The sequence below is a fragment of the Kurthia massiliensis genome, from assembly GCF_000285555.1.
Classification (GTDB): Bacteria; Bacillota; Bacilli; order Bacillales_A; family Planococcaceae; genus Kurthia; species Kurthia massiliensis.
In genome coordinates, this window is sequence record NZ_HE610996.1 from 407,736 (window position 1) to 465,406 (window position 57,671).

61 protein-coding genes (2 of these 61 cut by a window edge) are annotated in these 57,671 nt (G+C 40.0%); 17 read left to right on the forward strand and 44 right to left on the reverse strand.

All coding sequences use genetic code 11. From position 1 onward, the window contains the following. The 6 genes from rsmH to KMHG_RS02420 all read right to left on the reverse strand — a co-directional run. Nucleotides 1–169, reverse strand: partial view of a 16S rRNA (cytosine(1402)-N(4))-methyltransferase RsmH gene (gene rsmH, locus KMHG_RS02395; RefSeq protein ID WP_010286576.1) — the start only. It extends 770 nt beyond the left edge of the window; only the first 169 of its 939 coding nucleotides appear in the window; the start codon lies at nt 167–169; its stop codon lies beyond the left edge, outside the window. Nucleotides 170–584: 415 nt separating this feature from the next. After that, complete coding sequence (gene bshC / locus KMHG_RS02400) at nt 585–2,183, reverse strand: bacillithiol biosynthesis cysteine-adding enzyme BshC (RefSeq protein ID WP_010286585.1); 1,599 nt, start codon at nt 2,181–2,183, stop codon at nt 585–587. An 80-nt stretch (nt 2,184–2,263) separates the two neighbouring features. Continuing rightward, nucleotides 2,264–2,629, reverse strand: a complete 366-nt coding sequence (locus KMHG_RS02405) for a DUF3397 family protein (RefSeq protein WP_010286588.1) — start codon at nt 2,627–2,629, stop codon at nt 2,264–2,266. A 122-nt stretch (nt 2,630–2,751) separates the two neighbouring features. Continuing rightward, entirely contained in the window at nt 2,752–3,522 is a 771-nt protein-coding gene (locus tag KMHG_RS02410; protein WP_010286590.1) for an enoyl-CoA hydratase/isomerase family protein, read from the reverse strand. 223 nt (nt 3,523–3,745) lie between these two features. Beyond that, nucleotides 3,746–3,919: a 50S ribosomal protein L32 gene (gene rpmF / locus KMHG_RS02415; RefSeq protein WP_010286592.1), complete on the reverse strand. Its 174-nt coding sequence runs from the start codon at nt 3,917–3,919 to the stop codon at nt 3,746–3,748. A 24-nt stretch (nt 3,920–3,943) separates the two neighbouring features. Beyond that, complete coding sequence (locus KMHG_RS02420; protein ID WP_010286594.1) at nt 3,944–4,474, reverse strand: YceD family protein; 531 nt, start codon at nt 4,472–4,474, stop codon at nt 3,944–3,946. A 128-nt stretch (nt 4,475–4,602) separates the two neighbouring features. On the opposite strand from KMHG_RS02420, the gene KMHG_RS02425 reads away from it, so the two are divergent. Then, complete coding sequence (locus KMHG_RS02425; protein WP_010286596.1) at nt 4,603–5,784, forward strand: nucleotidyltransferase; 1,182 nt, start codon at nt 4,603–4,605, stop codon at nt 5,782–5,784. A 37-nt stretch (nt 5,785–5,821) separates the two neighbouring features. Here the strand turns inward: KMHG_RS02425 and KMHG_RS02430 are convergent, their stop codons facing one another. The 4 genes from KMHG_RS02430 to KMHG_RS02445 all read right to left on the reverse strand — a co-directional run bounded on the left by KMHG_RS02430 (nt 5,822) and on the right by KMHG_RS02445 (nt 9,475). Continuing rightward, nucleotides 5,822–6,874: a SepM family pheromone-processing serine protease gene (locus KMHG_RS02430; protein WP_010286599.1), complete on the reverse strand. Its 1,053-nt coding sequence runs from the start codon at nt 6,872–6,874 to the stop codon at nt 5,822–5,824. 102 nt (nt 6,875–6,976) lie between these two features. After that, on the reverse strand, nt 6,977–7,465 hold the full coding sequence (gene coaD, locus KMHG_RS02435) for a pantetheine-phosphate adenylyltransferase (protein WP_010286602.1): 489 nt from the start codon (nt 7,463–7,465) through the stop codon (nt 6,977–6,979). 1 nt (nt 7,466) lies between these two features. Further along, the gene (gene rsmD / locus KMHG_RS02440; protein WP_010286604.1) at nt 7,467–8,030 is read right to left on the reverse strand and encodes a 16S rRNA (guanine(966)-N(2))-methyltransferase RsmD; all 564 of its coding nucleotides are present in this window, start codon (nt 8,028–8,030) and stop codon (nt 7,467–7,469) included. 14 nt (nt 8,031–8,044) lie between these two features. Then, on the reverse strand, nt 8,045–9,475 hold the full coding sequence (locus KMHG_RS02445; RefSeq protein WP_010286605.1) for a hypothetical protein: 1,431 nt from the start codon (nt 9,473–9,475) through the stop codon (nt 8,045–8,047). A gap of 54 nt (nt 9,476–9,529) precedes the next feature. Here KMHG_RS02445 and KMHG_RS02450 point away from each other — a divergent pair, with 54 nt between their 5' ends. Next, entirely contained in the window at nt 9,530–9,919 is a 390-nt protein-coding gene (locus tag KMHG_RS02450) for a DUF7147 family protein (protein WP_010286606.1), read from the forward strand. Between the two features lie 94 nt (nt 9,920–10,013). On the opposite strand, the gene KMHG_RS02455 is transcribed toward KMHG_RS02450, so the two are convergent. After that, complete coding sequence (locus KMHG_RS02455; protein ID WP_026021977.1) at nt 10,014–10,286, reverse strand: YlbG family protein; 273 nt, start codon at nt 10,284–10,286, stop codon at nt 10,014–10,016. 134 nt (nt 10,287–10,420) lie between these two features. Between KMHG_RS02455 and KMHG_RS02460 the strand changes: the two genes are divergently transcribed. Continuing rightward, a complete protein-coding gene (locus KMHG_RS02460) occupies nt 10,421–11,326 on the forward strand; it encodes a glycerophosphodiester phosphodiesterase family protein (RefSeq protein WP_010286608.1) in 906 nt (301 codons plus the stop codon). A gap of 138 nt (nt 11,327–11,464) precedes the next feature. Here the strand turns inward: KMHG_RS02460 and KMHG_RS02465 are convergent, their stop codons facing one another. From KMHG_RS02465 to KMHG_RS02495, 7 genes are all read right to left on the reverse strand, one after another. Beyond that, a complete protein-coding gene (locus KMHG_RS02465; RefSeq protein WP_010286609.1) occupies nt 11,465–12,823 on the reverse strand; it encodes a tetratricopeptide repeat-containing diguanylate cyclase in 1,359 nt (452 codons plus the stop codon). Between the two features lie 148 nt (nt 12,824–12,971). Beyond that, nucleotides 12,972–13,418: a YlbF/YmcA family competence regulator gene (locus KMHG_RS02470; protein ID WP_010286610.1), complete on the reverse strand. Its 447-nt coding sequence runs from the start codon at nt 13,416–13,418 to the stop codon at nt 12,972–12,974. 13 nt (nt 13,419–13,431) lie between these two features. Beyond that, nucleotides 13,432–14,472 (reverse strand): CAP domain-containing protein, encoded by a 1,041-nt coding sequence (locus KMHG_RS02475; RefSeq protein ID WP_010286611.1) that lies wholly within the window; start codon nt 14,470–14,472, stop codon nt 13,432–13,434. Between the two features lie 86 nt (nt 14,473–14,558). After that, complete coding sequence (locus tag KMHG_RS02480; RefSeq protein WP_010286612.1) at nt 14,559–15,020, reverse strand: DUF420 domain-containing protein; 462 nt, start codon at nt 15,018–15,020, stop codon at nt 14,559–14,561. 176 nt (nt 15,021–15,196) lie between these two features. Continuing rightward, entirely contained in the window at nt 15,197–18,634 is a 3,438-nt protein-coding gene (gene pyc / locus KMHG_RS02485) for a pyruvate carboxylase (protein WP_010286613.1), read from the reverse strand. Between the two features lie 13 nt (nt 18,635–18,647). After that, the gene (ftsW, locus tag KMHG_RS02490; protein ID WP_010286614.1) at nt 18,648–19,823 is read right to left on the reverse strand and encodes a putative lipid II flippase FtsW; all 1,176 of its coding nucleotides are present in this window, start codon (nt 19,821–19,823) and stop codon (nt 18,648–18,650) included. A 60-nt stretch (nt 19,824–19,883) separates the two neighbouring features. After that, complete coding sequence (locus tag KMHG_RS02495; RefSeq protein WP_010286615.1) at nt 19,884–20,165, reverse strand: Fpa/YlaN family protein; 282 nt, start codon at nt 20,163–20,165, stop codon at nt 19,884–19,886. A gap of 177 nt (nt 20,166–20,342) precedes the next feature. Here KMHG_RS02495 and KMHG_RS02500 point away from each other — a divergent pair, with 177 nt between their 5' ends. Both KMHG_RS02500 and KMHG_RS02505 read left to right on the forward strand, forming a co-directional pair. Next, a complete protein-coding gene (locus KMHG_RS02500; RefSeq protein ID WP_010286616.1) occupies nt 20,343–20,834 on the forward strand; it encodes a hypothetical protein in 492 nt (163 codons plus the stop codon). Nucleotides 20,835–20,846: 12 nt separating this feature from the next. Continuing rightward, entirely contained in the window at nt 20,847–21,050 is a 204-nt protein-coding gene (locus KMHG_RS02505; RefSeq protein WP_010286617.1) for a YlaI family protein, read from the forward strand. Between the two features lie 93 nt (nt 21,051–21,143). Here KMHG_RS02505 and typA read toward each other — a convergent pair whose 3' ends face one another. Then, a complete protein-coding gene (gene typA / locus KMHG_RS02510; RefSeq protein ID WP_010286618.1) occupies nt 21,144–22,988 on the reverse strand; it encodes a translational GTPase TypA in 1,845 nt (614 codons plus the stop codon). A gap of 182 nt (nt 22,989–23,170) precedes the next feature. On the opposite strand from typA, the gene KMHG_RS02515 reads away from it, so the two are divergent. Further along, nucleotides 23,171–23,356 (forward strand): DUF5325 family protein, encoded by a 186-nt coding sequence (locus tag KMHG_RS02515; RefSeq protein ID WP_010286619.1) that lies wholly within the window; start codon nt 23,171–23,173, stop codon nt 23,354–23,356. Nucleotides 23,357–23,605: 249 nt separating this feature from the next. On the opposite strand, the gene KMHG_RS02520 is transcribed toward KMHG_RS02515, so the two are convergent. Together KMHG_RS02520 and KMHG_RS02525 are read right to left on the reverse strand one after the other, a co-directional pair. Further along, a complete protein-coding gene (locus KMHG_RS02520) occupies nt 23,606–24,400 on the reverse strand; it encodes an inositol monophosphatase family protein (protein WP_010286620.1) in 795 nt (264 codons plus the stop codon). 98 nt (nt 24,401–24,498) lie between these two features. Then, nucleotides 24,499–24,696, reverse strand: coding sequence for a YkzI domain-containing protein (locus KMHG_RS02525; protein ID WP_010286621.1), 198 nt, complete (start codon nt 24,694–24,696; stop codon nt 24,499–24,501). A gap of 143 nt (nt 24,697–24,839) precedes the next feature. Between KMHG_RS02525 and KMHG_RS02530 the strand changes: the two genes are divergently transcribed. Then, nucleotides 24,840–25,472, forward strand: a complete 633-nt coding sequence (locus tag KMHG_RS02530) for a YktB family protein (protein WP_010286622.1) — start codon at nt 24,840–24,842, stop codon at nt 25,470–25,472. A gap of 37 nt (nt 25,473–25,509) precedes the next feature. On the opposite strand, the gene KMHG_RS02535 is transcribed toward KMHG_RS02530, so the two are convergent. The 10 genes from KMHG_RS02535 to pdhA form a co-directional block, all read right to left on the reverse strand. After that, nucleotides 25,510–25,803: a UPF0223 family protein gene (locus tag KMHG_RS02535; RefSeq protein ID WP_010286623.1), complete on the reverse strand. Its 294-nt coding sequence runs from the start codon at nt 25,801–25,803 to the stop codon at nt 25,510–25,512. A 43-nt stretch (nt 25,804–25,846) separates the two neighbouring features. After that, nucleotides 25,847–26,524, reverse strand: coding sequence for an LrgB family protein (locus tag KMHG_RS02540; protein WP_010286624.1), 678 nt, complete (start codon nt 26,522–26,524; stop codon nt 25,847–25,849). After that, the gene (locus tag KMHG_RS17255) at nt 26,511–26,873 is read right to left on the reverse strand and encodes a CidA/LrgA family protein (RefSeq protein WP_010286625.1); all 363 of its coding nucleotides are present in this window, start codon (nt 26,871–26,873) and stop codon (nt 26,511–26,513) included. The genes KMHG_RS02540 and KMHG_RS17255 overlap by 14 nt, the downstream gene beginning before the upstream one ends. Nucleotides 26,874–26,995: 122 nt before the next feature. Continuing rightward, nucleotides 26,996–30,130, reverse strand: a complete 3,135-nt coding sequence (locus KMHG_RS02550) for an efflux RND transporter permease subunit (protein ID WP_010286626.1) — start codon at nt 30,128–30,130, stop codon at nt 26,996–26,998. 236 nt (nt 30,131–30,366) lie between these two features. Beyond that, nucleotides 30,367–30,549 carry a hypothetical protein gene (locus KMHG_RS02555; RefSeq protein ID WP_010286627.1) on the reverse strand — a complete coding sequence of 61 codons (183 nt, stop codon included), beginning with the start codon at nt 30,547–30,549 and terminating at the stop codon, nt 30,367–30,369. 12 nt (nt 30,550–30,561) lie between these two features. Further along, nucleotides 30,562–31,341, reverse strand: a complete 780-nt coding sequence (locus tag KMHG_RS02560; RefSeq protein WP_010286628.1) for an SDR family NAD(P)-dependent oxidoreductase — start codon at nt 31,339–31,341, stop codon at nt 30,562–30,564. 108 nt (nt 31,342–31,449) lie between these two features. Continuing rightward, nucleotides 31,450–32,865 carry a dihydrolipoyl dehydrogenase gene (lpdA, locus tag KMHG_RS02565; protein ID WP_010286629.1) on the reverse strand — a complete coding sequence of 472 codons (1,416 nt, stop codon included), beginning with the start codon at nt 32,863–32,865 and terminating at the stop codon, nt 31,450–31,452. 6 nt (nt 32,866–32,871) lie between these two features. Beyond that, nucleotides 32,872–34,212: a dihydrolipoamide acetyltransferase family protein gene (locus tag KMHG_RS02570; RefSeq protein ID WP_010286630.1), complete on the reverse strand. Its 1,341-nt coding sequence runs from the start codon at nt 34,210–34,212 to the stop codon at nt 32,872–32,874. A 75-nt stretch (nt 34,213–34,287) separates the two neighbouring features. Then, nucleotides 34,288–35,265 carry an alpha-ketoacid dehydrogenase subunit beta gene (locus tag KMHG_RS02575; protein WP_010286631.1) on the reverse strand — a complete coding sequence of 326 codons (978 nt, stop codon included), beginning with the start codon at nt 35,263–35,265 and terminating at the stop codon, nt 34,288–34,290. A 3-nt stretch (nt 35,266–35,268) separates the two neighbouring features. After that, nucleotides 35,269–36,384 carry a pyruvate dehydrogenase (acetyl-transferring) E1 component subunit alpha gene (gene pdhA, locus KMHG_RS02580; protein WP_010286632.1) on the reverse strand — a complete coding sequence of 372 codons (1,116 nt, stop codon included), beginning with the start codon at nt 36,382–36,384 and terminating at the stop codon, nt 35,269–35,271. A 332-nt stretch (nt 36,385–36,716) separates the two neighbouring features. Between pdhA and def the strand changes: the two genes are divergently transcribed. Further along, entirely contained in the window at nt 36,717–37,268 is a 552-nt protein-coding gene (gene def, locus KMHG_RS02585; protein ID WP_010286633.1) for a peptide deformylase, read from the forward strand. Between the two features lie 50 nt (nt 37,269–37,318). Here the strand turns inward: def and KMHG_RS02590 are convergent, their stop codons facing one another. Continuing rightward, nucleotides 37,319–38,098 (reverse strand): Cof-type HAD-IIB family hydrolase, encoded by a 780-nt coding sequence (locus KMHG_RS02590; RefSeq protein ID WP_010286634.1) that lies wholly within the window; start codon nt 38,096–38,098, stop codon nt 37,319–37,321. 216 nt (nt 38,099–38,314) lie between these two features. Here KMHG_RS02590 and KMHG_RS02595 point away from each other — a divergent pair, with 216 nt between their 5' ends. Both KMHG_RS02595 and rnjA read left to right on the forward strand, forming a co-directional pair. Continuing rightward, complete coding sequence (locus KMHG_RS02595; RefSeq protein ID WP_010286637.1) at nt 38,315–38,527, forward strand: DNA-dependent RNA polymerase subunit epsilon; 213 nt, start codon at nt 38,315–38,317, stop codon at nt 38,525–38,527. Beyond that, a complete protein-coding gene (rnjA, locus tag KMHG_RS02600) occupies nt 38,528–40,195 on the forward strand; it encodes a ribonuclease J1 (protein ID WP_010286640.1) in 1,668 nt (555 codons plus the stop codon). Nucleotides 40,196–40,387: 192 nt separating this feature from the next. Here the strand turns inward: rnjA and ssuE are convergent, their stop codons facing one another. The 9 genes from ssuE to aceA all read right to left on the reverse strand — a co-directional run bounded on the left by ssuE (nt 40,388) and on the right by aceA (nt 48,701). Then, nucleotides 40,388–40,930 (reverse strand): NADPH-dependent FMN reductase, encoded by a 543-nt coding sequence (ssuE, locus tag KMHG_RS02605; protein ID WP_010286645.1) that lies wholly within the window; start codon nt 40,928–40,930, stop codon nt 40,388–40,390. A gap of 12 nt (nt 40,931–40,942) precedes the next feature. Further along, nucleotides 40,943–41,686, reverse strand: coding sequence for an LLM class flavin-dependent oxidoreductase (locus KMHG_RS02610; RefSeq protein ID WP_084761356.1), 744 nt, complete (start codon nt 41,684–41,686; stop codon nt 40,943–40,945). Between the two features lie 37 nt (nt 41,687–41,723). Beyond that, on the reverse strand, nt 41,724–42,740 hold the full coding sequence (locus tag KMHG_RS02615; protein ID WP_010286649.1) for an ABC transporter substrate-binding protein: 1,017 nt from the start codon (nt 42,738–42,740) through the stop codon (nt 41,724–41,726). Nucleotides 42,741–42,759: 19 nt separating this feature from the next. Beyond that, on the reverse strand, nt 42,760–43,572 hold the full coding sequence (locus KMHG_RS02620; protein WP_010286650.1) for an ABC transporter permease: 813 nt from the start codon (nt 43,570–43,572) through the stop codon (nt 42,760–42,762). A 12-nt stretch (nt 43,573–43,584) separates the two neighbouring features. Further along, complete coding sequence (locus KMHG_RS02625; RefSeq protein ID WP_010286652.1) at nt 43,585–44,373, reverse strand: ABC transporter ATP-binding protein; 789 nt, start codon at nt 44,371–44,373, stop codon at nt 43,585–43,587. A 256-nt stretch (nt 44,374–44,629) separates the two neighbouring features. Beyond that, on the reverse strand, nt 44,630–45,289 hold the full coding sequence (locus tag KMHG_RS02630; RefSeq protein WP_010286653.1) for a potassium channel family protein: 660 nt from the start codon (nt 45,287–45,289) through the stop codon (nt 44,630–44,632). Nucleotides 45,290–45,321: 32 nt separating this feature from the next. Continuing rightward, complete coding sequence (locus KMHG_RS02635) at nt 45,322–45,576, reverse strand: hypothetical protein (protein ID WP_049929293.1); 255 nt, start codon at nt 45,574–45,576, stop codon at nt 45,322–45,324. A 98-nt stretch (nt 45,577–45,674) separates the two neighbouring features. Then, the gene (gene aceB / locus KMHG_RS02640) at nt 45,675–47,267 is read right to left on the reverse strand and encodes a malate synthase A (protein WP_010286655.1); all 1,593 of its coding nucleotides are present in this window, start codon (nt 47,265–47,267) and stop codon (nt 45,675–45,677) included. Between the two features lie 162 nt (nt 47,268–47,429). After that, entirely contained in the window at nt 47,430–48,701 is a 1,272-nt protein-coding gene (gene aceA, locus KMHG_RS02645; protein WP_010286658.1) for an isocitrate lyase, read from the reverse strand. 202 nt (nt 48,702–48,903) lie between these two features. On the opposite strand from aceA, the gene KMHG_RS02650 reads away from it, so the two are divergent. The 7 genes from KMHG_RS02650 (at nt 48,904) to KMHG_RS02680 (ending at nt 55,546) form a co-directional block, all read left to right on the forward strand. Beyond that, nucleotides 48,904–49,575, forward strand: a complete 672-nt coding sequence (locus KMHG_RS02650; protein ID WP_010286659.1) for a LytTR family DNA-binding domain-containing protein — start codon at nt 48,904–48,906, stop codon at nt 49,573–49,575. Nucleotides 49,576–49,856: 281 nt separating this feature from the next. After that, nucleotides 49,857–50,399 (forward strand): helix-turn-helix domain-containing protein, encoded by a 543-nt coding sequence (locus KMHG_RS02655; protein WP_010286660.1) that lies wholly within the window; start codon nt 49,857–49,859, stop codon nt 50,397–50,399. A 14-nt stretch (nt 50,400–50,413) separates the two neighbouring features. Beyond that, on the forward strand, nt 50,414–51,520 hold the full coding sequence (locus tag KMHG_RS02660; RefSeq protein ID WP_010286661.1) for an ABC transporter ATP-binding protein: 1,107 nt from the start codon (nt 50,414–50,416) through the stop codon (nt 51,518–51,520). Beyond that, complete coding sequence (locus tag KMHG_RS02665) at nt 51,510–52,334, forward strand: ABC transporter permease (protein ID WP_010286663.1); 825 nt, start codon at nt 51,510–51,512, stop codon at nt 52,332–52,334. Before KMHG_RS02660 ends, KMHG_RS02665 begins: the two co-directional genes overlap by 11 nt. Continuing rightward, nucleotides 52,321–53,112: an ABC transporter permease gene (locus tag KMHG_RS02670; protein ID WP_010286664.1), complete on the forward strand. Its 792-nt coding sequence runs from the start codon at nt 52,321–52,323 to the stop codon at nt 53,110–53,112. The genes KMHG_RS02665 and KMHG_RS02670 overlap by 14 nt, the downstream gene beginning before the upstream one ends. Beyond that, a complete protein-coding gene (locus KMHG_RS02675; protein ID WP_010286666.1) occupies nt 53,112–54,188 on the forward strand; it encodes an ABC transporter substrate-binding protein in 1,077 nt (358 codons plus the stop codon). The genes KMHG_RS02670 and KMHG_RS02675 overlap by 1 nt, the downstream gene beginning before the upstream one ends. Nucleotides 54,189–54,358: 170 nt before the next feature. Next, on the forward strand, nt 54,359–55,546 hold the full coding sequence (locus KMHG_RS02680; protein ID WP_010286667.1) for an MFS transporter: 1,188 nt from the start codon (nt 54,359–54,361) through the stop codon (nt 55,544–55,546). 39 nt (nt 55,547–55,585) lie between these two features. Here the strand turns inward: KMHG_RS02680 and KMHG_RS02685 are convergent, their stop codons facing one another. From KMHG_RS02685 to ccpC, 3 genes are all read right to left on the reverse strand, one after another. Beyond that, the gene (locus KMHG_RS02685) at nt 55,586–56,710 is read right to left on the reverse strand and encodes an N-acetyldiaminopimelate deacetylase (protein ID WP_010286668.1); all 1,125 of its coding nucleotides are present in this window, start codon (nt 56,708–56,710) and stop codon (nt 55,586–55,588) included. Nucleotides 56,711–56,769: 59 nt separating this feature from the next. Next, nucleotides 56,770–57,483: a 2,3,4,5-tetrahydropyridine-2,6-dicarboxylate N-acetyltransferase gene (gene dapD / locus KMHG_RS02690; protein WP_010286669.1), complete on the reverse strand. Its 714-nt coding sequence runs from the start codon at nt 57,481–57,483 to the stop codon at nt 56,770–56,772. 93 nt (nt 57,484–57,576) lie between these two features. After that, on the reverse strand, nt 57,577–57,671 hold the 3' portion of the coding sequence (ccpC, locus tag KMHG_RS02695; protein WP_010286670.1) for a transcriptional regulator CcpC. 802 nt of this gene lie beyond the right edge of the window; the window shows 95 of its 897 coding nt (coding positions 803–897); its start codon lies beyond the right edge, outside the window; the stop codon is at nt 57,577–57,579.

The window sequence follows — 57,671 nt, forward strand, 5'->3', positions numbered from 1 at the left end:
CAATTTGGTCTTGATCAAAACAAATTAATCTACCTTCGTCCGACAGCTGACTTACGAGATATTCACTGTGTCCAGCGCCGCCGAGCGTACAATCTACATAAATGCCATCAGGACGAATGTTCAAACCATCGACTGTTTCTTTTAGTAATACGGTTGTGTGATTGAACATTTAAGTCCCTCCAAAATCAAAAAAAATATCCTTCAGTCGTTATACTTGTTTACTCTGCTAGTACCGCACGTACTGAAAGAGTAAACAAGTATAACGTGAAGTAGCGCCTATAAATAAAATAACGCTGCAAAATACGGTGAAATTTGAAAATGATTTCAAGGAAATACAGCGTTCATCCTATATACTACCCCACTTTATACAGTAAATGTACCACATTAATTAGGTTTGCTCCACAAATTCCTGTACAATCATTTGACATTCCAAAAAAATGAGTATTTTATCCCTTTCATCCCCTAAAAAAATAATAAATTTGACATTCCTCAACACGAAGTATAATTCTTTTTTCTATTTTTACGTTATAGGACGTAAAAACAGGAAAGAGGTTGCGATAAGTAACCTCTTTCCTGTTTTCTTATTATAAATAAACGATATGATGACGACCATCTAACGTGTATGTAAGCGTTAGTAAGTCGTCGATTAATGTTTCGCCGTAAACGTTTAAATATGGGTACGGTGTATACGTACGTTCTTGGAAACCACCGAGTGGCAATAACTCGTGTTCGATATCGTCAAAACGACGCATTGCAACTCCGTGTTTCACTAATACTTCTTGTTCGATTTTCCGCATCATAAAGTCTAGTTGTGACTTATGGAAATTTAAGTTTTTATCGACAATAGCATTTAAATGTAAGTCATTGGCAATTAAATGTTCATGTAAATCCGCATATTGTTTTTCAAGCATACGTTTAGTCGCCTCAAGCGTTTGCTTCGCTTCTTTATCGTACACTTGCGCTTTAAATGCTTCACGTAATTCAGCAATTTTACCTTCAAGTGCTTCTTTTACCGTTACGTTTAAATCGCTTAATAATGCTTGTACGTGATTCGTCACGAATGTGATATTTAACCGCGGTGTGAATACCGGTACTTTCATGTCTAATACTTCAAAGCCATCCTTTAATGTTGACCAGTATGCAAGCTCCCCTGGGCCACCAACGAATGATAACACTGGGAATACCATGTCTTGCATCATCGGACGTGTGACGACGTTATTGCTGAAGTTGCCGAGTTGCGCTTGTTCTTTCATATCCGCTACTGAGAAATGAACATTTGCTGCATGATTTAAAAATTGACCGTCTTTACGCACTAGTAAGTAACGTGCACCGTCTTGCGTGTAAAATAAATTTGCCGCGTCTTCTGTCGCACCGATGGGCATTGGATAGCCAAGTTCTACAAGTTTCGCTTCACGTGCTGTTACAACTTTCGCGATGTCTTCTGCATGATCGATTAAACGTTCAAAATAAGGTGCTTCATATCGACGAAGTGCCTCATCTGCTGCATCAATCATTAATAAGCCGTGTTGTTTAAATAAGCCGTGCATTAAACGGACGAAGAAATCTGTGTACGTCGTCGATTGTGCAACAACTGCTAAAACGTCTGCTAACAATTGTTTCGTTAACGCTGTTTCACCGAATGACATGAAAATGTCACGTACCCAGCTCGATAATGCTTCTTGGTCTACTTCTGTATACGATGCTTGTTTTTTCAGCTTCGTTTTTTCACCGTAGCTCACTTTACGTAAATCGTTCGTAAACGTATGGTTAATTTCGTCGATATCGTGGTCTTCCCCAGCAATCCAGAACACTGGTACAACAGGGACGCCTAAGTGTTCACGTTGCGCATTTGCCAGCACGATGACCGTAATCGCCTTATGTACAGAATAAAGTGGACCTGTTAGTAAACCTGCTTGTTGACCACCAACGACTGTCACTGCATTGTCTGCTAATTCCGCTAAATGTTGTTCATCTTTTTCAGATAAACCGTACGGTGCCATAAAGTTACGAATAATTTCCGCTAACTCTTGACGACGCACGGGATGCTTTTGTAAATCTTCAAGACGTTGTTCAAACGCTTGTTGTGTTTGTTCGTAATGGAAAAAGGACGCCATCTCACCATTTTGCTGATAGCTATGTAATAGTGGATTCGTCGCTTTTAACTCAACTTGTTCCAATCTCATAGTCGCTCTTACTCCTCTTCGAATGTTTCACTCATAGTAGCAGTATAGCACTACTTTATGAGCGAAATATATAAATGTGCTTATGCCATTAATAAGTGCAACGCCCATAGCACAATATAAATCACGACGTACATTAAAAATAATATTCGCCACGTAAGTTTCAAGACACTTAAAAATTTTAATTGCGGTTGTGTACGCCATTGAATCGTCGTCATCATCATTAAAAAGACGACTGCGACGATGCCGGTCATCACACCGATGTCTAAATCATACAACCGCTTCGTGAGCTGCGGTATGGAAAAGAGCAAGCAAAACGTTGTGACATCGGCAGCAACTCCGAATGCACGCTTTCCTTGTCGTAATAACTTCATCATAAAGAAAATGACGATAAAAACTAACCACGGCCATTCAGCAAAAAAACTGAAGATCGCTGAAAAAATGCTCATTCCATCCACCTCCCTTTCATCATACCTTATGCAAGTATAATAATGTTTCTCCCGAAATTGCAAATCGAATTAAAAAAAGCCGTTTGAAGCGTTTTGAGACGTTCAAGCGACTTTTAGGCATCTTATTTTTTACTTTTTGATAAGAAGCGTTCTACAGCCTCTAAATGCGGTTCTTGTTCCCATAGTTGTGAACATGTTGCGACCTCTTGTTGAATGCGCTCGTGTAGTTTCGCATTTTTCCACTTGCGAATTTCCATTTCTTTATACGCTTTATGTACGCCCGGATCAATTTTGCTCATATCTGCAATGAAGACCGATAACGCATCTTCTGGACGGCCATCAAACACGCGCATCGCCCAACCGATATCATAAAGCTCACGCGCCGGGTAAACAGTTGCATCTACAAGCATCTTTAATGCGCGATCATGGCGAAGCCCACGTTCAAATAAATACGTACCGCCACCCCAGCCCGTTGTAATCGCTAACGTCCCTTGAATAAAGCCACATTTTGCATTGCTCGATACGAGTCGGAAATCACATGCTGTCGCAATTTCACAGCCGCCGCCGACAGCTGTCCCATTAATGAGTGCAATCGTTGGCACTGGTAGCGTTGCCCACTCATAAAGCAGCTCAGCCATTTTCGTTAACATCGTTGACGCTTGCTCAGCAGTCGTTAGCGCATGAAACTCTGACAAGTCTCCGCCTGAACAAAATGCACGATCTCCTGCACCTGTAATGACTAAAAAACGAACAGTTGGATGATCGTATACATAATCAATTACCTCACGGAATCCTTGCATCACGTCATCGTTAATGGCATTACGTCGTTCTGGACGATTAATCGTAAATGTTAAAACTCCGTCTACTTCTTCAAAAAAATATCCCTTTGTCACATTCATCACCCTTTTGATTTTTTCGTCAACTACATGTATCATAGCAATATTATGAGAATGTTAGCAATAGTAAGAATTTTTTATATCTTTTATGATTCAAGGAAAAAACGGCAATAGAAAAAGCTCCTGCTAAGCAGGAGCTTTCACATTCGTAACAGCAATTTGAAAAGGCCGCCAAAGAGCCATGGTCTCTCCGATGGTCTCTTTCAGTTAAAAACTGAAATTATTTGCTGATAACTTCTTTACCTTTGTATGAACCACAAGCTTTACAAATGTGGTGAGCTAGTTTTAGTTCGCCACAGTTAGGGCAAGCTACCATACCAGGTACAGCTAGTTTAATGTGCGTACGACGTTGACGTTTCGCAGTTTTAGAAGTTCTTCTAAATGGTACAGCCATTGATGGCACCTCCTTACAGATTGTTTATTCATCTGTTTGATCAAAAAACTTAGCTAAGTTAGCTAGTCTTGGATCTACTTTTTGTTCGTCATTTTGTTTTTGACGATCCAAATCTTCCTCCGACATAATTGACCAATGATCATTTGTCGGATTCACAATTTGTGCATCTTCCTTATACACTTGCATTGGAATCTCTAATAAAATTAGTTCTTCCAATACAGGGTCGACGTTGATAACATCGCCCTCTACAGGGTGAATATTATCTTGCTCGTCATGCCCAGCCATATCTCCCCAGCGGAAAATTTCCACCATGTCAATATCAATTGGGTAAACGACATCTTCCCACGTGCGTGCACAAGGAAGCGTTAGCGTCGTCGTCACGCGAAAATGACAGTTCATTTGCTCTGAACCGAAAGTCGCGAGACCCTCGACATGAACAGGAGCAATTGCGCGGATGTCGCTGTTACGCTCCATCACGCTATCCAGTTGAACATCAGTGTTCACTGGCATCCCGCTTTGGCGATATTTCGATAATTGTGGGATTGCCCATTTCATATATATTATCACCTCAAGACAACAAAATTGATTATATAATGTGAATAAATAGATGTCAAGATATTTTCTTGTCACTACTATCAAAGTCTGCTTATAATCATAAATATTAGTATAAACGGAGTGATTCTATGAATGCAACAGGTGTAATTGTTGAATACAATCCTTACCATTACGGACATCTTCATCATATCAAACAATCGCGCAATTTAACAGATGCAGATGTTGTAATTGCGGTCATGAGCGGACATTTTTTACAACGAGGGGAACCATCTTTCACACATAAATGGTTAAGAACGGAAATGGCGCTCCGAAATGGCGTCGATATCGTCGTCGAATTACCTTATGCGTTCGCGACAGCCCCAGCTGTAGATTTTGCAAAAGGCGGTGTTGCAATTCTTGAGGCATTAAAATGTCAGTATATTACTTTCGGTAGCGAAGAAGGCGATATTGCACCGTTTTTAGCCACTTACAACGCTTTAGAAGGCGATGACATGAAATTTCAACAAAATGTACAATTAGCGGTCAAAAGCGGTCTCAGCTACCCTCAAGCGTTAAATGCCGCTTACAACGAAATTGCGCGCACGCACAGTGGACAATTTGCAGATTTAACGAAACCGAATAACATTCTCGGCTATCATTATGTCGAACAAATTTTTAAACAACATGCACATATGCAACCGATGACGATTCCACGTGTCGCTTCTGGTTATCACGATGCCATTCATGAAGGCACGAATATTCAAAGTGCAACGGGGATTCGACAAGCTGTTTTTCAAGATGGCTTAGCAAGCGTACAAAATTTTTTGCCACCGGAAAATTTTCAATTGTTGCAACAAGCGACATTGATGCAATGGGAAACGATGTATCCTACATTACGTTTCATGCTCACACGTCTGCGCACCGAAGAAATTGCACAGTATGCCGAAGTTACAGAAGGCATTGAACATTTATTAAAAAAAGCAGCACTGACATGTGACACTTTCGACGCATTTATGCAGCGCATTAAATCAAAACGCTACACGTGGACACGTCTACAACGCATGCTGACGCACATTTATACAGGGTTTACGTCCGCAGACTTAGCGACACAACAAATGCCTAGCTATATTCGTTTACTCGGTATGACAAAGCAAGGACAAGCATACATTTCAGCTCATAAAAAAGATTTTTCATTACCGATCGTAAGTCGCGCGGCAGCGAGTGATGACCCGATGCTGTTACAAGACATTCGCGCAACAGATTTATACATGTTAGCGAGCAACGGACAACCTGGTGAAGATTATCGTCGCCCACCGATTCGTATCATATAAAAAATCTCGACACCTAATCGGATGTCGAGATTTTTTATTACTTCTCTTTTAACGCCTCTAAATAATCAAGTGCGTCATCGACTGTTTTCACCGGTACGATTTTCATATCGCTATCGATTTTTTTCGCTGTCGCTTTCGCATCTTCATAGTTCGTTTTGACATGTAATTCAGGTGCATATTTTTCATATGCTGAAATATCATCTTCTGGTGCGAAGAAAATATCGACATCTGCTTTATCAGCAGCCATTACTTTTTTATCGATACCACCAATACGACCGACTGTACCGTCTTCATTCATCGTCCCTGTTCCTGCGATGTTATACCCTTTCGTTAAATCACCTTTCGTTAATTGATCAATGATTTCAAGTGTAAACATGAGTCCTGCAGATGGGCCCCCGATGTTTTCGGCATCAATTTTTACCGTTGGGTCCGTTTTAATAGATTTGCTTTCTTCAAAAGAAATACCGAGACCGATACGTCCTTCCGATCCTGGAATTGCTTTTAACGTCACTTTTTTCGTTTTCAGTTTACCATCGCGTTTAAATGTTATGCGCACCGTATCGCCTTTTTCTTTTTTCGCAATATAATTCGTCAGCGTGACGTTCTTTTTAATGGCGATATCGTCGATTTTCGTCACTTCATCGCCAACTTGTAAAATGCCGTCCACTGCTGATTTTTTGACGACTTCTGCGACGTAAATGCCGTTATATTTCACCGTATAATTATGCCCCGTCTTTTTAAACGCGACGTATTTCGCATTGAATTGTGAATCGGTCATTAAATGTAGCTGACGCTCGTTATAATCATCGTTCGATTTGTTTTCACCGAGCACTTCTTTTTCTGTCATAATGTCTTGAGAATCTTTATGCATTTTCGCCCAAGCATAAGTGAACGGTGATGCGACGCCCATCGAAATCGTCATCATATTGAGTTCGCCTTCGCCAGGTTTATCTCCATCTTTCACCGCCACGTAATCTGTTAAATTGTACGCATTTCCCGGTTTCATAATGTAGTAATGAAGTGGATACATAAATCCGAATGCGAAAATTGCTATCATAATAACCCATGTGAAAAAACTTTTTTTACTCATTGCACAACCTCCTCGTTGTTAGACGTTTCAACTGTTTCTTATGTTACCGCTTTTTCTCTTTTTTTGTACATAAAAAAGTCGCCATTTTCAGGCGACTTCGTATTATTTTTGAACGTTAAATTTTTCGTGTAACGCATCTTCAATCAATTGCGGTACGAGACCGTGAATGTCGCCACCATATTGGGCAACTTCTTTGACGATGCTTGAACTTAAAAATGAATATTCATTTTTTGTCATAATGAAAAACGTTTCAATATGTTTATCTAAGAAGCGGTTCATTGATGTAATTTGCATTTCATACTCAAAATCAGATACAGCACGTAATCCACGTACGATGGCGCTGGCATTTTTGCTTTGTGCATAATCCACTAACAAACCTGATGACTGATCAATACGTACGTTTGGTATATCCTTTGTCACTTGTTCGATCAAAGCGATACGTTCTTCTACTGTAAATAATGGGTGTTTCGATGAATTGTTTAAAACAGCAACATAAACGATATCAAACACTTCTGCTGCGCGTTTAATAATGTCTAAATGGCCATTTGTGACGGGATCAAAGCTTCCCGGTACAACTGCAATTTTCTCCAATCTATTCCCCTTCTTCCTCTAAGCGATAAAATGACATGATCGTACTACCGTATTTTTCTTCACGATATTTCGTAAAAGTCGCCATTTGTTCTGGCAATTTCAACTGATTATCATGTTCACACACTATAATACCATCTTTTGCCACTACGTTGTTGACAATAATGTCTTCAACCATTTTGTAGTAGCTATGCTTCGCGTAAGGAGGGTCTAAAAAGATTAAATTTGCTTGAACTTCGCGTTTAATTAATGCTTTTAACGCGCGCGTTGCATCGTTACGGTACGTTTCTGCAACATCTTCATAACGACATTTCACAATATTTTCTTTTAAATTAACATACGCTTTGCCATCTTTTTCAATGAAAATGGCATGGTCCATACCGCGGCTTAACGCCTCGATTCCTAAACCACCACTTCCTGCAAATAAGTCTAATACTGTACCACCATTGAAAAACGGTCCTAAAATATTAAACATTGATTCTTTTACTTTATCCGTTGTAGGACGTGTTGTGTTGCCGTTAATTGCTTTTAACGGCATCCCTTTTCGTTCACCTGCGATTACTCTCATCATTCGATACCTCTTTATTTCAGCGCTTCATCCGAAATGTTTATATCGATGCGATTATCGCCTTTTTCAATATCTGCACTAAACAGACGCGTTAACCACGTTTCTTCGATATAGTAACTTCCTGCATACACCTCAAAAGGTTGTGAGGCAATGTCGTAGCGCTTGTTGTTATATACATAGAAATTTGACGTCATTGGGAAACGATAACTTTGTGCTTGATTGCGAACGTAATAACCATTTGCCCCTTTTTTCGTCTTATAGCCTAGTGTATCAAATAATGGCGCGACAGCATACAATACGCGTCCATCTTTTAAAATAACACGCATATTTTTTTGCTGCACTTTGTTAACGTAAATTTTACGATTATCTTCGAATAATAACGGTGCAATCGATTTTTTCGATGCATTTAACGTAAAGTATGACGTCGAAGAATTAAGCGTTTTACTTAATAAACGGTCTAATTTTTCAGTCGATACTTTTTTGCCCTCTAATTTCACTAAGCCCATTTTCCACTGTTTACGTTGATCAACCGTCATATAACTATCAATCGTCGTCACCATTTTGTGCGTTTTTGCATCGCCAAACTTTTCACCCGTTAAAAATGATGCGACGAGTTCTGGCAACCAAGGTGTCGATGTAAATTTGTAACGTTGTTTCACTTGATTTAATGCGATTTTTTCAACGAGACGTGTATCACGAATATTTTTTACGAATAAAATGCGCGTCCCATTTTGTGCTTTATTTGATTGAATAATGTCTATATGGTTCGCACTCGTTAATGGTGCTTTTGCCAATGCTTGTTGCATTTTTTCCGTTACGAGACCACGACCATAAATCGTTAGTTCATCGCTTGCAAATGCTTTTTTCATCTTGATATGGTGCCAATACAACTCGTAAGCTGAACCGTTCCCGCTAAAGAACGAATATTGAATTAACGATAACTTTTTAGACGCTACGCGTGGTAAGCCTGTAAACCATTGACCACCAATTTTATTTTCATCGGTAATATGAATTTGTGTATTTTTCACGACGCCATGTTTCAGCGTCGCAAAAATGTTCGTCAATAACGTACCCGATGTAATTTTTTGTTTTAGTGGTAGCGTATATTGAATTTGTTGCGTTGTGGCATTGCCTTTTTTAAACTGCGTCATCGTTTTATCGAGACGTTCACAATCTACTGGATCACCTTCTGCATTTTTTACACACTTTTTGCCAGTGTTATGCTTTTTCGGCCAGGAAATAGACATTTCTGTCTCTGGTAAATCAGTAAATGTTTGTTTAATAATCAACTTTTGCCCCCGATACGTTACATCGATGACTTGATTGTAGTCAAACGATTGGGTCGTATCTTCTACTTTGTCTGAAAAAACGTGATATTGAAAAGTTAACATTAAACCATTTACAAATATCAACAGCGCAAATAATATAACCGCTACTTTTTTCATGTGCGAATCCCCCTGCATCATGATAATATTTATAGGAAAGGATGTGTATTTATAATGATCGAACGCTTTATTGAATTAGGACAAGGATATGGAGATTTGTACGAGTTGCTAGAGATTATGCAAACGAACAAAGATCGTATCCACAATACCTTCGTTTTCGTATCTGAAAAAAATGGCAAACAAGTCGCTTCATTTGCAGTCGCATTGAAGCCTGTAGGCGAAAGTAAATTTATGCCTATTTATGTGTGTCGCGAAGGTATTCCTTACAACCCTGAAAAAACATCTCAGCGCTATGACCTATTTAAAGAGGCAATCGAAGCTGCAGATCAAACGCTAATCACTTTAGAAGTGAAACACTCTTCTGTATACGTAGATACAACGCTTTATTATCAATATTTAATCGGCATACTACGTCTCTATCATTATATTCCAAACCTAGGTTAAACCATTAAGCACTACTATAGTAGTGCTTATTTTTATAGACTAAAAAACCTATTTTAACTATTATCGGCACGTGCAGGTCATTTTTTACGCTTTTTTATAATCCGACTTTATAATCATATTCTTTTGCTTTGTCTGGTTTTGCATTTTCGTACTCTGTTTTTACGAACGGACGGTACGAAGGTACTACATTTTTCACAAATGGTAATCGTGTTAATTTATTTGTAATCGTTTCAATGTCATCCATATCGCAATATAGTACGACGTATTTCGCACGACGTGATATGTAATGTACATGACCATAACGGCGTAATGATTTCGCTTGTTTTAAATGATGTACATAAACAATTAATCCTTGTCTCTCTCTCACGAAAATCCCCTCATTTCTACCTCAAAGCATACCATAGCGTCAAATTTTTCCGCAACCTACACAAGCTGACAGAAGTCATCTATTTCGAGTATAATATATAAAAGAAGTCTGCATATTTGAAGGAGGATTTTTTAATGGGTAAAAAAACGAAAATCGCCGTAGCAATCGCAGCAGCGAGTGCCGCAGCGTGGGCAGGTACAAAAGCAATGGCCGCACCACAGCGTCGTGAAAGTAAACAAGCATTAACATATGATCGTCCTATCGTGTTAGCACACCGTGGGGGTTCACATTTAGCACCTGAACAAACGATGGCTGCGTTTAAAAATGCTGCTGACCTTGGCGTTGATGGTTTCGAAATCGACATTCGCTTAACGAAAGATGAAGAAATCGTCGTGTTCCATGATGAATATATCGATCGTACGTGTGAAGCAAGTGGCCGCGTGGCAGATATGACGCTTGAACAACTGCAACAATTTAATTTCGGTCATCACTTCGTCGATTTAGAAGGTCATTTCGCTTACCGAGAAACGCCAGAACGTATTGTCACATTAAAAGAACTTTTCAAGACATTCCCGAACATGTTCATTAATATTGATATGAAAGACGCTCCTGATACATATGAAGGCGGTTTAATGCCGTCGAAATTATGGCGTCTCATTGAAGAATGTGATGCAACCGATCGCGTCGTTGTCACAAGTTTTTACGACGAACAAATCGATCGTTTTAATTTATATGCACAAAACAGCGTAGCGCTCGGTGCAGGTCGTGGTGAAGTGACAAAAGCGTATACCGCGTTCACGAGCCAATTTAAACATCTGTATAATCCAAAAGTCGATGTGTTCCAAATTCCACGTCATTACGGTAGCGTCATTGCACTCGACACGAAACATTTCATTCAATTTTTAGATCAATTGAACATTCCTGTAATGTACTGGACAATTGATGATCCACTCGATATGAAAGAACTTATCAATCGTGGTGCACGCGGCATCGTCACAGATCGCCCAGACATTGCGATGCAAATTATACAAGAACGCTAAAAAGAGGCTGGGACAAAACATTTCATTTTCCTTTTTTAGCGTTCACAGCAAAAACCCAGAACCGCGCCACAGCGCGATTCCGGGTTTTTTTATGCTCATTTGAGATGGTGTTTGTACACTTATGTCCCAGCCTCTTTTTTATACGAGCGTCAATAATGGATTAGCTGTCGTTAAATGTTGTTCTGCATATTCGACTAAATGCGCTAACAGCATCCCATCATCTTTTTCAAAATAAATGCTAGCAATTCGCACATCTACAGGTAAGGTAATGAACGCGCGTTGTAACTGCGTTAACCAGCGCGCCGCTTCCTCCTCGTCAGCACAAGGAATAATACCGTAAAAACGATCGCCGTAGTAACGCGCAAATAAACCTTTATCGTTAAATAACTCAGCTGCACAATAAGCGAATTGTTTTAATAACTCATTCCCTGCCAATTGTCCATGCTGCTCATTATAAACGTTAAAATGTGCAATATCTAAAAAACAAAATAAATACGTACTTCCTTTTAAATCGCCATAATACGTACGTTCAAAATATTTACGATTGTATACTTTCGTTAATGGATCAATAAAAGCGCGATGGTCAACACGTAACGTTGCTAATTGTTCTACTTTTGACAGACGTGTCTTTAAATCTTGTTGTTGTGCTTTTTCTAGCACTTCGATATATTGTTCCTGCGCTTCAATCAACGCATCCACATCGCGCGTATTTTTATAATATTGAATGAGCGCATTTAAAATTTCGATACTATTCGTCGTAAAATTATGGCTTAGCGCCAGCGTTCGCGCTTCTAACAAAATGTCCAATTGTTCCTCAAGACGCCCTTGTTTTCTGCGCACTTCACTCAAAGTAAACATTAAATTCAAACGCGAAATGATACGATTTTCTGGTACATGTTTAAAACCGTGCGATAAAATTTCCTCGCACTCTTCTAAACGATTTAAACGCTCTAAAATAACGGCATGATTAATGAGTGGTGGCATGTAATCTGAAGGGGATAATTCTCGTTTCCCTCTAAACTCTTGTTGTAACAATTCACGCGTTTCTAGCGCATATTGGTATGCTTCTGTATACTTTCCAGTCATAATATGTAACGCCGTCAAGTTGTTTAATATTTTGCGCAACATGACGCGATGATTGCCACGACGCGCAATCGGCAACGCTTTATATAAAAACGTTCCCGCATGTTCTTTATCACCGGTTTCATCCCAATAAATATATGATAAATTTAAGAAGTAAATATAATCTTCTTCGGTGCCATAATCAGCAATCATCTTTTTCAGTGGTACGAGTTTTTCAATCGCTGTGTCGATATGGCCTAATTGATAGTAGCATTCTGAAACTTGGCGCATAATTAACAATACGTCTTTAAACATATGCAGTTCGATACCTAAATCAATCGTCGGCTCACATAGTTCTAAATATTCAATATATTTAGATTCGTACATCAGCTCATCTAACGTCAGAACGAGTTGTTTAAATTCCTCTTTGTCCATAATATTCCACCTATTTTTTTCTTTATTTCCTTTTAATTCTATCAAATTCTGATTTAACAGGCAATTACACATCTGTCTTTACATATAAAAATACAAAAAAAGAGACTAGTGTAGTATTTTACTTCCTACATTCAGTCTCTTTTCCTTATTATGCACTACAAGAACAACTACCACCGCTACCACAACCACTACCACAGCCCGAGTCTTGTGCGAAAAACGGATTACTGACAGGTACTTTTACAGATTGAGACACATTCTTTCCAATTACTATGCTTACTTCATCAAGTAAATCTTGATAATTATTTTCCGCTAAACGTAATTGACTTACACGTTCATCGAGGTCAAGTGCGCGTTTCATTTGGCGAATATCTTTCATAATCGTCTTATAATCTGGGTGATATTTCCCGAAACGTTGCACATCTTCATATTGCACTTTCATATCGTTAAATGCTTGAATTTGTGCAACGAGTGCCGCATCGCTATAAACGACTTGTTGCGCTTCTCTTAGTGCTGCATACACGTCGGACTGGCGAATCATATCACTTAATTGATCCACTTCATCTAAAATGAATGCCCACTCGGATGTCATCATCATATACGTTCACTCCTTATTGTGCTTGTTCAGGTCCTTCAACGAAAATTTGCACGTAGTTTTGGCCAAATGCTCCCGTGCCTGTTAAATTAAAGCGGTCATCGAGCATCGTTTTACGATGTTTTTTAGAATTCATAAAACTATGCATTGCTTCGGGCGCATCGACATAATCTTCCGCTGCATTTTCTGCGGCGCTTTCAAAGTCGATATGCGCACGTTTCAACTGCTCTTTTAAACTCATTTCGTCTTCTTCATCTTTATTTTTAGCAAAGTTTTCACTTTGATTTGCTGCTAACATAATCGTATCGTTATCGAATACGAGTGGTTTTAAACCATTTTGCTCGCGGAAAACGTTCGTTAACTCTGCTAATTGTGTCGCGTTTTCGACGTTAATATTTTGTTGTTCAAACGAAGATGGTGTCTTCGCCGTTAATAAATTACCGACATACGTCATATCATATGGCTTCGTTTTCACGAGCGTTTTACCATCTAAATAACGCACCGCTTCTAGCTCACCATCTGCTTCATCGAAAAATAACTGCGCATAGACGCCATCATACATAATGAGTAAGCGCGTTTGTAATTCTTCTTCATTCAGCATAAACGTGTATGTACTACCTTTAATTTTCACGTGTACTTCCGTATCCGTAATCGTCGTACGATAAACGTCTTCAATCGTTTGGCCAAGCTCAAACGGTGTCGCATCAGCTTGCTTCCCTGTCATAAATAGTTGCACGATTTTACTTTTCTCTACACCAACGAGTATATATTGGTCTTGTTGATTGTACACCCACCATTCAAACCCATACGCAGATGGGCCTGTGCGGTCAGGTTTTCCAAGTTTATTTTGTAACGTACTAATATCTTTTCCAACATACGTTGAATACCCCTCTGTCGGTCTTGGCATCGCATCGCTATTTGATTGAGGCGCCTTTTGTTCTGGATACATTTGATTCGGTGATTTTAATACTTCATTTTCTTTCACCGACGTATTCATATAGAAAAAAACAACGAGCAATAGCGCGAGGACGATTAACACTTTATAAATTACTTTCAACATTCTCTCTCCATCATACGTAATACAATCAATTATAACGTAACATAAAAAAAATCCAAAACGACACGCGTTTTGGATTTTCCGCTTTATGGATTAATGATTGCTTTAAATACCGACGTTGTAACGCCGCCTTCGTAAAATACGTATAACAATAAATATACAATAACACCTGTAATCGCTGTAAAGAACCAAATGATGCTCGTTACAGGGCCGATTTTACGGTGCTTTTTATAATTTTCTTTAAAGCCTAACCATAATGTCACAAGACCAAATACCCCACCTGATGTCGCTAAAATAATGTGGAATACGAGGAATGTTGTATAGTATTTTTTTAATTCTTCTGGACCGCCGAATGCTGTATTCCCAATAAATATCGTACGTGACGCATAAATAATAAAGAACGTTAACGCTGAAATTGCCCCTGCAATCATTACTTTTTTGTGGGCTGCAATTTTACGTTTTTTGATTAATACCCAGCCAATTGCAATTAACACTGCACTTAACACGATAAAAAATGTACTAATCGTCGGTAAAATAGGTAAATTCATCTCGCTGATCTCCTAACGATTTAAAGTAATTGCCGATTGATTCTTTTTCATTATAGCAAGCCTTCATTTAAAATGGGATGAATAAATCGTGAACAAAAAAAATGAGCAACTACCTACAGGCAGTTACTCATTTTTTTTAGTATTGTTCTGGTCATCTGATGAATTTTAGTCTTCTATTATTCTTCCATTTCGATGAGTAAATCACCTGTTGAAATCGCATCACCAGCTGCAACGTGAATATCTTTAATAACCCCGTCTTTTGGCGCTTGAACAGTTGTTTCCATTTTCATCGCCTCAGTAATTAATAAATGTTCACCGCGTTTGACTGGGCTACCTTTTGATACTGCTACTTTTAATACTGTACCTGGCATCGTCGCACCGATTTGATTTGCATTCGCTGGATCTGCTTTGCGTTTCGCATCACCTGATAATTCAACCGTTAAATCTTGTACCGTTACTTCACGTGGTTGACCATTTAATTCAAAGTAAACGTTACGCGTACCATCATGTTGGGGTTCGCCGATAGCAACTAATTTAATAATGAGCGTTTTACCTTTTTGAATCAACACTTCGATTTCTTCGCCTAAACGTAGGCCATGTAAGAACGTCGGTGTATCTAATACCGAAACATTTTCGAACAAGTCGAACGTCGCCATATATTCTTCAAATACTTTCGGATATAACACGTGTGCAAGCGCATCTTGTGTCGTCATTAAGCGGTTGTATTTATCGCATAACGCTTTACGCTCGGCTTCAATATCAATGTCTTCTAATAACTCACCCGGACGTACCGTAATCGGTGTGCGGTCTTTTAAAATAACTTTTTGCAGTTTTTCAGGGAAGCCACCATATGGTTGACCTAAATACCCTTCAAACAGCTCAATCACTGAATCTGGGAAGCTTAACGTATCCCCGCGCTCGATGACTGATTGCTCATCTAAATCGTTTTGAACCATAAATAATGCCATATCACCGACAACTTTTGATGATGGCGTTACTTTAATAATATCACCGAACATCATATTGACGCGTGAATACATTTTCTTCACTTCTTCCCAACGATCGCCAAGGCCGACGCCTTTTGCTTGTTGTTGAAGATTTGAATATTGACCACCTGGCATTTCATGCACGTAAATTTCAGAATGCGGGCTAATCATGCCACTTTCGAAATCTTTATAGTATTTACGAATATCTTCCCAATAGTATGAAATTTTTTCAACACCGTCGATATCCATGCGCAATTGACGTTCGCTACCTTTTAATGCGTAGTATAAGCTGTTCGCGCTCGGTTGAGACGTTAAACCTGACATTGAACCGACCGCTGTATCGATAATATCAACACCCGCTTCAATTGCTTTCGCGTATAAGTAAATACCATTACCACTCGTATCATGCGTATGCAAGTGGATTGGTAAATCTGTTGCTGCTTTTAATTCGCTAACAAGTTCATATGCCGCATTCGGTTTTAATAAACCTGCCATATCTTTAATTGCGATAATGTTCGCCCCTGCATTTTCGAGCTCTTTCACCATTTTTTTGTAGTAATCAACTGTATATTTCGAACGTGTATCGTCTAAAATATCACCTGTGTAGCAAAGTGTCGCTTCCGCCACTTTCCCTGCATCACGTGCCGCATCGATTGCTACTTGCATTCCTGGTAACCAGTTCAAGCTATCGAAAATACGGAAGACGTCGATACCTTCTTTTGCAGCTTCTTTGACGAATTCTTTAATAACACTATCTGGATAGTTTTTGTAGCCAACTGCATTCGCACCGCGCAGTAGCATTTGGAATAGCGTATTCGGAATCATTTGGCGTAAGAAGCGCAGACGTTGCCATGGATCTTCTTTTAAGAAACGGTAAGCGACGTCAAACGTTGCACCACCCCACATTTCAAGTGAGAAGTAATCGCCACCCATAATACGTGCTGTCGCATCTGCGATATTGTACATATCGTGTGAGCGAACACGTGTTGCAAGAAGCGATTGGTGTGCATCACGCATCGTCGTATCTGTTAATAAGACGTCATCTTGTTCTTTAATCCATTTTGCTAAACCTTCAGGGCCTCGCTCATCTAAAATTTGCTTCGTCCCTTTCGGAATTTCTTGATAAACTTTCAAATCCGGTTTGTGTGGTTTTGGGTAAATCGGTTTCGCTTTCGTCTCAATGCCTGGGAAACCATTTACTGTGACGTTACCAATATAGCTTAGTAATTTCGTGCCACGATCACGCGGCACACGGAATTTTAATAAATCAGGGTTCGAATCGATAAAGCTCGTATTGAAATCTCCGCTAATGAAAGATTCATGACGAACAACGTTTTCTAAAAATGGAATATTCGTTTTCACGCCTCGAATACGGAACTCTTGTAAGTTACGATCCATTTTCTTCGCTGCTTCTTCAAACGTATTGCCCCATGTACATAATTTCACGAGTAATGAATCGTAGTGGGGTGAAATCACCGCACCTTGGAAGCCATTACCCGCATCCAAACGTACACCGAAGCCACCGCTTGAACGATATACCGTTAATTTACCAGTATCCGGCATAAAATCATTCGCAGGGTCTTCTGTAGTAATACGTGATTGAATCGCAAAACCATCTAATTTAATGGCAGCTTGTGTTGGAATTTGAATCACATCGTCGTGCAATGTATGTCCGGCTGCAATTTTAATTTGTGCATGGACGATATCGATACCTGTAACCATTTCTGTAATCGTATGCTCTACTTGAACACGTGGGTTAACTTCGATGAAGTAAAATTTATCACCCGATACAAGAAATTCGACCGTTCCGGCATTGACGTAATCAACATTTTTCATTAATTTCACAGCTGCGTTGCAAATATCTTGACGCAGTTGCGCTGATAGTGCGTTTGATGGCGCGATTTCAACGACCTTTTGGTGACGACGTTGAATCGAACAATCACGCTCGTATAAATGCACAAGGTTGCCTTGTGTATCACCTAAAATTTGTACTTCGATATGTTTTGGCTTATCGACAAACTTTTCTACGTACACTTCGTCAGAACCGAAAGCTGCTTTCGCCTCTGATTTTGCACGATCATACGCTTCTTTCACTTCGTCCGCACTATGTACGACACGCATACCGCGACCGCCACCACCAAGTGCTGCTTTAATGATGATTGGATATCCGTGCGTTTCACCGAATTGTTTCACTTCATCAAAAGAACTCACTGGACCGTCTGTGCCTGGAATGACTGGAATATGTGCTTTAATCGCTTGTTCACGCGCTTTTACTTTATCGCCAAACATATCTAAGTGTTGTGGTTTTGGACCAATAAAGATGATGCCTTCTTCTTCACAACGCTTTGCAAATTCTAAATTTTCAGATAAAAAACCGTAGCCGGGGTGAATAGCATCTGCACCCGACTCTTTTGCGATACGCAAAATGTCTTCAATATCTAAATACGCATCAATCGGCTTTTTCCCATCCCCAACAAGATAAGCCTCATCTGCTTTATAACGGTGGTAAGAACCACTGTCTTCTCGTGAATAAATCGCTACTGTGTGAATTTTTAATTCCGTACATGCACGGAAGACGCGGATAGCAATTTCTCCGCGATTCGCTACTAAAATTTTGTTTATTGCCATAAACAAATTCCCCCTAAGCTTTTCGTTTTAAATGCTTGGACTTTACATCTCTTGAAATATTTGCAACGACGCCGAGCGCAATTGATAATAACAAGATTGATGTACCCCCGTAACTAATAAATGGCAGTGGTACACCTGTTAAAGGAATAATCCCTGACAGGCCACCGATATTTACGAATGTTTGAAGGCCAATCCAAGTTGCAACACCTGTACAAATCATGCGAGCCATACTATCTGTTGAACGAATGCCAATGACGAAAATACGAGCGATTAAGAAGAATAATCCACCTAATACGATCGTAACACCAAATATCCCTAATTCTTCTGCAATGATAGCTACGATGAAATCTGTTTGTGGCTCTGGTAAATAACCGAGCTTTTGTACAGATTGACCGAGGCCGACCCCTTTTAGGCCACCTGCACCGATTGCATAATAACCGTTAATAATCTGATAACCGTAGCCTTTTGCATCTTCGAATGGATCGAGGAAAGCAGAAATACGACCGACACGTTTCCCACTAACGAACAATTGTGGGAAATTTACAACGAGGACGACAAAAATCGCGCCTAAAATCGTTGCCGGTACTGCAAAAATTGCAAATGTTTTAAAACGAATGCCACTCGTAATGACGACTGATAGTGCGATCCATAATACGAGCATGGCGCCACCGAAGTCAGGCTCCGCTAAAATTAATAGCACAGCCATCGACAAGGCGATAAACGGTGGTAAGTAACCTGTTTTAAAACTGCTCAATAAATTACGTTCTTCTTTACGCTTGAAAATCGCAGCAAAGTAAATAATGAACGCCAATTTTGCGACCTCTGACGGTTGTAAATTCATAAATCCTAAGTTGATCCAACTTTTCGCACCTGATCCCCCTGGTGCTATACCAATGATTTTAACGAGGACGAGTAAAATAAACGCAGTCATTAAAATTACGGTATACCATTTCTTAATGCGATATTTTTGATAAGGAATCGCTGCTACAACAAAAAATGCAATGAATGATAGCACTAAGTTGATTAATTGGCGATTAAAGAAGTAATCTGGTGTCGTTCCTAACTTTTTGACTGCCCAAACCATACTCGCACTATAAATCATAACAAGTCCGAACAAACATAACAATGTATATGTAACAAATAATGGGAAATCAAAATTTTTAAAATATGTTTTTAAATAAGTTTTCATCATGTCCCTCGCTTACATTTAAGCAAAAAAACTCAAACAAAATTGTTTGAGTTTTTTGTCTTATTTCTTTGTGAACGCGTCGTGAAGCGCTGATAATTCTTTCTCTAATGAGTCCAAAATTTCGCGCCCTTTTTCACGCTCTAAAAGACCCAATTTTACGGCGAAATCGATTTCTCGAGACAAGCCGAACATTTGAGTATCTAAAACTTCCTCATACAATGGACACTGTGGCATTGTTAAGTTTTCCATTTGTACTCGAATTAGTTGTGCAATTTTATCCGCATCGGCAATTAGGAGTTCTAATGCCTTCTCCTGATACGAACTTTGAGATTTTGTATCCATGAGGACGCCCCCATTACCTGATATTTCTTATCGTTCTATCATATAAATTTTAGCGGTATCAATAGAAAAATGCAAGCATCTACTCAGCAAATTTCGGAATCAGTCAAAATCTTTCCTCAACAAATAGAAAAAAGGTTATACTGTTACATGGAACGTTATGTCAAGGAGGCAGCAATAATGGACACTATTATCCAAATTAAAGGGAACGTCAATTTTGCGATTACATTAGACGCAAGCACATGGATTTTTGACGACCGTAAATTAGATTTAACAACTTATTTTACAGAAGAACACGTCTCAGTAGATGAAGATGAAAAATACGTTGAGGAAGCGGGCAAGTTCTGGTCACGTGAAATTATGGAAGGTGCCGTATTCCCACCTACGTTAACGACTGAAAAAAAATATACACATAAAGAAATGCGTACAGGCACATTTGGTATGATGCTTGAACCGTTCATTGAAAATGCTGAACCGAAAGCAGATGCAAAAGAAGTTGTCTTTATTGATGTGAATGGCAATGAATATGCATATACGATCGACGAAGCAAAAACAATGATTTTAAAATTCAGCCAAGACGGTAAAATGCTTGAAGATGGTCCAGTTTATTTACTAGATCAAAAAGGTGAAAATGAACCTATCCAAGCGATCGTCAATATCGACGTACGATAAGGAGGCAATTGCATGCGCGTACAATGCGTTATTTGTGATGAAATCCATGAAATTCCCGACTTCTCACCAGAAGCCAAAAAACTGCGTAATCGTCCGATTCATACGTTTATGTGTGATGAATGTTACGAGCGCGTCACTGAAAAAACGATTGACCGTTTAGAAACAGGTAAATTTGAGTTTCGTCGTGGTAATCATAGCGTAGAAGAATCATTTTAAATGAAAACACGCACGAGCTGAAACTTGTGCGTGTTTTTATGTATACAAAAAAGGCTACCGACAAGCGGCAGCCTTTTTCTCTTGCTTCACGAATTATTTTTCAGAAGCGCGGTGCTTTTTAGAAACTTTTTCACGTTCGTTTTTGTTTAAGATTTGTTTACGTAAACGAATAGATTCTGGTGTTACTTCTAAGTACTCATCGTCATCTAAAAATTCTAATGCTTCTTCAAGCGTTAAGATTTTTGGTGTTTTGATTACGTTTGTTTGGTCTTTGTTAGAAGAACGAACGTTAGTTTTAGCTTTCATTTTTGTTACGTTTACAGTGATATCGTTATCACGAGTGTTTTGACCAACGATCATACCTTCGTAAATTTCAGTACCTGGTTCGATAAATAATGTACCACGGTCTTCGATTTGCATCATACCGTAAGTAGTTGATTTACCAGTTTCCATAGATACTAACGCACCATTACGACGGCCACCTACACGGCCAGCAACGACTGGTTGGTAAGAGTCGAATGTGTGGTTAAGAATACCGAAACCTTTTGTTAGAGACATGAATTCAGTTGTGTAGCCGATTAAGCCACGAGCTGGTACCATGAATACTAAACGTACTTGACCGTTACCCTCGTTGACCATATCAAGCATTTCACCTTTACGTTCACCTAGAGATTCGATAACAGAACCTACGCAATCTTCAGGAACGTCGATTTGAACGCGTTCAACTGGTTCAGATTTGACGCCATCGATTTCACGGATGATAACTTTTGGTTTAGATACTTGTAATTCGTAACCTTCACGGCGCATGTTTTCAACTAAGATAGAAAGGTGAAGTTCACCACGACCAGATACAGTCCATGCATCTGGAGAATCAGTTGGTTCTACACGTAAAGATACGTCAGTTTGTAATTGAGATAATAAACGTTCTTCAACTTTACGAGCTGTTACCCATTTACCTTCGCGACCTGCGAATGGAGAGTTGTTTACTAAGAACGTCATTTGTAATGTTGGTTCATCAATACGCATTGGTGGTAGCGGATCAACGTTGTCTTGTGGACATACAGTTTCACCTACGTTGATTTCTTCCATACCTGAAACGGCGATTAAATCACCAGATACAGCTTCTTGGATTTCTTCACGTTTTAAACCGAAGAAACCAAAGATTTTTGTAACACGGAAGTTTTTCACAGTGCCATCTAGTTTAGAAAGTGCTACTGATTGACCAACGTGGATTTTACCACGGAATACACGACCGATACCGATACGACCTACGAAGTCATTGTAGTCAAGTAATGCTACTTGGAATTGTAATGGTTCTTCGCGAGTATCAGCTGGAGCTGGAATGTGTTCGATGATTTTTTCGAATAAGCATTTCATGTTCTCTTCTTGGTTTGCTGGGTCTGGATCAAGAGATGCTGTACCGTTTACGCCTGAAGCGTATACAACTGGGAAGTCTAATTGATCTTCGTCTGCACCAAGTTCGATTAATAGATCTAATACTTCGTCTACTACTTCTTCAGGACGAGCTGAATCTTTATCGACTTTATTTACAACAACGATTGGTGTTAACCCTTGTTCTAAAGCTTTTTTCAGTACGAAACGTGTTTGAGGCATACAACCTTCATAAGCATCGACTACTAAAAGTACGCCGTCTACCATTTTTAAGATACGTTCTACTTCACCACCAAAATCGGCGTGTCCAGGTGTATCTAAAATATTGATTTTTGTATCGCCGTATTTAACAGCAGTATTTTTAGCTAAGATTGTAATACCACGTTCACGTTCGATATCGTTTGAGTCCATTGCGCGTTCTTCAATATGTTCGTTTGAACGGAATGTACCTGATTGTTTTAATAATTGGTCAACTAGGGTTGTTTTACCATGGTCGACGTGGGCAATAATTGCAATGTTTCTTAAATCTTCACGTAAGTTAGTCATTGTTCCACTCCACTTTTTTTATTTCGAGTCCATAACTGTGATATTATAGCACAACTCATCGTATTTGGCGATTTTTTACGACTCGTTTAAATTTTTTTGTAAATTATAATTCGAATACCTTGCGAAAATAACTATTTCGATTCACAATGTATAGCAGATACCACAATTGGAGGTTTCACTTTATGAACAAAGCAAAAGTCGTCATGGCATTGCTAGCACTTGCTGGCATTCTGTCAATGTGTTCAATTGGCGTTTCTATTGCAGAAGATAGCATATTTGGCGCTATCTTAGGCATCGTGCTTGTATGCGCAATCTTCGGATATGCATTCAGCTTAAAACGCAAATTCCGTGAACGCGGACTATTATAATCTTTTAAAAAGATGCACATTCGACATGAATGTGCATTTTTTTAATACATTATACGTTGCCGTTAAATTCACAAGTTTTATAGTAGCACTGTCTCACCTTTTTATACAATAGAGTTGCTCAAACTTTTACAAAAAATAAATAGAAACGTTAGCAATTCTCCTCCAATTAGACCGAAAAAAGCTGGATAGACAACGTTTTTTCACACAAATAGAAAATAAAAAAATGCGCACCGAGAAGATGCGCATTTTTTATTTCAATGTGACATATTGTTCGACAATTTCACGATGAATGCTCGGATTGGCAATAATAAATGTATCTTGCGCCAATAAATTGACCGGCTGTAACGCTAGCGTACTCGCTACAGCCCCTACTTCCGCAGCGATAATAATACCCGCTGCAATATCCCATGGTGATAGACGTAATGAAATATAACTATCAATACGACCTGTCGCAACCGCCATAATCTCTAACGTAGCAGAACCGAGTGAACGCGTGCCACGCAGTTGACGGAACAGACGAATCACACCTTCATGCTCGATTTTGCGATTTGGCGTCGCCCATACTGCATTAATACCGACGATTGATTTATTTAACGCAATCGGTTCAAGTTTGCTCAAACGTTGACCGTTCATAAATGCTCCGTTGCCAGCGATTGCATAGTACAATTCATCTGCGACGACATCATATATGTATCCTGCACGTCCTACTCCATCTTCATAAATCGCAATCGAGATTGCAAAGTTACGTCGCTGGCGAACGAAATTCATCGTGCCGTCAATCGGATCAACCATCCAAACGACGCCTTCTAACGATGTAATTTGTTCGTGTGCCATTCCTTCTTCTCCTAAAATACGAAAGCTCGTATCGTAGGCATGAATTTTTTTCACGATGAACGCTTCGATTTCTTTATCGATGTTCGTCACTAAATCATTGGCATTTGATTTCGTTTCGATTTCCATCGTTTCAAAGAATGAACGTCTAATGCGTTCTCCTGCTTCTTTAATGATCGTTAACGTGTAGTCATGTAATGCTTGTATATCCATCGTGCCACCCCTTCACACACTTTTCTTTTAGTATAACAAAAAAACACCTGCAACTACTTCTCGTCAGGTGTTCTTAAATAATAATTTTACACATCATTTTATGCGAACGCATGCAGTGCCTCCAATTCTGAGTGTAACTCACTCAAACGTTTCTTACTCGCCTCTATTTGTGTATCATCATTTGTATGCATTGCATCAAATAACGTCGCTAATTCATAATCCAATTCGAGCTTTAAGCCATTGACATATTTACGTTCAAAATCCGTCTTACGTACAATATTCATAACTTGTTTCATCTTGATCATCTCCTTAGAATTAGGCGGTCATCAAGAACTTTTTTCACGTTTGTTATTTCTTTATGTTGCTAAGCTCTTGTACAAGAAATTTTCCCACATTTCGACTAAAATAAACCTATAAATAAATATTAAGGAGATTTTCAATGACAACTGTACAATGGACAGCAAATGACTTTGACGTATTTACAATTGATGGATTAGAACCACGCATGGCTGCATTAATCGAACGTGTACGTCCAAAATTTCAAACTTTAGGGGAGACATTTTCAAATTATTTTTCCGTTGCACTCGACGAAGAATTTTTTGCACACGTTGCGAAACATGCGCGCCGTACTGTCAACCCACCACACGATAGCTGGGTCGCTTTCGCACCGAATAAACGTGGCTATAAAGCTATGCCACATTTCCAAATTGGTTTATTTGAAAGCCATCTATTCATCAATTTAGCTGTTATTTATGAAGCGCCAAATAAAGATGAGATGGCAGAGCGTTTATTAAATAACGAAGCACTATTTGCACAACTCCCTCAAAACTTTTACGTTTCAGGTGATCATATGTCACCTACGACGCAAAATATAGATGAAGCGCTCAACGCAGGCGATGTTGAAAAATTGTTGAAACGTCTTCAAAATGTGAAAAAAGGTGAATTCATCGTCGGCCGTACGTTGTCACGTGAAGAAGCCGTTGCATTGTCACCTGAAGCATTCGACCAAGTCGTTGAACAAACGTTTGACGCCTTACTGCCAATTTATAAAACGATGTTAAATCGCGCCTAATCAAAAAGAGCACTGTCCTTGTAGACAGCGCTCTTTTTTATTTGCGTTTTTTACCTTTCGGTTCGCCTTTGATAACCGCTTTAGCCGGTGCTTCTTTTGCCTTTTTGACGATTGAAAATGGCACGTAGCCACTTTCTTGTTCAAATTCACGGCAATACGTTTTTTCTTCAGACATCGCTGGAACAATTTCTTTAAAGCGACGATATGTGTTCATGACTTCTTCTTTACGAACACCTGACTCATATGCTTTCTCAATTGCTTGGAAAAATGCGATGACGTCGACGATTTCTTCTGAAGACCAATCTAATGAAAATGGATAAGAATATTCCATGTACATTCCCTACCTTTTTTACGTTGTATCGCTATTGTACACGTTAAAACAGTAGCCAGGCAACAATCGGACAAAGTACAGCACCTAAAATCGCACTAAGCGTCATCGACACCGAACCAATTGATAACGTACGTTCACCGTATTCCGTTAACTTACTGACACCGATCCCATGTGAAGCGCTCCCCATCGAGACGCCGCGACTAACCGGTGTATCGATACGGAAAATGCGGTAACAAGTCGGCCCTAAAATGGCACCGATAATCCCCGCAACGATGACGAAAAAGACGGTGAACTGTGGAATGCCACCGATCATATCACTAATTTGCAGTGCGACAGGTGACGTAATCGATTTTGGTAAATAGCTTAACATGACCTCATCTTTTAAACGTGCAATTGATGCGCATAATAATACGCTTATCATGCCCATCACCATCGCAATGCCAACGCAGCTTAAAATAATTTTACGGTTTTTCATAATCGTCTCCCACTGTGTGTAAAGTGGATACGCCATCGCCACGACGGCAGGCCCTAACAACCAATTAATGAAAAAGCCACCTTTCATGTACGTATCGTACGGCACATCCATGACGACGAGCAACACGATCAGTAAAATTGTCGACGTTAAAATGGGAAATAAAAACGAAATGCCTGAGCGTTTATACACCCACGTCATCAACATAAAAATACCGACTGTTAATGCGACGAAACTAAGTGCGATCATGCTCTCCCTCCATTCGTCGTGCAATTTTTCCTGTTAGCACGAGTGTAAATAACGTACTAATCAACACAATGACAACGAGCAACACACCGTACCCTGATAACAATTCTGGATAATTCATAATGCCAACCGTTGCCGGAATAAATAACAACGTTAAAATCGACAACAAAAATCCTGCGCCTTCTTTCACAAACCAATCAGGAATTACTTTCGTGAGTAATCCAATTAGTAGCAATATTAAGCCAATAATACTACCCGGTAATGGTATATGTAAAAAATCGACAATGACCGTGCCAATGAAACAAAACATATACAATACCGCAATTTGTAAAATGATACGAACGACTTTCAATGTGGCCACCCCCTGTTGTAGACAATTGTATATTTTTGACAAAACATTCGTCAAACAAATAATGAATAGGCATTCAATTTTTGCGCAAACAAAAAAGCTGAGGTTCTCCCTCAGCTTTTGCATTAAACATCTTTATTTTCGTGTGCACGGTCTTTTTTCAACAATTTTGAGAGCAATTCATAAACGAGTGGCACGATGACAAGGGTTAAAACAGTCGAACTGATTAAACCACCAATTACCGTAATACCCATACCTTTTGAAATTAAGCCTGCTCCTTCGCCACCAATTGCCAGTGGTACAAGTGCCGCAATCGTTGCAATCGCCGTCATCAAAATTGGACGAAGACGTGTCGCACCCGCTTCAAGAATCGCTTCTCGTAAACTTAGGCCATCATGTTCCATATGAATGATGCGGTCGACAAGGACGATTGCATTTGTGACGACGATACCGACGAGCATCAATACCCCAATGAGCGTTGATACGCTGATCGTTTCACCAGCAATGTATAAGGCAACGAGCGCACCGATTACTGTAAATGGTAATGAGAATAAAATCGAGAATGGTGCAAGACCTTCACCGAACGTTACGACAAGAACGAAGTATACGATCGCAATCGCTGCTAAAATCGCAATACCTAGTTTTGTGAATGAATCAGCGATATCTTCTGTGACACCACCAGCATCAATCGTCACACCATTTGGTGTATCGATTTTGTCGATTTCTTTTTGTACGTCACTGCTTGCAGCTGTGACATCTTTCGTTTTCACAGTCGCTGTCACCGTTGCGTAGTATTTACCGCCGCTACGGTTAATTTCTGTAAACGTTTGATCATTTTTCACATCGACAAGCTCATCTAATTTTACTTTTTGACCAGTCGGCGTCGTAATTTCTTCTGCTAACACTTTTTTGAACGTATCTGGGCTTGTGACAGCCGTTTTCACTTCGACATCAATTTCTTTACCATCTTGTTCGACAGTCGTTAATGTCGTCGCTTGTACGTTCGGATTAATCGCCGTCGCGATTTGCGTCGTCGTCAATCCTAATTCATTTGCTTTTTTCTGATCGACAACGAGTGTCTTTTCATCATATTGCTCTGCAAGTGATGACTTCACATCTTTCAAGTCGTCGTTATCTTTTAAAATCGACATCATTTTATCGATTGTTGGACGCATATCTTCAATCGTATTACCATAAATAGAATACGATAATTCATTGTTTGATGAACCTGTGAAGTTTTGTTCTTTCCATTCACCTGGTGAATCAAATGCTTGTACTTTTTTCACAAGCGCTTCTTTTTTCGTTGCGAAGTCTTTCGTATCTGGGTCGTAAATGATATACATTAAACCACCATTACCACCACCAGCCATTAGCGGATTAGAGCCGCCGATAGACGTTTGAATCGTCTCAACATCCGCTTGCTTTTTCACGACTTCCTCTACTGCTGACATATCATCAACAACTTGGTCACGCGTTTGGCCTGGTTCTGGCGTGTAAGTTAAGTACGCCATTTTTTGCTCATCGTCTGGTAAGAAACTAAAGCCGATAAACGGCGCTAAAAATAGGCTCGCTACTAAAACGACGACAGATGCAATAGATGTAATCCATTTATGATTTAGCACCCATTTTAAAATGCGTTTGTAGCCACGTGCCATCGCACCATGCTCTTCTTTTTTATGTGCACGATCTTCAGGTGCTTTGTACAGTTCTTTTTTAAATAAAGAATGTGCAAGCGCTGGTACGACCGTAATTGCAACAAGTAATGACGCAAATAGTGCAAAGGCCATCGTTAAGGCGAATGGTAAGAATAACTCACCAACTGTACCGCCAACGAGTCCGATCGGTAAAAATACAGCAACTGTTACGACAGTTGATGCTAAAATTGGACGGAACATTTCAAGTGTCGCTTCACGAATTAATGCGCGACCACTTAATTTTTCGTGTTGTGAATATAAGCGTCGATAAATGTTTTCGACGACGACAATCGAGTCATCGATTACACGTCCAATAGCGACGGTCATCGCACCGAGCGTCATAATATTTAACGTAATGTCTAATTGATTTAACGCGATAATCGCGATTAATAATGACAGCGGGATTGAAATAATCGAAATAATCGTTGAACGGATATTACGTAAAAATAGCATAATGATTACAACGGCTGCGATAGCTCCGAATAATGCTTTTTCTAACATCGTATTCACAGATTTTTCAATCGGTTCCCCTTGGTCAAGGGTCACGTCAATCGTCACATCTTTGTTATCTTCTTCGAATGCTTTTGCCGCATCTTTCACTTCTTGCACGATATCAACGGTGTTGGCATCTTGTGCTTTCACGACTTGTACCGCAATGGCATCTTTCCCATTCGTACGTGACACTGATTCAACTTCACCGACGAGTTTCATCGATGCAATGTCTTTCAGTTTTACTGTAGATGGTTGTGCAGCTTCAGGTTGTGCGGTTGGATCAGCCCCTACCTGCGCCATTGCTTGTGCAGCCGCCGCATTCGGTTGTTGCGACTGTACTGGGATTTCTAAGTTTTTCAGTTTTTCAAGCGTCGTCATTTTCCCGTTGACGATGACAGATTGCTCCGCATTTTTGAATTCAAACATACCGAGTGGTACATTCGTATCCATCGCTTGAATATATTGTTTAACCGTATCTTCTGTTAAACCGTTCGCTGTTAACTGTTTATCTTTAAACGTTAATTCTACTTTTTTCACTTGTTGACCCGAAAGAGAGACAGACGATACACCGTCTAGTTGCTCTAACTTCGGCTGTAAATAATCTTCCGCGGTTTTTGTCAACTCTGCAATATCTTGGTCAGTGGACGAAACGCTTAACGCAATAACCGGGAAGGCATTTAATGTTACGCGGTCAAGCGTCGGTGTTTGCGCTGTTTCTGGTAATGTTACTTTCTCTAGCGCTTCTTTAATATTTTGACGTGCTTCTTGCATATTCGTGCCGTAATCGAATTCTACTTGAATGTTGGACATGTTTGAATAAGAATTCGAATACACTGTCTTCACGCCTTCAAGATTTGCAACTGCCTTTTCGTAAGGGGTCGATATATCATCTTCTACTTGCGTTGGCGTAGCCCCTGGATATGTCGTGGCAATCGAAATGATTGGCACTGAAATATCCGGAATTGATTCCATTTTCATCTTTAAACCTGAGTAAATACCTGCGCAAGCTAAAATAATCGTCATGAGCCACACAGCAAGCTTATTTTTCAGAACAAATTTGACAAAGCCATTCATACTAAAACACCGCCTTTTTTTCTATATGCTATTCGTGATGCATATCAATCTCGCATCTTACTTACGACTTTAGTCATAAATGCGTTCAATTTCACTATAATAGACCATTTGAATGAAAGTCAATCGGGAAGGTTTGTTTTCACATTTTCGCCATTTCGAGCGAAAATAAATCATACTGTAGGGTAATTTCGGGTATAGAAAAAGCGCATATCCATAAAATGATATGCGCTTCGCTATTAATGCTGTTCGTGACGATTCTTATTTTTGCCGCCGAATAATGCCACTAAAATGACAATGACAACGATGGCAATCCAAACAAGAATAATGCCTGTATTTTGATATTTTGCCGTTAAAAATGTTGCGACAAACGTAATAATGGCAAATACGATAAACGCTAGCCATAGTTTTTGCTTACTCATTAAAATCTCCTCCTATAATGAAGGTGCCCTTCCGCCGTCGATATTAACCGCCGTACCAGACACATATGAAGCGGCATCGGATACGAGGAATGTAATGACATTCGCTGCTTCCTCTGTATGACCGATTCTACCTAAAGGTATATCCTCGCCCATTTTAGCAGAAAATTCATCCCACGTTAACTCTGGATGAGATTGTTCCCAAATTTGTTCGATTTGCGCGCTCCGAATAAGCCCGATGCACACAGTATTGACACGAATGTTATATTTCCCTAGATCTTTACTTGCCGCATTGACAAGTGCTTGTCCTGCCGCTCGACTCATTGAAGTCGGCAAACTGCTTGCTTCAGGTGTTTTCCCCGCAATTGCGGTTACGTTGACGATTGCGCCACCACGTGTTTTCATATGTGGCAGTGCGACACGCATCGTATGAATCGCTGCAAACACTTTAAGTGCTACATCTTGCTCCCAACGATCTTCTAATACTTCGTCAAACGGTTGTGCGGCTGCACTACCAGCATTGTTGATGAGAATGTCGAGTTGACCAAAATGTGTGACGGTCTCCGCAACAAAACGTGCACAATCCGCTTTATTCGTCATATCAGCAACGACAGTAAAAACGTCTTGACCTGTTTCTTTGTAAATAAAGTTTTTCGCTTGTTCAAGCCCCACTGCGTCCCGAGCACAAATGGACACTTGCGCACCTTCTCGTACGAGTTGAAGTGCTGTTTGAAGCCCAATCCCTTTACTACCACCCGTAATCATCGCTACTTTACCTGTTAAACCTAAATGCAAGTCCAATCGCCTCCTTCAAGTTTACGTTCATTATAACAAAACCGTCTGCGGAAATCGCTCCATACAAAAAAGGAGCCGCCTATGCGACTCCTTGAAACTTAGTCAAAATTATTTTTTGCCTAAGATGTGAATTGGGTTGCCAAGAGCTACTTCAGCAGCTTCCATTGTAATTTCACCTAAAGTTGGGTGAGCATGGATTGTCATAGCGATATCTTCTAAAGTCATACCGCCTTCGATAGCTGTAGCCATTTCTGCGATCATATCAGAAGCGCCAACACCAACGATTTGAGCACCGATTAATAAGCCGTCTTCTTTGCGACCTACTAATTTTACGAAGCCTTCTGTTTCGTTAAGTGCTAATGCACGACCGTTTGCGCCGAATGGGAATTTACCAGTTACAACATCGAAGCCTTCAGCTTTTGCTTCTTCTTCGTTTAAGCCTACAGTTGCCATTTCTGGATCTGTGAAGCATACAGCAGGAATTGCTAAGTAATCTACGATTGATTTTTCGCCAGCGATTGCTTCAGCAGCTACTTTACCTTCGTAAGAAGCTTTGTGTGCTAATTGTAAGCCTGGTACGATATCACCGATAGCGTAGATGTTTGGTACTGAAGTACGGCCTTGTTTGTCAACTTTTAATAAGCCACGTTCGCCGAATTCGATACCGATTTCTTGTAAGCCCATTTCGTCAGTGTTTGGACGACGACCTACAGTTACTAATACGTAGTCAGCTTCAACAGATTTTGCTTCGCCAGCTACTTCGTAATTTACTGTTACGCCAGTTTCTGTTTCTTCAACGCCTTGTGCAAGAGCGCCAACTTCAACAGTAACACCTTTCTTTTTAAGGCCTTTTTTCACGATTTGAGTCATCGCTTTTTCGAAGCCAGCAAGGATATCTTTACCGCCTTCAAGGATCGTTACTTCAGAGCCAAGGTTTGCGTAAGCAGAACCTAGCTCAGTACCGATGTAACCGCCACCGATAACAACTAATTTTTTAGGAAGCTCAGTTAAGTTAAGAGCGCCTGTTGAGTTAAGTACACGTTTAGAGAATTTGAAAGTTGGAATTTCAACTGGACGTGAACCTGTTGCAAGGATTAAGTTTTTGAAGTTGTAGTGTTGAGAACCTGATTCAGTTGCAACTGTTAATGAGTTTGCAGAGTTTAAGTATGCTTCACCCATAACGACTTCGATACCGTTACCTTTTAATAGACCAGAAACACCGCCTGTTAATTTTTTAACAACGCTGTCTTTGAATGCTTGTGCTTTTGCGAAGTCAAGTTGTACTTCTGGCACGATAACACCCATGTCTGCTGATTCTTTTGCATGTACGTAGCGGTGACCTACTGAGATCATTGCTTTAGATGGGATACAACCTACGTTTAAGCAAACGCCACCTACATATTCTTTTTCAATAACTGTTACTTTTTGTCCTAGTTGTGCTGCGCGAATTGCTGCAACGTAACCACCAGGGCCCGCACCAATTACAATTGTGTCTGTTTCGATTGGGAAATCTCCTACTACCATTTTGTTTTACGCCTCCATTAATAATAATTCAGGATCGCTCAATAAGCGTTTGATTTTATTCATTGCGTTTTGAGCTGTCACCCCGTCAATCATGCGATGATCGAAGCTCAATGATAATGCTAACACAGGTGCCGCTACAATTTCACCATCTTTAATAATTGGTTTCTCCGCAATGCGGCCAACACCAAGGATAGCGACTTCGGGGTGGTTGATTACTGGTGTGAACCATTGACCACCTGCAGAACCGATATTAGAAATCGAGCATGATGCACCTTTCATCTCATTCGATGCTAGTTTACCATTTCTCGCTTTGTCTGCCAATTCGTTAATTTCATTTGAAATAGCAAATACAGATTTACGATCCGCATTTTTTACGACAGGAACGAGTAAACCACGATCCGTGTCTGCTGCGATACCTATATTATAATAATGTTTTGTGATAATTTCTTCTGTTTCGTCATCAAACGAGCAATTTAATGCCGGGAACTCACGTAAAGTGCTCACGAGCGCTTTAACGACATAAGGAAGATAAGTTAGCTTAATTCCTTTTTCTGCTGCTACTGTTTTAAATTTCTTACGATGTGCAACGAGTGCTGTTACATCGACTTCATCCATTAATGTTACGTGTGGTGCTGTATGTTTTGAATTGACCATCGCTTTCGCAATTGCACGACGCATTGGCGTAATTTTTTCGCGTGTTTCTGGGAACTCACCTTCAGGAACAACTGGTGCTTGTTTTGTTTCAGCCGCTGCTTCTTGTGGTGCTGCTGTTGTTTCTTGTTCAGTTGCAGCCGTTGCTTGACCACCATTTTTAAACGCTTCAATGTCTTCTTTTAAAATGCGACCATTTTTGCCTGTACCTGTTACTTGTTTAATATCGACATCGTTTTGACGCGCGAATTTACGAACAGATGGCATCGCGATGACACGTTTTGTGCCTGCTGGATTCACTTCTTCAGTCGCTTCTTTTGATACCTCTTCTTTCGGTGCATCAGCTTTTGGTGCTTCTGATGTTGGCTTCGCTTGTTCAGCAGTTTGCTGTACTTGTTGCTCTGTTGCCTCTTCATCTTCGTCATCTTTGTGACCGTGAAGTTCTAGATCTTCGTATCCTGGTGCATCAATTTCAAGTAAAACCGTACCAACAGTTGTTAAAGTTCCTTCTTCTACAAGTACTTTTTCGATCGTACCCTCAACTGGAGATGGAATTTCAACGACTGCTTTGTCGTTTTGTACTTCTGCTAAAATTGTATCCTCTTCGATTTTATCTCCTGGTTTTACGAACCATTTAATAATTTCTCCTTCGTGAATACCTTCACCGATATCTGGTAAGCGGAATTTATATGCCATGCATGTCACCCTCCTAATCTATTTTCAAAAAACATTCATTTTCATCTATTTACATACCCGTTTTCAAAAGGTGTATTAAAACTCTAATACTTTTTTCGCTGTTTCTAATACATCTTTGTAGTTCGGTAACCAAACTGACTCAGCTTGTGGGAATGGATAAATCGTATCTGGTGCTGCGACACGTAATACTGGCGCTTCTAATGAAAGAATGGCACGTTCGTTAATTTCAGCAACAACGTTCGCTGCAACACCCGCTTGTTTTTGCGCTTCTTGTACGACGATCGCACGATTTGTTTTTTCAACAGATGCGATAATTGTGTCGATATCAAGTGGTTGAATTGTACGTAAGTCGATTACTTCTACTGAGTGACCTTCTTTTTCTAATTCTTCCGCAGCTTTTAATGATTCGTGAACCATTGCGCCGTACGTAATGATTGAAAGGTCTGTACCTTCACGTTTTACGTCTGCTTTGCCTAGTTCAATTGTGTAAGATTCTTCTGGTACTTCTTCACGGAATGAACGATATAGTTTTAAGTGTTCAAGGAATACGACTGGATCGTTATCGCGGATAGAAGCGATTAATAAACCTTTTGCGTCGTAAGGTGTTGATGGTACGACAACTTTAAGACCTGGTTGTTGTGCTACTAAACCTTCTAAGCTATCTGAGTGCATTTCTGGTGTGTGCACACCACCACCAAATGGTGAACGGATCGTTACAGGAGCGCTTAATTGGCCGCCTGAACGGTAACGAAGACGTGCAAGTTGACCTGAAATCGAATCCATTACTTCATAGACGAAGCCGAAGAACTGAATTTCTGGCACTGGACGGAAACCTTCAAGTGCAAGACCGATTGCAAGACCACCGATACCTGATTCTGCAAGTGGTGTATCGAATACACGGCCCTCACCGAATTCTTTTTGAAGTCCTTCAGTTGCACGGAATACACCGCCGTTTACGCCGACGTCCTCACCGAATACTAATACGTTTTCGTCATCTTTTAATTCACAACGAAGTGCGTCTGTAATTGCTTGAATCATTGTCATTTGTGCCATCGGTTATTTCGACTCCTTCTCTACGTAAATTTGTAACTGTTCTTTTAAGTTTTGAGGCATTGATTTTTTATCATGCATAATATTGATTAAGTCCGTTACTTTCTGTTTCGGAACGCTATCTGCTTCTTTAATAGCTGCTTTGATTTGCTCTTTCGCATCTTCAATGACAGCTTCTTCTTTTGATTGGTCCCATAAGCCTTTTGCTTCTAAATATTTACGGAAGCGAACGACTGGGTCTTTTTTGCCCCATTCTTCGTCTGTTTCTGACGTACGGTAACGCGTTGGGTCATCGCCTGCCATCGTATGTGGACCGTAACGGTAACAAACTGTTTCGATTAATGATGGGCCTTCACCTTTTACTGCACGTTCACGCGCCTCTTTTGTCGCCATGTATACAGCAAGTGGGTCCATACCGTCAACTTGAATGCTTGGAATACCAGCAGCGATCCCTTTTTGCGCTAACGTTTTCGCACCTGTTTGTAAGTGACGAGGTGTTGAAATCGCAAATTGGTTGTTTTGAATAATGAAAATGGCTGGTGATTTGAAAGCACTTGCGAAGTTAATACCTTCATAGAAGTCACCTTGTGAAGAACCGCCATCACCTGTATATGTGACTGCTACGGCTTCTTTACCGCGTTTTTGTAAACCGAGTGCAACACCTGCTGTTTGGACATATTGTGCACCAATAATAATTTGTGGAGATAATACGTTTACACCTTCAGGAGATTGACCACCTGCGAAGTGACCACGTGACCATAAGAATGCTTGAGATAACGGAACACCGTGCCATACGATTTGTGGTACATCACGGTAGCCTGGTAAGATCCAGTCTTGTTTTTCTAAAGCATAGTGAGAAGCGATTTGCGATGCTTCTTGACCTGCTGTTGGTGCGTAGAAACCTAAGCGACCTTGGCGGTTTAATGAGATTGAGCGTTGGTCTAAAATACGTGTGAAGACCATGCGACGCATTAATTCCACTAATTCTTCATCTGATAATTGTGGATCTAAGTCAGGATTAACGATTTCCCCTTCTTCGTTCAAAATTTGAACCATTTCGAACTTTTCTTCGATTTCTTGTAAGTTCTTTACGGCATCGAATAGTGATTTGTTTGTTGACATTCTCTCACATCTCCTTCGTAACTGTATTATAAATTTGTTTTATTTTTATTAGTACAACTAACTTATGAAATTAAGTATATACAACAAGATTTCGTTAGTCAACCATTAACTTCGCTTGTTTTTAATGCATTTATCTCACTTCACTATAAACATTTTTCTTGTTCTGTATTATTGTTTTTTATACTTCTGTATTATATCAGGGGCATTTTTTGTCCCGAATTTTGTAGTACAGTGTAGTACACATTACCAAAAATTACCCAGTGCTTCTCATATTGCATGGGCGTGAGAGTCATGTATACTAAAAATATAGTGAAACGAAAGGAAGAACGACGATGATTTTAATGAAAGATATTATCCGTGAAGGTAATCCAACTTTACGTAAAAAAGCTACAGAACTTACTTTCCCTTTAACAGATGAGGAAAAACAATTGGGCCATGATCTATTAGAGTTTCTTAAAAATAGCCAAGACCCTGAAATGATAGAAAAATACAGCCTACGTTCAGGCATCGGTATCGCTGCCCCACAAGTAGACGTTGCGAAGCGCATGTTCGCCCTTCATTTACCAGACGACAAAGGCAATTTAATTAGCATGGTCGTTGTAAATCCTAAAATCGTGAGCCATTCTGTCGAAAAAGCTTATTTACCAACTGGTGAAGGTTGCTTATCAGTTGACCGTGAAGTGCCAGGATACGTGCCACGCCCACAACGTATTACAGCAAAATTTTTCGATTTAGATGGTAACGAACATAAAATGCGTCTGAAAAACTTACCAGCAATTGCATTCCAACACGAATTAGATCACTTAAATGGTGTAATGTTCTACGATCACATTAATAAAGAAAATCCTTTTGCAGAAATCGAAGACGCACATCCATTAGATTAATCATAAATGATAAAAACCCGGTAACGCTTATTGCGCTGCCGGGTTTTCTACTATATTAAACCAATTTTTTGCATTGCTTTGGCAAGGCCATCGTTATCGACATGATCAGTTACGAATGTCGCAGCTGCTTTTGCTTCTGCAACACCATTGCCCATCGCCACACTCGTGCCGCGTGTTGCAAATGCCTCTAACATTTCGCGGTCGTTTAAACCGTCACCAAATACGACGACATCTTCCGCTTCAAAATCAGTATGTGTTAAAAATTGTTCAATGCCATACGCTTTCGATACGCCTTTATTAATGACATCTAATGAATAATCATGCCAACGAATAAAATGCAGTTCTGGGAAAGCAGCACGGAAATATTTTTCTTTCGTCGTATCTGCATATAACAACATTTGATAAATCGGTTTTAGCGAAAATGCTTCCGGTTGGACAGTAGGCATCGGATAAAAGAGCGAATCCATACTCACTTTTACTTCGTGCGTATTGATCGTCGACGACATTTTTTCATCGTCTAAAAAAACGAGTGGACTATCTTGTTCGTACGCGAGTTCTACCATATGTTTCATGACGTCGACTGGTAGTGGATTGTGCGAAATGAGCTCGCCTTTATAGACGACATATTGTCCGTTAAAACTAACATACGAATCGACATTTAATTCGCGTGCAACACTTTCTAAAAAATACGGTGAGCGTCCTGTTGCAATTGCGACTTCATGACCGTTCGCACGTGCCGCTTCAATCGCATCGCGCGTCGCTTGTGGCAACTGTTTACTCGTATTATATAAAGTTCCGTCTATATCAAAAAATAAAATTTTCTTTTTCATCTATAACGCTCCCTTTTCAAATGTCTCTTTACACAAAAAATTTTTTTCTGTATAATCGCCCGTGGACTATTAGCAGAAAAAAGCTAATAAATGTAGAAAAAATGTTTCGCTTGCCCTGCACATTTTATGGAGGGCTTTTCTTTATTTTAAAGTACTAACATGATAATATAAAGGAAATGCAATTATTTTGAACGTATTAAAGGAGACAATAACACAATGATTTACAAAGTTTATTACCAAGAAAACAAGCTTGAAGTACCAGTTCGCGAAAATACTAAAAGCCTATATCTTGAAGCTACTGACGTACGTGAAGTACGTGAAAAACTTCAAGACCGTAACTACAACATCGAATTAATTCAATTGCTTGAAGGTAACTACCTAGAATATGAACAAGCAAGTGAAAACTACCGTTTGGAGAAATTTGACTAGATGAAATTTGTCAAAAACGACCAAACTGCTGTATTCGCACTCGGCGGACTGGGCGAAATCGGCAAAAATACGTATGCTGTTCAATTCCAAGATGAAATTATCTTAATTGACGCTGGTATTAAGTTCCCTGAAGATGATCTTCTTGGGATCGATTATGTTATTCCAGATTATACTTATTTAAAACGCAACGTTGATAAAATTAAAGGCCTATTTGTTACGCACGGTCACGAAGATCACATCGGTGGTATTCCTTATTTATTACGCCAAATTAACATTCCTGTTTACGGTGGTAAATTAGCACTTGGCTTATTACGTAACAAACTTGATGAGCACGGTCTTTTACGTTCAACAAAGCTAATTGAAATCGAAGAAGAAGATGTCATCAAGTTCCGTAAAACGTCTGTTAGCTTCTTCCGCACTACTCACAGTATTCCAGATGCTTACGGCGTTGTCGTAAAAACACCACCTGGTAATATCGTGCACACAGGTGACTTTAAATTTGACTTTACGCCAGTTGGTGAACCTGCAAACTTAACAAAAATGGCTGAAATCGGGAAAGAAGGCGTTCTTTGCCTGCTATCTGATAGTACGAACGCTGAACGTCCCGAGTTTACGATGTCAGAACGTAAAGTTGGCGAATCAATTGATGAAATTTTACGTAAAGTTGAAGGCCGTATTATCTTTGCGACATTCGCATCGAATATCCACCGCCTAAAACAAGTTACAGATGCTGCTGCAGCTCATGGTCGTAAAGTTGCAGTATTCGGTCGTAGTATGGACAATGCGATTACAATCGGTCGCGAACTTGGCTATATTACTGCACCTAAAGAAACATTTGTCGATGCGCAAACAATTAACCGTTTACCAGCAAACGAGGTTATGATTTTATGTACAGGTTCACAAGGTGAGCCAATGGCAGCATTATCTCGTATTGCAAACGGTACGCACCGTCAAATTCAAATCCAACCAAATGATACTGTTGTATTCTCTTCTTCACCAATTCCAGGGAATACAACGAGCGTGAACAAAATCATCAACTTGCTATATCGTGCAGGTGCTGATGTCATTCACGGTGCGATTAACAATATCCACACATCTGGTCACGGCTCACAACAAGAGCAAAAATTAATGCTTCGCTTAATCAAACCGAAATTCTTCATGCCAATCCATGGTGAATACCGTATGCAAAGCATGCACAAACAATTAGGTGTTGATTGTGACATCCCTGAAGATAATATCTTCGTGATGGAAAATGGTGAAGTATTAGCATTAAGTTCAGATTCTGCACACGTTGCAGGTCGCATTCCATCAGGTGATGTATACATCGATGGTAACGGTATCGGTGATATCGGTAACATCGTTTTACGCGATCGTCGCATTCTTTCTGAAGAAGGTCTTGTGATCGTCGTTGTCAGCCTAGATATGAATACGAAACGTATCGTATCTGGTCCAGACATTATCTCTCGTGGTTTCGTCTATATGCGTGAATCTGGTTCAATGATTAATGAGGCACAGCAAATGCTGAACCGCCACTTACAACAGTCATTGCAAGAAAAATCACCACAATGGTCTGAACTGAAAAACGAAATTACGGACGTTTTAACACCGTACTTATTCGAAAAAACGAAACGCCGTCCAATGGTCTTACCGATCATCATGGAAGTGTGATCATAAACGAAAGAGCCTGTTCAAATGAACAGGCTCTTTTTTTATGCATATAAAAAGGGGCTGGGACAAAACATTTCACTTTCCTTTTTTAGCGTTCGCAACAAAAAACCGGAACCGCGCCACAGCGCGATTCCAGTTTTTTTATGCTCATTTGAGATGGTGTTTTTACACTTATGTCCCAGCCTCTTCGTCTTAAGCTTGTACGGTTACTTTCGAATGTTGTGCAATATACGCTGCTTGATGTTCAAGACGTGCAATTGCTTCTTCTTGCACCTTGTAACCACCGTCAGCTAACTTCTCAACTTGTTGGTCTACAACGTATACCGTATGCGTAATGTGTGATGCACCTAGCGCTGAAGCGACCGGTTTTAATGCGTAATCAATCGCTAATAAGTGACCGATTGAACCACCGATGGCAATTGGGAAAATGATTTTATTTTCAAAGCCTTTTTGTGGAATTAAATCTAAGAACGTTTTTAAAATTCCTGTGTATGACGCTTTATAAATCGGTGTTAGTAACACGACGATATCAGCTTCTGCCACTTTAGCAGTTGCTGCTTTCACCGCTTCGCTACCGAAGTTCGCTAAAATTAAATCTTCTGCTGGAATTTGATGCACGTATAATACTTCTGTTTCAATGTCTTGCGCTTGTAACGCTTTTTCTGCTTGTTGTTGTACACCTGTTAGACGAGAAAATGTCGTATTACTACCGTTAATTAAAATTGCTTTTGTCATGTTCTATTCCTCCTATTGTGTCACTGCACCGTGTACAGACGCTGCAGTTGGTACTTTAAGTCCTAAGTTTTCACGTAATGTCGTGCCTTCGTATTCTGTGCAGAATAAGCCGCGGCGTTGTAACTCTGGAATTACGAGTTCAACAATATCTTTAAAGCCTTCTAGGAATGTTGGTGGCATAATGTTAAAGCCATCTGCTGCCCTATTAACGAACCAGTCTTCTAATTGATCGACAAATTTACCGTTTTCTTTGTCGATCACGAGCGCTTCTTTTTCAACAGAGAACCATAACTTTTTCACAACATCGACGAACTCTTCCGCACGTTCGTAAAGGCAGGCATGTTCTAAATGTTTTTCTTTCCCAAATAGCGTCGCTTCTTTCGGATTTGCAGACGTTACGATATTCCAAGCAGCACGTCCACCTGATAAATGGTCGATTGACGCAAATTTACGAGCAACGTGGAACGGCTCATTGTACGTCGTCGTTAACGTTGATACGAATCCGATATTTTTCGTTACGGCTTGTAATGCTGAAATTAATACGACCGGATTGAATTTCAATCCTGAACGGCTATTTTCCGCAATTTCTTCACCGAAAACGTCTGCGAAAAACACCATATTGAATTTTGCTTGCTCTGCAAGTTGTGCTTGTTCTTTAATAAAATCGAATGTAAATGATTCAGCCGTTTGTGCTGCAGGATAACGCCAAGCTGCTAAATGATGGCCTCGTAAGAAGAAAAATGCACCTAACTTCATCTGTTTTTTATCATACGTAACATCCCTATTCACTGTTTTAATATGGATTAAATTCGTTCGTATACATTGTTGACGTATCAACATTTTCATCTTGAATATCACCAAGACGTTTTAACAATGGTCGCCACTGATTAAAGTCACTTTCTTGAATGACGCCACCTTTCGTATTAATACCTGTACCTTGCCAGTATTGTAAGTTTTCAATCGGTTCATCGCGGTCACGTTTTTCCATAATGTCTTCTAGACGTGCGACTACTTCGTCACGATCGGTTTCTTTCATCCAATCGATTGCTTTCGATACACCTTGTGTAAAGTCTTTCACCACTTCAGGATTTTCTTTAATGAATTCATCGCGGAAGAAATAACTACCAGCATTGTACTGACCATCAAATGCATCGACATCTTTAAAGAGTAAATCGACTTTTTTACTTTCTAACGCTTTATCGCGGAAAATACCATTGAGTGCTGCGACATCGACTTGACCGTTAATGACAGCTTGCTCCGAATTGACTTGTGGTAAAACGACAAATTGAACTTGCTCGATTTGTTTGTCCGTTAATCCTGCGTTATATAAATATTGCTTCACAGCCATTTCGTAATGCGCGCCGCGAATATTTAATGCCACCTTTTTACCGATTAGGTCTTTCGGTTCTTTAATTTTCGAACCTTTTTGTCCGAAAAATCCTAAGAAAATTTCTTTGTTACTGCCATAAGAAGAAATGACCGATTTGATTTTAACGCCTTTGTCGATTGATTTAATAATCGCGCCGTTAAATGCCATTCCGTAGTCTAATTGTTTTGTCGCTACGAATTGAATACTTTCTGGACCACCTGTGTAAGCACCTTGATAATCAAGTGATACGTTTTTGAAGTAACCTAAGTCCTCTGCCACTTCTGCTGGTGTTACAATGCCTGTTTCACCTTGGTATTTTAAAGCGTATGTTTCGCCTGATGAAGCGTTACTTGCGTTGTCTGCCGTTTTCTCTTTGTCGCCGCATGCTGCAAGCGTTAATGCTAATGCTGCTGTTGATAGTAATGCTGCCCATTTATTCATGTAAAAATCCCCCTAAAGTCTACTTCACTGGTTGTTTCCATTTTGATAAACGACGTTCAGCCGTTAATAATAATTGGTTAATGACAATCCCTAAAATTGAAATCGTTAAGATTCCTGCATACATTTCAGGAATTTGGAAATTGTATTGTGTAAATGTAATTAAGTAACCTAATCCTGCTTTCGCCCCGATCATTTCAGCAGCGATTAATACTAAAATGGCGCCTGTACCAGCCATGCGAATACCTGTGAAAATCGTTGGTACAGATGCTGGTAAAATCACTTTGCGGAACAGTTGTGCGTCACTTAAGTTCATTGATTTTGCTGATTTGATATACAATGGATCGACTTCTTTTACTGCGTTGATCGTATTTAATAAAATCGGCCATACGCAGGCGAAGATGATAATGCTTACTTTTGACACTTCACCGATACCGAGTAATAAAATGAATACTGGTAATAATGCAAGTGCTGCTGTGTTACGGAATAGCTCTAACACTGGGTTTAACAATTCACGCGCAATTGGGTACCAACCGATTAATAAGCCAAGTGGTACAGCAATGACGATTGCAATGAAAAATCCGAGTGCTGACCGGACGATACTTGCGCTAAAATGCTTCCAAAGGTCACCTGAAATAATCATGTTCCACCAAGCTGTAGCGACTTCTGAAAATGGTGGGAAAAATGTGCGGTCGACAAGTCCAACGCGCGGTGCAATTTCCCAAACTGCCATGAGTAAAATTAATACGATTGTTTGTTTAAATACTTTTGTTGACCAATTTAATGCGACGTTCGGCTTGCTCGTCTGTGCGATATCTTTTTTAATCGTTACCATGCGTTTGCCTCCTTATATATACGCGCCTTGGAATTCTTCTTCGTGTAGTTGCTTCCACACTTCATGTCGGATATTTGAAAACGCTTCTGTCGAACGGAAATCTGCACTTTGCAGACGGAACTTACTATTGTTTTCAACGATTGTTTTCACTTTACCTGGGTTCGGTGTAAGTACGGCAATGCGCTGTCCTAAGTACACCGCTTCATCAATACCGTGTGTAATGAAAATAATCGTCTTGCCTGTTTTTTCCCAAATACGTAATAACTCTTCTTGTAAATTTTCACGTGTTTGCGCATCTAGTGCCGCAAATGGCTCATCCATTAATAACACTTCCGGGTCATACGCTAAGCTTCTCGCAATGGCAACACGTTGCTTCATACCACCTGATAACTCGTGTGGGTAATGATCGTGGAAATTCGATAATCCTACTAAATTCATATAATGTTTCGCTTGTTCTAAGCGTTCTTTTTTCGAAATACCTTTCGCTTCTAAACCAAAAGCAACGTTTTGAAGTGCTGTGCGCCAAGGATAAAGGGCATATTGTTGGAATACGATTGCGCGGTCAAGTCCCGGACCTGTAATTTCTTGATCGTTAATCAAAATGCGGCCTTTAGATGGTTTTGATAAGCCTCCAAGCATATCAAGCAATGTCGACTTACCACATCCTGATGGCCCTACTATAGTTAAAAATTCGCCTTCACGTACTTTTAAATTCACGTCCGTGACTGCTGTAAATGGTGGTTTGCCGTTTCGTGCTGGAAATGTTTTTTCGACAAACTCAAATGAAATTTTGTTCTTCATCGACATCTTCCTTTCATAATTATACTAAGCTGTTTACTAGGTATTAGAGTAAAAAAAAGAGGCTTTCAATATCAAAGTGTATACCTTGATGTGAAAGCCTCTGGTTGTCCAGTGAGCGTCTTTTTTTGACTCATTTTTAATTCCTATAAACTTGATAGGAATACTATAACAGTAATTTCCAAACGCCGCAAGTAGTTTTCTGAATTTTTTAAAAAATGTTTTAATGATGAAAAAAAGCCGCCAATTTGGCAGCTTTTTAGTGAAGCATTTTCTTTTCAAAACGGTTAATATCAGCATCCGCGCCGATGACAATTAAAATATCGCCTTCGCGAATCACTTCTTCGGCTTGCGGTGACACGATGACATCGTTGCCACGTTTAATAGCTAAAATGTTAATCCCGTAACGTGCTCGAATGTCCATACCGATAATCGTATGGCCTTCTAAATGATGCGTCGCTTGCATCTCTACAATCGAGTGTTCATCCGACACTTCTAAATAATCGAGGACGTTATTCGATAACATATTGTTAGCAACACGAATGCCCATATCACGTTCGGGGTGAACGACGTGATCGGCACCGATTTTACGCAGCACTTTTTCATGATAATCATTTTGGGCTTTTACCGTAATTTTCGGTACACCAATTTCTTTTAAAATAATCGTCGTTAAAATACTCGCTTGAATATCATCACCGATTGCGACAATTACGTGTTCAAAGTTACGAATGCCGAGTTGTTTTAGTACTGTTTCATCCGTCGTATCCGCCGTAACGGCTTCCGTTGCGATTTGCGCAAATTCATTTACGCGTTCAGATGACTTATCAATCGCCATGACATCGGCGCCTTGATTGACCAATTCATTGACGATACTCCCACCGAAACGACCTAAGCCGATCACGACAAATTCCTTTTCCATGAAAATCCCTCTATTCTTCACAACTAATTTCTTTATTCAACGCTTCTATGCTGCTCTTTACCGCATTCATCTAGCGGACGCTCAGGGCGACTTTGACAAACGTCACACGTCGGGTCTTCACATGTAACCTCGACCCATTCGTTACAAGGTGCACAATATAGTGCATCAAAATCATCTGAGAAGCGAAGCATTTGGAAGCATGTCGGACAATAATCTTGCAAGTCTTCTACGTCGATTAAACGACGGTCGATTGCCAAGAAAGTTCCTTCTATTGCTGGACGTTCCAAGTCACTCACTCCCTATTTGTCACTAGTATAGCACATTCAAAAGGGGCAAGAACATACGAAAAAAAGGCCAGCATTAGCTCGCCTCTCTTCGTATTTCATTACGCTAATTGCTCGTAACCTGACAGTGTTAAAAACTCTTCAAACTCGTCTTGTTGAATAAGTTCTTTAAAAATCGTGACAGCTTCGTTAAATTTTGAGGCGTTATACGCTTCTTCACCGAACTGCGCTTTTAATTTATCCATTTCTTCGGCAATTGTTTGCTCTACAAGTGCGAGCGTAATATCACGGCCGTCTTCTAAACGACCCGCTTCTTGACGAATCCATTGCCATACTTGTGTACGTGAAATTTCCGCTGTTGCCACATCTTCCATTAAATTATTGATTGGCGCTGCACCTTGTCCACGTAACCATGAAGCAATGTATTGAATGCCGACGCTACAGTTCACACGTAAGCCGTCTTCAGTAATCGTTCCTTCTGGGACTTCTAATAAATCTTGTGCCGTCACATGGACGTCTTCACGTTTTTTATCGATTTGGTTCGGATTTGGCATATATTTGTCAAACTGCTCAAGCGCGACTGGTACGAGCCCTGGGTGCGCCACCCACGTACCGTCGTGTCCATCTTGCGCTTCACGTTTTTTATCTTCACGCACTTTCGCAAAGGCCGCTTCGTTCGCCTCTGGATCGTCTTTAATTGGAATTTGTGCAGCCATACCGCCAATTGCTGGCGCATTGCGCTTATGACATGTTTGAATACAGAGTGACGTATATGCACGCATAAATGGCGATGTCATCGTAACTTGACCACGGTCTGGTAAAATGACGCCATCTTGGTTACGTAAACGTTTAATATAGCTGAAAATATAATCCCAACGACCGCAGTTTAAACCTGCTGAATGGTCGCGTAATTCATATAAAATTTCATCCATTTGGAAAGCAGCTGTAATCGTTTCGATTAACACTGTCGCTTTAATCGTCCCATGTGGAATGTTTAACGTCTCTTCTGCAAAATTAAATACGTCGTTCCACCAGCGCGCTTCTAAATGATGTTCTAGTTTTGGTAAGTAAAAGTATGGGCCTGTCCCACGGTTTAATGCTTCTTGTGCATTGTGGAAGAAGTATAGGCCAAAGTCGAACAAACTACCAGACATCGGTTCCCCGTCAATTTCTACATGCTTTTCGATGTAATGTAGCCCGCGTGGACGTACGAGTAACGTCGCTGTTTGCTCGCCTAGTTCATACACTTTTCCTGCTGGGTTCGTAAACTGAATCGAACGACGAACCGCATCACGCATATTGATTTGCCCATCAATCATATTTTCCCATGTCGGGCTCGTCGCATCTTCAAAACAAGCCATGAACATTTTCGCACCAGAATTTAGCGCATTGATGACCATTTTACGATCAACTGGACCTGTGATTTCGACGCGACGGTCTTGTAAATCTTTCGGTAATGGCGCAATCGTCCAGTCTCCTTCACGAATGTGCTTCGTTTCTTCTAAAAAGTGTAATTGTTCTCCGGCATCTAAGCGCGCTTGTTGTTCTTGACGTTTTGCGACAAGTTCGACGCGACGGCTATTAAATTTCTTTTGGAGCGCTACTAAAAATTGTAGTGCCTCCGGTGTTAAAATTTGTGCCGTTTGCTCATTTTTTTCACCTGTAATACGGATATGTCCTGTCGTTTGTTGCATAATATGACCCCTTCCTACATATAGAATAAAAACAATCTATACTGCGGGTGTAAGCGACTTACTTATCGTGCCACACATACTAAGGAGGCGTCGATAGTATGTGAGCGTGTAAGTTCATGTCCGCAGTATAGATCATTAATCAAAACAAATGAGTATCAAATATTAGAACTGTGCAGTTTCAGTTGAGCCTGCCATTGCAGTTGTTGAAGATGTACCACCAGAAATTACTTGTGACACATCATCAAAGTAACCTGTGCCGACTTCACGTTGGTGCTTTGTCGCTGTATATCCTTTAGACTCTGAAGCGAACTCAGCTTGTTGTAGTTTAGAGTATGCTGCCATACCGTTATCTTTATAATCATGCGCAAGTTCGAACATTGAGTGATTTAATGCGTGGAAACCAGCTAATGTTACGAATTGGAATTTGTAGCCTAACTTGCCTAGCTCACGTTGATATTCAGCAATTTCTTCTGTTGAAAGATTTGCTTCCCAGTTGAATGATGGTGAGCAGTTGTATGCAAGCATTTTACCTGGGTATTGTTCATGAATTGCTGCTGCGAATTGACGTGCTTCTTCTAATGATGGCTTAGACGTTTCACACCATACTAAGTCTGCGTACGGTGCGTAAGCAAGGCCGCGTGCGATGGCTTGCTCAATGCCTGGGTTTGTACGGTAGAAGCCTTCTGGCGTACGCTCACCTGTTAAGAATGGCGCATCGTATGGATCGATATCAGATGTCACCATATCCGCTGCATCTGCATCTGTACGTGCGATGATAATTGTATCAACGCCCATTACGTCTGCTGCAAGACGTGCTGCAATTAAGTTACGTACAGCTGTTTGCGTTGGTTGTAGTACTTTACCACCTAAGTGACCACATTTTTTCTCAGATGCTAATTGGTCTTCTAAGTGAATACCTGCTGCACCTGCTTCGATCATTGATTTTACAAGTTCGAATACGTTTAACGGACCACCGAAACCTGCTTCCGCATCTGCTACGATTGGTGCGAACCAGTCGAATTCGCCGCCGCGACCTTCTGCTGTATCAATTTGATCTGCGCGTTGTAACGTTTGGTTAATACGTTTTACAACTTGTGGTACTGAGTTTGCTGGGTATAGTGATTGGTCAGGATACATTTGACCTGAAAGATTGGCATCTGCTGCTACTTGCCAGCCAGATAAATAAATCGCTTGAAGACCAGCTTTTACTTGTTGCATTGCTTGGTTACCAGTCAAAGCGCCTAGTGCGTTAATGAATGGCTCCGTATTTAAAGAGTTCCATAAACGAGCTGCACCGCGTGTCGCCAGTGTTTGTTCGATAAGTACAGAACCGCGTAGTTTTAATACATCTTCTGCGCTATATGGACGTTCAACGCCTGCGAAGCGCTCCTCTTGCCAATGTTTTTGTAATTGTTCAGCTGTTTGATTTGTCATCATTAATCCCTCTCCCTTATACCGTATACTTAACCAACGATACGTTGCGTCTTGTTGCATAACAGTTATCGTTTGTTGTAAACTACTATATAACAATTAAGTTGATTTTGTATTATTTTTTGGATAAAATAGCCATATAGCAAGATAAAACGTTATAATGCTAGATGAAACCGTTTTTATTCTATTTTAGGAGGTATGATGAATGACTATAACAGATGCAAATTTACACGATGTGCTTGGCCAATATGCGGTGTTGTGGGAAGACTGGATCCCGAAAGATGCAACGATTGCACTCGCTTATCGCGATCAATACATTTATTACGCACCGAAACAATACGATATTCACGTTACAGTCGGCTCTGCACCTGCCGAGACGAGCATTGCGTATCAAACGATTGAGCGTAAACAAAAAGTTGCGCAAAGTATGGTTGACCCACGAAACGGAATAGCCTATTACGGTGTTGGTTATCCGATTACGATTAAAGAACGTGATGCAGCACTCGTCGTCGTTTTACCTCCTAGTGAAACAGAACAGCAAGAACAAACGACATTAGAATTTGTCACAGGTCGCTTAGAAGATGAATGGATGCCTGTGAACGTTTCTTCTATTGTTTATTTTGAAAGTTATAATAAGAAAAACTGGTTTTATTTGAATGGCGAACAATATCACGTGGCACTTAAAATGAAAGAACTATCCGAACGTTTACCGAACTATTTCATCCGCATTCACCGTTCTTACATCGTTAATATTCATAATATTTCAAAAATTTCACGTGATATTACGTCCAATTTAATCGTCTTAACAAAAGATGGCCAATCTCTTCCAGTCAGTCAAAGCTACGTCGCAGATTTGCGGAAGGCGCTATCCTTTTAATCGAGAAAACTATGTTACGAGTTAGCAAAAAGCTCCCGTAGCATAGTTTTTTTCTTTTCCTAGGCCATTAGACATAGCGTTTAAACAAGAACTTTGTGCAATACAACTGTAATATTCTTTTTTTCGCAAATTAGTTGAAAATTCATGTCAGTTTTGTATAATAATTATCGTTTGAGTAAACTATAAGTTTTGTTAAAGTAAACTTTCTTTACTGGAAGTTATGTTACAGTAAACTTTCTTTAGCAAAAGTTTACTTATAGTAAAGGACGAGGAGCAGAGATATGCAAATCGGTAAAAAAATAAAACGTCTTCGCCTGAAAAAAGGGCTCACACAAGAAGAGCTTGGCGAACGTACAGATTTAAGTAAAGGATATATTTCGCAGCTTGAGCGCGATTTAAATTCACCTTCTATCGAAACACTGTTTTCATTACTAGAGGTGCTCGGTTCTACACCGAAGGAATTTTTTGATGACGATGTCACAGAGCAAAAGGTCGTTTATACGGAGAGTGATCAAACGATTCATGTAGATGAAGAAAAAAACTTCCATCTGCAATGGTTGATCCCGACGTCAAACGAAAAAGAGATTGAACCTGTATTATTAACATTCGGTGAAAAAGGCGAATTTAAACAATTTGAGCCGTCGCAGTCTGAAACGTTTATATACGTACTGCAAGGTCGCATCCGTTTACAGCTAGGGGCCGAACATTATGTAGCTCACAAAGGTGATGCCATATATTTTGAAGCGTCCGACCATCACCAACTATTTAACGATCATGCAGGCCAAACCAAACTTTTACTTGTCGCAACGGACTCATATTTGTAATTAGGAGGCTCAATATGTCACAAGACACAATTATTCGTTTTGATCACGTATCAAAATCGTACAACGACGGAACAGTCGTTTTAAAAGACATTAGTTTTGAAATGGAGCGCGGAAAATTTTATACGTTATTAGGTCCTTCTGGATGTGGTAAGACAACCATTTTACGCCTCATCGCTGGTTTCATGGAGCCATCTAAAGGCGATATTTATTTCAATGGTGAAAAAATTAACAACGTACCGGCCAATGAACGTCACGTGAATACCGTTTTCCAAGACTATGCGCTATTCCCGCATTTAAACGTATTTGAAAACGTCGCATTCGGCTTACGTATTCAAAAGGTAAAAGAAAAAGAAATTAAAGAACGTGTAGAAGAAGCACTTCGCTTCGTCAACTTAGCTGGTTATGGCGAACGAGAAATTCAAGAAATGTCTGGTGGTCAACGTCAACGCGTTGCAATTGCACGCGCCATCGTCAACGATCCAGAAATCATCCTATTAGATGAACCACTATCAGCACTTGATTTAAAATTACGTACAGAAATGCAATATGAACTACGTGAATTGCAACAACGTTTAGGAAAAACATTCGTATTCGTTACGCATGACCAAGAAGAAGCACTTGCAATGAGTGATGAAATCTTCGTCTTAAGTGAAGGAATGATTCAACAAAGTGGTTCTCCAGTAGACATTTACGACGAACCAATCAACCGCTTCGTTGCAGACTTTATCGGCGAATCAAATATCGTTAGCGGTATTATGGAACGCGACTTTGAAGTAACATTTAACGGCAAAACGTTCGAATGTGTCGACCAAGGGTTAAACCCACATGAGAAAGTAGACGTCGTGTTACGCCCTGAAGATTTAGTCATCACTTCTGTTGAAGAAGGTAAAATCGCCGTAACGGTTGAAACACAATTATTCCGTGGCGTTCACTACGAACTTTCAACGTACGATGAAAACGGTAAAGAGTGGTTAATTCATTCATTGAAAAAAGCTGATGTTGGTGCAAAAATCGGCTTAGACTTTGAACCAGATGCGATTCACATTATGCGTATGAACGAAACAGAGGCGGAGTTTGATGCCCGCTTAGAATCTTATGGAGATGAAGAGCATGCAAAATAAGCGCGGGGGTAGTTTAACGCTCGTTCCATATTACGTATGGATAGCTTTATTTGTCATCGCACCAATCTTACTCGTTGGCTACTATTCATTGCTTGATTTAGAAGGCAACTTCACACTTGAAAACTATAAAAACTTTTTAACACCTGTTTATTTAAAAATGACGCTAAGCTCGTTCTGGTATGCCTTTTTAGTAACACTCGTTTGTTTAATCGTATCGTATCCGGCAGCGTTCATTATTTCTCGTTTAAAAAATAAACAACTTTGGTTAATGTTAATCATCATTCCATCATGGATTAACTTACTATTAAAAACGTATGCATTCATCGGCATTTTCGGTCAATCAGGCCCGATCAACGCTTTCTTATCAGCAATCGGCATTGAAAAACAACAAATTTTGTTTACGAGCGCAAGTTTCGTATTCGTATCGGTCTACATTTTTATTCCGTTTATGATTTTACCGTTATTCAACTCGATTGATAAATTAAGCCCTGCCCTATTAGATGCATCACGTGATTTAGGTGCTTCTCGTATGTATACGTTACGCCGCGTCATGATTCCATTAACGATGGATGGCATTAAAGCAGGGATTCAAGCTGTATTTATCCCTTCTTTATCACTATTCATGATTACACGTTTAATCGCGGGTAACCACGTTATTACGCTCGGTACAGCAATTGAGCAACAATTCCTCGTAACGCAAAACTGGGGAATGGGTTCAACGATCGCCGTATTCTTAATCATTTTCATGTTTATCATTATGGCGTTTACAGGCGAGAAGAAAAAGAAAGGAGCTGCGCGCGGTGGGAAAAATTAGTAAAGGCTCAAAAGCTTATTTAGCACTCGTATTCATCGTGTTGTACGCACCGATTTTCTTCTTGATTTTCTATTCGTTCAATAGCGGTGATTCGATGACGAACTTTAAGTCATTCACACTGAGTCACTATAAAGATATTTTTGCAGATAATCGTCTCGTCGTCATTTTATTAAATACGGTCGTTGTCGCGTTATTATCTGCGTTATTTGCAACGATTATCGGTACGATGGGTGCAATCGGCATTCAAATGCTACGTAATCGTAAACTGCGTAATACTGTATTATCACTAAACAACATTTTAATCGTTAGTCCTGACGTTATTATCGGGGCTTCGTTCTTAATTTTATTCACGATGATTGGCTTAAAACTTGGCTTTATGTCGGTATTACTAAGTCATATCGCCTTCAGTATTCCAATTGTTGTTATCATGGTTTTACCAAAAATCCAAGAAATGTCGAATTCATTAATCGATGCGGCACGCGACTTAGGTGCTTCTCGTAAAGAAGTGTTAACACGCGTTATCTTGCCATACATCCAACCAGGGATTTTCGCTGGTTTCTTCATGGCATTAACGTATTCATTAGATGACTTTGCCGTAACGTTCTTCGTTACAGGTAATGGTTTCTCAACATTATCAGTTGAAATTTACTCAATGGCACGTGCCGGCGTATCGTTAACAGTTAACGCCATTAGCGGTCTTGTATTCGCTGTGACGATGTTACTTGTACTCGGTTACTACTTCGTGACAATGCGTAAAGTGAAAGGAGTGCGTAAATAATGAAAGGTCTTGTGAAAGCGACAATTGCCATCGTTATCGTCTGTGCACTACTTATGTACGCAACTAAATCACTCGATTCGAATTCATCAAAAGCAGGTTCAGATGTTTTAACCGTTTATAACTGGGGCGAATATATCGACCCTGCCCTACTAAAAAAATTCGAAAAAGAAACAGGTATCCACGTCGTGTATGAAACGTTTGATTCAAATGAAGCGATGATTACGAAAGTGGAACAAGGCGGTACGAATTACGATATCGCTGTACCATCGGAATATACGATTGAACAAATGAAAGAAAAAAATCTTTTATTAAAAGTCGATCATGACAAAATTCCAAACTTAAAAAATATCGATCAAGATTTTTTAGATTTAGATTTCGATAAAAATAATGAATATTCAATTCCTTACTTCTGGGGTACGGTCGGTGTTGTATACAACCCAAAAATGCTTCAAAAAGACTTAGACTTCTCTTCTTGGGACCAACTGTGGGACCCGTCATTAAAAGGGAAAGTATTGCTTGTCGATAGTGCGCGCGAAGTGATGGGTATGAGTTTGAATAGTATGAACTTATCACTCAACTCAAAAGACTCGAATGAGTTAAACAAAGCGACAGACAAATTAATCGATCTATCACCGAACGTCAAAGCGGTTATCGGTGATGAAGTAACACAATTAATGGTGAATGGCGACGCTTCTGTTGCCCTTACGTGGTCTGGTCAAGCAGCGGATATGATGTATGACAATGAAGATTTAACATATGCCGTTCCGAAAGAAGGTTCGAACTTATGGTTCGATAACATGGTTATTCCGAAAACATCTAAAAATGTAGAAGGTGCGCATAAATTTATGAACTTTATGTTAGACCCTGAAAACGCCGCACAAAATGCGGATTACGTTGGTTATTCAACACCGAATAAAGCAGCGCTCGATTTATTAGATAAAGAAGTAACATCGGATGAACGTTATTACCCTTCTGCAGAAGTACGTAAAAACCTACACGTTTATCAAAACTTAGGGAAAGAAAAAATCGGTGAATACAATGAGTTATTCCTAAAATTTAAAATGTCCCTTCAATAACAACTCATAAAGCCTTACACTTTTTAACGAGTGTAAGGCCTTTTTAATAATATGTATATGTTCCAAATAGATTTCTACGACTTTATACTGAACTTGAGCACGTTTCGTTGCGTCTCATCCGATGGACAGTCTATAATCGGAATAAAGAAAATGACAAAAGGTGGCAATCTATGAACAAACACAATCGTCTTGCCCTTATTTTACTCATGTTCATTATGTTTATTACGATGAGTGGTATCGGGCTAATCATTCCAATTATGCCAGCTTATTTAAAAGGATTTAATGCAGGTGGCCAAGTGCTTGGCTTTATCATTGCAATCATCGCCTTTGCACAATTTATCTTCTCACCACTTGCAGGAAATTTATCCGATAAAATCGGACGTAAAAAGCTGATTATTTTTGGTCTTATTTTAAACGGCGCCGCACAAATCGGCTTCGGCTTATCAACGCATTTATTTGAACTATTTTTATGGCGCTTCTTAACAGGAATCGGCGCAGCATTTATTATGCCACCTGTTATGGCTTATGCCGCAGATATTACGACGACAGAAGAACGCGGGAAAGCGATGGGCTTAATCGGCGCGGCGATTTCATTCGGCTTTATGATTGGCCCAGGTATCGGTGGCGCATTGTCGAATGTAGACTTGCACTTCCCATTCTTTGCTGCTGGTGGCGCTGCCATTGTAACTTCATTTTTAGCGCTCGTATTATTACCAAAAACGAAACCTGTCGCAATTGCACAAAAAGGTTCTAACAATATTATTAAAGAATTAATTCGTTCGACAAAAGCACCGTACTTCGTCATGTTAATCGTCGTCTTCGTATTCTCATTCGGCATTTCGAATTTTCAAGCGACGTTATCGATGTTTTTAACGAATAAATTCGCTTATACACCAAACGATATCGCGATCGTTATGACTGTTGGCGGTTTTGCCGGCGTTATTATTCAAGGTGTCTTTCTCGGTCGTTTGTTCAAACGTTTCGGCGAATTAAAAATCGTTTTATGGAGCTTAATCATCGCCGCCATTTCATTTATCGGTATGATTTTCGTAAGTGGCTTCTTCCTCATTTTATTCGTCGCAACGATTTTCCAAATTGCAACGACGCTTATTCGTCCAGCGATTAATACACTCGTCTCAAAATCAGCAGGTAACGAACAAGGCTTTGCGGCTGGGATGAACACGTCTTATATGTCGCTCGGCAATATGATTGGCCCAGCGATTGCAGGGACACTACTTGATTGGCACATTCATGCACCATTTATTTTGGGCGCTATTATTTTAGTTGGCGGCTTCTTCATTTTATATATGTGGACACGCCAACACCCTGCTTTATCGGATACGCCTGTTAAGCAGTAACGAAAAAAGCGAGCATACAATGACGTATGCTCGCTTTTATTATGCTTTAAATTGACGTAAAAAACCTGCAACGTAAGCGACGTTCGCATCTAATAACGCTTCATCTGGACTCATACGTGCATCGTGTAAGCCGTACGGTGTATTCGCACCAGCCCAGAACATCGCACCTGGTAATTCTTTTAAGAAGAAGCCAAAATCTTCACCAGTCATTGCGGCATCACATTCTAATGCGGTAATACCGTCTTGCGCTTCAGCATAGTCTAATAGCGCGCGTGCACACGTTTCATCGTTATACACTTGATAGTAGCCTGAACCCCAATCAATCGTCACTTGGCAGTCGTAAGCAAGCTCTGTCGCTTTGCATAGCTTCATAATACGCTCTTTAATTAACGCCATCGATTCCGCAGACATCGTACGAATCGTACCTTCTAAACGTGCATTTTCAGCGATAATGTTTTGGACAACGCCACTCGTCATTTTACCGATCGTCACGACACCGCTATCAAGTGGGTCGACATTACGGCTCACAATCGTTTGCAATTGTAAAATCAAATTGGCAGCAACGACGGTCATATCTTTCGTTAAATGTGGGCGTGCGGCGTGACCGCCTTGTCCTTTTAAATCGATAAATAACTCCGACGTATTCGCAAATAACATACCAGGACGTGTCGCAACTGTACCGACTGGATATTCTGGCGCGACATGGCAAGCAAATATGTAATCTGGCACTAGTTCAGGTCGTTCCGCTTTCATATAAGCGAGCATCGGTTTCGCACCACCTGGGCTCTCCTCTGCTGGTTGGAAGTAAATGATGATCGTATTGTCTGGTTGTTCGTTTGCAAAGTCACGCACGAGACCGAGCGCAATCGTCATATGACAATCATGACCACATGCATGCATAAATCCTGGGTGATTCGATGCAAATGATAAGTCTGTTTCTTCCGTGATCGCAAGCGCATCAATGTCTGTACGCCAACCGATTTTCAACTGTGGATTTTTCCCTTCAATCGTTAAAATAATACCTGTACGCCACGTTTCTACACGGAAATAAGGTTGTTTTACATGATCGATAAAGTCTAATAAATATTGCTGTGTTTTAAATTCTTGAAACCCGATTTCAGGAATTTGATGTAAATCTCTTCGAATGTCTACTAACGTTTTCATATTTCCCCGCCCCTATATTAAAAAAGCCGCCTCAAAAAAACTTCGAGACGACTCCTTTATTAAATTTTACGTAAGTCTTGCATAATTTCAGTTTTAGATTTCGTTTTATCATCAATTTTTTTAATGACGCGTGCTGGTACACCTGCAACGACTGTGTTAGCTGGTACGTTTTCTGTAACGATTGCACCTGCTGCAACGACAGCACCTTCACCGATATGAACGCCTTCTAACACGACTGCATTCGCACCAATTAAAACGTTATTTTCTAAAATAACTGGATCAGCACTTGGTGGCTCGATCACGCCTGCAAGGACCGCACCCGCACCAACGTGACAATCTTCACCGACTGTTGCACGGCCGCCAAGAACCGCGTTCATATCGATCATTGTACGTGCGCCGATTTCTGCACCGATGTTAATTGTTGCGCCCATCATGATTACAGCGTTTTCGCCGATTGTCACTTGGTCGCGAATTGTCGCACCTGGCTCAATACGAGCGTTGATACCTTTAAGATCAAGTGTTGGTACCGCTGAGTTACGACGATCATGTTCGATCACGTAATCTTCAATTTTTGCTTTATTTGCTTCTAAAGCCGGCTCAACTTCTTGCCAATTACCGAATACAACAGCGCTGTTGCCTTCGCCAAATACTTTACTGTTCGCACCGAAGTCTAGTGCTGCAACACCTTCACCTTTTACATAAACTTTTACAGGTGTTTGTTTTTCTGCATTTGATAAATATGCGATAATTTCTTGCGCGTTTAGCTTTTCCATCGTAACGAATTCCTCCTATGTATACAAATATGTTCCATTGTACATGATTTCGGAATAAATTACATTAAATTGTCGGAAAAATCATATTATTCGCTATTTCTGACTAGAATAATTGTATAAACATTGCGCTTGTTGTTTCACAATATCGGTAAATGCTTGCACTTGGCGTAGTTGTAACGATGATTCAT

Bases quoted from the DNA above. Each gene is read 5' to 3' on its own strand.
- KMHG_RS02625 (WP_010286652.1), bottom strand. From the start codon at position 44,373: ATGAAGAACAAAATTTCATTTGAGTTTGTCGAAAAAACATTTCCAGCA.
- KMHG_RS02465 (WP_010286609.1), bottom strand. From the start codon at position 12,823: ATGGACAAAGAGGAATTTAAACAACTCGTTCTGACGTTAGATGAGCTG.
- KMHG_RS02675 (WP_010286666.1), top strand. From the start codon at position 53,112: ATGAAAGGTCTTGTGAAAGCGACAATTGCCATCGTTATCGTCTGTGCA.
- ssuE (WP_010286645.1), bottom strand. From the start codon at position 40,930: ATGACAAAAGCAATTTTAATTAACGGTAGTAATACGACATTTTCTCGT.
- KMHG_RS02650 (WP_010286659.1), top strand. From the start codon at position 48,904: ATGACTATAACAGATGCAAATTTACACGATGTGCTTGGCCAATATGCG.
- KMHG_RS02430 (WP_010286599.1), bottom strand. From the start codon at position 6,874: ATGAGTAAAAAAAGTTTTTTCACATGGGTTATTATGATAGCAATTTTC.
- KMHG_RS02500 (WP_010286616.1), top strand. From the start codon at position 20,343: ATGGACACTATTATCCAAATTAAAGGGAACGTCAATTTTGCGATTACA.
- rnjA (WP_010286640.1), top strand. From the start codon at position 38,528: ATGAAATTTGTCAAAAACGACCAAACTGCTGTATTCGCACTCGGCGGA.
- KMHG_RS02555 (WP_010286627.1), bottom strand. From the start codon at position 30,549: ATGAGTAAGCAAAAACTATGGCTAGCGTTTATCGTATTTGCCATTATT.
- dapD (WP_010286669.1), bottom strand. From the start codon at position 57,483: ATGGAAAAGCTAAACGCGCAAGAAATTATCGCATATTTATCAAATGCA.
- KMHG_RS02450 (WP_010286606.1), top strand. From the start codon at position 9,530: ATGATCGAACGCTTTATTGAATTAGGACAAGGATATGGAGATTTGTAC.
- KMHG_RS02460 (WP_010286608.1), top strand. From the start codon at position 10,421: ATGGGTAAAAAAACGAAAATCGCCGTAGCAATCGCAGCAGCGAGTGCC.
- KMHG_RS02610 (WP_084761356.1), bottom strand. From the start codon at position 41,686: ATGAAGTTAGGTGCATTTTTCTTCTTACGAGGCCATCATTTAGCAGCT.
- KMHG_RS02480 (WP_010286612.1), bottom strand. From the start codon at position 15,020: ATGAATTTACCTATTTTACCGACGATTAGTACATTTTTTATCGTGTTA.
- KMHG_RS02535 (WP_010286623.1), bottom strand. From the start codon at position 25,803: ATGGAATATTCTTATCCATTTTCATTAGATTGGTCTTCAGAAGAAATC.
- KMHG_RS02530 (WP_010286622.1), top strand. From the start codon at position 24,840: ATGACAACTGTACAATGGACAGCAAATGACTTTGACGTATTTACAATT.
- aceB (WP_010286655.1), bottom strand. From the start codon at position 47,267: ATGCAACAAACGACAGGACATATCCGTATTACAGGTGAAAAAAATGAG.
- KMHG_RS02520 (WP_010286620.1), bottom strand. From the start codon at position 24,400: ATGGATATACAAGCATTACATGACTACACGTTAACGATCATTAAAGAA.
- rpmF (WP_010286592.1), bottom strand. From the start codon at position 3,919: ATGGCTGTACCATTTAGAAGAACTTCTAAAACTGCGAAACGTCAACGT.
- KMHG_RS02515 (WP_010286619.1), top strand. From the start codon at position 23,171: ATGAACAAAGCAAAAGTCGTCATGGCATTGCTAGCACTTGCTGGCATT.
- rsmD (WP_010286604.1), bottom strand. From the start codon at position 8,030: ATGAGAGTAATCGCAGGTGAACGAAAAGGGATGCCGTTAAAAGCAATT.
- KMHG_RS02575 (WP_010286631.1), bottom strand. From the start codon at position 35,265: ATGGCACAAATGACAATGATTCAAGCAATTACAGACGCACTTCGTTGT.
- KMHG_RS02525 (WP_010286621.1), bottom strand. From the start codon at position 24,696: ATGAAACAAGTTATGAATATTGTACGTAAGACGGATTTTGAACGTAAA.
- KMHG_RS02685 (WP_010286668.1), bottom strand. From the start codon at position 56,710: ATGAAAACGTTAGTAGACATTCGAAGAGATTTACATCAAATTCCTGAA.
- KMHG_RS02405 (WP_010286588.1), bottom strand. From the start codon at position 2,629: ATGAGCATTTTTTCAGCGATCTTCAGTTTTTTTGCTGAATGGCCGTGG.
- KMHG_RS02550 (WP_010286626.1), bottom strand. From the start codon at position 30,130: ATGAATGGCTTTGTCAAATTTGTTCTGAAAAATAAGCTTGCTGTGTGG.
- KMHG_RS02470 (WP_010286610.1), bottom strand. From the start codon at position 13,418: ATGATGATGACATCCGAGTGGGCATTCATTTTAGATGAAGTGGATCAA.
- KMHG_RS02680 (WP_010286667.1), top strand. From the start codon at position 54,359: ATGAACAAACACAATCGTCTTGCCCTTATTTTACTCATGTTCATTATG.
- KMHG_RS02620 (WP_010286650.1), bottom strand. From the start codon at position 43,572: ATGGTAACGATTAAAAAAGATATCGCACAGACGAGCAAGCCGAACGTC.
- bshC (WP_010286585.1), bottom strand. From the start codon at position 2,183: ATGAGATTGGAACAAGTTGAGTTAAAAGCGACGAATCCACTATTACAT.
- pyc (WP_010286613.1), bottom strand. From the start codon at position 18,634: ATGGCAATAAACAAAATTTTAGTAGCGAATCGCGGAGAAATTGCTATC.
- pdhA (WP_010286632.1), bottom strand. From the start codon at position 36,384: ATGTCAACAAACAAATCACTATTCGATGCCGTAAAGAACTTACAAGAA.
- KMHG_RS02655 (WP_010286660.1), top strand. From the start codon at position 49,857: ATGCAAATCGGTAAAAAAATAAAACGTCTTCGCCTGAAAAAAGGGCTC.
- KMHG_RS02570 (WP_010286630.1), bottom strand. From the start codon at position 34,212: ATGGCATATAAATTCCGCTTACCAGATATCGGTGAAGGTATTCACGAA.
- def (WP_010286633.1), top strand. From the start codon at position 36,717: ATGATTTTAATGAAAGATATTATCCGTGAAGGTAATCCAACTTTACGT.
- KMHG_RS02505 (WP_010286617.1), top strand. From the start codon at position 20,847: ATGCGCGTACAATGCGTTATTTGTGATGAAATCCATGAAATTCCCGAC.
- KMHG_RS02595 (WP_010286637.1), top strand. From the start codon at position 38,315: ATGATTTACAAAGTTTATTACCAAGAAAACAAGCTTGAAGTACCAGTT.
- KMHG_RS02665 (WP_010286663.1), top strand. From the start codon at position 51,510: ATGCAAAATAAGCGCGGGGGTAGTTTAACGCTCGTTCCATATTACGTA.
- KMHG_RS02540 (WP_010286624.1), bottom strand. From the start codon at position 26,524: ATGATCGCACTTAGTTTCGTCGCATTAACAGTCGGTATTTTTATGTTG.
- KMHG_RS02420 (WP_010286594.1), bottom strand. From the start codon at position 4,474: ATGAAATGGGCAATCCCACAATTATCGAAATATCGCCAAAGCGGGATG.
- KMHG_RS02495 (WP_010286615.1), bottom strand. From the start codon at position 20,165: ATGGATACAAAATCTCAAAGTTCGTATCAGGAGAAGGCATTAGAACTC.
- KMHG_RS02615 (WP_010286649.1), bottom strand. From the start codon at position 42,740: ATGAATAAATGGGCAGCATTACTATCAACAGCAGCATTAGCATTAACG.
- ftsW (WP_010286614.1), bottom strand. From the start codon at position 19,823: ATGAAAACTTATTTAAAAACATATTTTAAAAATTTTGATTTCCCATTA.
- KMHG_RS02630 (WP_010286653.1), bottom strand. From the start codon at position 45,289: ATGGAAAAGGAATTTGTCGTGATCGGCTTAGGTCGTTTCGGTGGGAGT.
- KMHG_RS02445 (WP_010286605.1), bottom strand. From the start codon at position 9,475: ATGAAAAAAGTAGCGGTTATATTATTTGCGCTGTTGATATTTGTAAAT.
- KMHG_RS02590 (WP_010286634.1), bottom strand. From the start codon at position 38,098: ATGAAAAAGAAAATTTTATTTTTTGATATAGACGGAACTTTATATAAT.
- KMHG_RS02425 (WP_010286596.1), top strand. From the start codon at position 4,603: ATGAATGCAACAGGTGTAATTGTTGAATACAATCCTTACCATTACGGA.
- lpdA (WP_010286629.1), bottom strand. From the start codon at position 32,865: ATGGTAGTAGGAGATTTCCCAATCGAAACAGACACAATTGTAATTGGT.
- KMHG_RS02660 (WP_010286661.1), top strand. From the start codon at position 50,414: ATGTCACAAGACACAATTATTCGTTTTGATCACGTATCAAAATCGTAC.
- aceA (WP_010286658.1), bottom strand. From the start codon at position 48,701: ATGACAAATCAAACAGCTGAACAATTACAAAAACATTGGCAAGAGGAG.
- typA (WP_010286618.1), bottom strand. From the start codon at position 22,988: ATGACTAACTTACGTGAAGATTTAAGAAACATTGCAATTATTGCCCAC.